This is a genomic window from Geodermatophilus sp. CPCC 205506, from assembly GCF_051383635.1.
Taxonomy (GTDB): Bacteria; Actinomycetota; Actinomycetes; order Mycobacteriales; family Geodermatophilaceae; genus Geodermatophilus.
Map to the genome: position 1 here is coordinate 1 of NZ_JALPKP010000019.1, position 54,993 is coordinate 54,993.

At 75.0% G+C, this 54,993-nt stretch carries 59 protein-coding genes and 1 tRNA gene (1 of these 60 only partly in view); 26 read left to right on the top strand and 34 right to left on the bottom strand.

What is annotated here, in order from left to right; genetic code table 11:
* From sepX to galU, 4 genes are all read right to left on the bottom strand, one after another.
* The coding region (sepX, locus tag MY520_RS12560) for a divisome protein SepX/GlpR (protein WP_436692441.1) at window positions 1–453 on the bottom strand (453 nt) is incomplete at its 3' end.
* A 178-nt stretch (window positions 454–631) separates the two neighbouring features.
* Window positions 632–1,252 carry a GNAT family N-acetyltransferase gene (locus MY520_RS12565; RefSeq protein ID WP_436692442.1) on the bottom strand — a complete coding sequence of 207 codons (621 nt, stop codon included), beginning with the start codon at window positions 1,250–1,252 and terminating at the stop codon, window positions 632–634.
* A 7-nt stretch (window positions 1,253–1,259) separates the two neighbouring features.
* Complete coding sequence (gene glp / locus MY520_RS12570; RefSeq protein ID WP_436692443.1) at window positions 1,260–2,648, bottom strand: molybdotransferase-like divisome protein Glp; 1,389 nt, start codon at window positions 2,646–2,648, stop codon at window positions 1,260–1,262.
* 41 nt (window positions 2,649–2,689) lie between these two features.
* Window positions 2,690–3,604 carry a UTP--glucose-1-phosphate uridylyltransferase GalU gene (galU, locus tag MY520_RS12575; protein ID WP_436692444.1) on the bottom strand — a complete coding sequence of 305 codons (915 nt, stop codon included), beginning with the start codon at window positions 3,602–3,604 and terminating at the stop codon, window positions 2,690–2,692.
* Between the two features lie 73 nt (window positions 3,605–3,677).
* Here galU and MY520_RS12580 point away from each other — a divergent pair, with 73 nt between their 5' ends.
* The 4 genes from MY520_RS12580 to MY520_RS12595 are packed head-to-tail and all read left to right on the top strand — an operon-like array spanning window position 3,678 to window position 8,371.
* A complete protein-coding gene (locus tag MY520_RS12580; protein WP_436692445.1) occupies window positions 3,678–4,271 on the top strand; it encodes a 5-formyltetrahydrofolate cyclo-ligase in 594 nt (197 codons plus the stop codon).
* 44 nt (window positions 4,272–4,315) lie between these two features.
* Complete coding sequence (locus tag MY520_RS12585) at window positions 4,316–5,656, top strand: SLC13 family permease (protein WP_436692446.1); 1,341 nt, start codon at window positions 4,316–4,318, stop codon at window positions 5,654–5,656.
* Window positions 5,657–5,675: 19 nt separating this feature from the next.
* Window positions 5,676–6,854, top strand: a complete 1,179-nt coding sequence (locus tag MY520_RS12590; protein ID WP_436692447.1) for a CaiB/BaiF CoA transferase family protein — start codon at window positions 5,676–5,678, stop codon at window positions 6,852–6,854.
* Window positions 6,851–8,371 carry a carboxyl transferase domain-containing protein gene (locus tag MY520_RS12595; RefSeq protein WP_436692448.1) on the top strand — a complete coding sequence of 507 codons (1,521 nt, stop codon included), beginning with the start codon at window positions 6,851–6,853 and terminating at the stop codon, window positions 8,369–8,371. The genes MY520_RS12590 and MY520_RS12595 overlap by 4 nt, the downstream gene beginning before the upstream one ends.
* Window positions 8,372–8,416: 45 nt before the next feature.
* Here MY520_RS12595 and MY520_RS12600 read toward each other — a convergent pair whose 3' ends face one another.
* Genes MY520_RS12600 through MY520_RS12615 form a run of 4 tightly spaced genes read right to left on the bottom strand, consistent with a single transcriptional unit; the run spans window position 8,417 to window position 11,513 of the window.
* Window positions 8,417–9,439 (bottom strand): LLM class flavin-dependent oxidoreductase, encoded by a 1,023-nt coding sequence (locus MY520_RS12600; RefSeq protein WP_436692449.1) that lies wholly within the window; start codon window positions 9,437–9,439, stop codon window positions 8,417–8,419.
* The gene (locus MY520_RS12605; protein ID WP_436692450.1) at window positions 9,439–9,930 is read right to left on the bottom strand and encodes a MarR family winged helix-turn-helix transcriptional regulator; all 492 of its coding nucleotides are present in this window, start codon (window positions 9,928–9,930) and stop codon (window positions 9,439–9,441) included. Before MY520_RS12605 ends, MY520_RS12600 begins: the two co-directional genes overlap by 1 nt.
* A 35-nt stretch (window positions 9,931–9,965) precedes the next feature.
* Window positions 9,966–10,559, bottom strand: a complete 594-nt coding sequence (locus MY520_RS12610; protein ID WP_436692451.1) for a DUF6714 family protein — start codon at window positions 10,557–10,559, stop codon at window positions 9,966–9,968.
* 18 nt (window positions 10,560–10,577) lie between these two features.
* Entirely contained in the window at window positions 10,578–11,513 is a 936-nt protein-coding gene (locus MY520_RS12615) for a hypothetical protein (RefSeq protein WP_436692452.1), read from the bottom strand.
* 142 nt (window positions 11,514–11,655) lie between these two features.
* Between MY520_RS12615 and MY520_RS12620 the strand changes: the two genes are divergently transcribed.
* The 3 genes from MY520_RS12620 to MY520_RS12630 all read left to right on the top strand — a co-directional run bounded on the left by MY520_RS12620 (window position 11,656) and on the right by MY520_RS12630 (window position 15,041).
* The gene (locus tag MY520_RS12620; protein WP_436692453.1) at window positions 11,656–12,105 is read left to right on the top strand and encodes a helix-turn-helix transcriptional regulator; all 450 of its coding nucleotides are present in this window, start codon (window positions 11,656–11,658) and stop codon (window positions 12,103–12,105) included.
* 5 nt (window positions 12,106–12,110) lie between these two features.
* Window positions 12,111–12,521, top strand: a complete 411-nt coding sequence (locus MY520_RS12625; protein WP_436692454.1) for a VOC family protein — start codon at window positions 12,111–12,113, stop codon at window positions 12,519–12,521.
* Window positions 12,522–12,653: 132 nt separating this feature from the next.
* Window positions 12,654–15,041 (top strand): ATP-binding cassette domain-containing protein, encoded by a 2,388-nt coding sequence (locus MY520_RS12630; protein ID WP_436692455.1) that lies wholly within the window; start codon window positions 12,654–12,656, stop codon window positions 15,039–15,041.
* A gap of 17 nt (window positions 15,042–15,058) precedes the next feature.
* On the opposite strand, the gene MY520_RS12635 is transcribed toward MY520_RS12630, so the two are convergent.
* Together MY520_RS12635 and MY520_RS12640 are read right to left on the bottom strand one after the other, a co-directional pair.
* Window positions 15,059–15,592 (bottom strand): ankyrin repeat domain-containing protein, encoded by a 534-nt coding sequence (locus MY520_RS12635; RefSeq protein WP_436692456.1) that lies wholly within the window; start codon window positions 15,590–15,592, stop codon window positions 15,059–15,061.
* A complete protein-coding gene (locus MY520_RS12640; protein WP_436692457.1) occupies window positions 15,547–15,795 on the bottom strand; it encodes a hypothetical protein in 249 nt (82 codons plus the stop codon). Before MY520_RS12640 ends, MY520_RS12635 begins: the two co-directional genes overlap by 46 nt.
* 170 nt (window positions 15,796–15,965) lie before the next feature.
* Here MY520_RS12640 and MY520_RS12645 point away from each other — a divergent pair, with 170 nt between their 5' ends.
* The 3 genes from MY520_RS12645 (at window position 15,966) to mscL (ending at window position 17,495) form a co-directional block, all read left to right on the top strand.
* Window positions 15,966–16,301 carry an FmdB family zinc ribbon protein gene (locus MY520_RS12645; protein ID WP_436692458.1) on the top strand — a complete coding sequence of 112 codons (336 nt, stop codon included), beginning with the start codon at window positions 15,966–15,968 and terminating at the stop codon, window positions 16,299–16,301.
* Between the two features lie 85 nt (window positions 16,302–16,386).
* Window positions 16,387–17,004, top strand: a complete 618-nt coding sequence (gene cpaB / locus MY520_RS12650) for a Flp pilus assembly protein CpaB (RefSeq protein WP_436692459.1) — start codon at window positions 16,387–16,389, stop codon at window positions 17,002–17,004.
* 41 nt (window positions 17,005–17,045) lie between these two features.
* The gene (gene mscL, locus MY520_RS12655) at window positions 17,046–17,495 is read left to right on the top strand and encodes a large conductance mechanosensitive channel protein MscL (protein ID WP_436692460.1); all 450 of its coding nucleotides are present in this window, start codon (window positions 17,046–17,048) and stop codon (window positions 17,493–17,495) included.
* A 4-nt stretch (window positions 17,496–17,499) separates the two neighbouring features.
* Here mscL and MY520_RS12660 read toward each other — a convergent pair whose 3' ends face one another.
* Window positions 17,500–18,198, bottom strand: coding sequence for a YbaK/EbsC family protein (locus MY520_RS12660; protein ID WP_436692461.1), 699 nt, complete (start codon window positions 18,196–18,198; stop codon window positions 17,500–17,502).
* 89 nt (window positions 18,199–18,287) lie between these two features.
* Here MY520_RS12660 and MY520_RS12665 point away from each other — a divergent pair, with 89 nt between their 5' ends.
* Genes MY520_RS12665 through MY520_RS12675 form a run of 3 tightly spaced genes read left to right on the top strand, consistent with a single transcriptional unit; the run spans window position 18,288 to window position 19,920 of the window.
* Entirely contained in the window at window positions 18,288–18,647 is a 360-nt protein-coding gene (locus MY520_RS12665) for a VOC family protein (RefSeq protein WP_436692462.1), read from the top strand.
* Complete coding sequence (locus MY520_RS12670) at window positions 18,644–19,075, top strand: PaaI family thioesterase (RefSeq protein ID WP_436692463.1); 432 nt, start codon at window positions 18,644–18,646, stop codon at window positions 19,073–19,075. The genes MY520_RS12665 and MY520_RS12670 overlap by 4 nt, the downstream gene beginning before the upstream one ends.
* Window positions 19,072–19,920: a phosphotransferase family protein gene (locus tag MY520_RS12675; RefSeq protein WP_436692464.1), complete on the top strand. Its 849-nt coding sequence runs from the start codon at window positions 19,072–19,074 to the stop codon at window positions 19,918–19,920. The genes MY520_RS12670 and MY520_RS12675 overlap by 4 nt, the downstream gene beginning before the upstream one ends.
* Before the next feature lie 7 nt (window positions 19,921–19,927).
* Here MY520_RS12675 and MY520_RS12680 read toward each other — a convergent pair whose 3' ends face one another.
* The 5 genes from MY520_RS12680 to MY520_RS12700 all read right to left on the bottom strand — a co-directional run bounded on the left by MY520_RS12680 (window position 19,928) and on the right by MY520_RS12700 (window position 22,946).
* Window positions 19,928–20,839, bottom strand: a complete 912-nt coding sequence (locus tag MY520_RS12680) for an MSMEG_6728 family protein (protein WP_436692465.1) — start codon at window positions 20,837–20,839, stop codon at window positions 19,928–19,930.
* Between the two features lie 39 nt (window positions 20,840–20,878).
* Window positions 20,879–21,190 (bottom strand): biopolymer transporter Tol, encoded by a 312-nt coding sequence (locus tag MY520_RS12685; RefSeq protein WP_436692466.1) that lies wholly within the window; start codon window positions 21,188–21,190, stop codon window positions 20,879–20,881.
* Entirely contained in the window at window positions 21,187–22,056 is an 870-nt protein-coding gene (locus MY520_RS12690; protein WP_436692467.1) for an NAD-dependent protein deacetylase, read from the bottom strand. Before MY520_RS12690 ends, MY520_RS12685 begins: the two co-directional genes overlap by 4 nt.
* Window positions 22,057–22,132: 76 nt before the next feature.
* Window positions 22,133–22,579, bottom strand: coding sequence for an SRPBCC family protein (locus MY520_RS12695; protein WP_436692468.1), 447 nt, complete (start codon window positions 22,577–22,579; stop codon window positions 22,133–22,135).
* 19 nt (window positions 22,580–22,598) lie between these two features.
* Window positions 22,599–22,946 (bottom strand): hypothetical protein, encoded by a 348-nt coding sequence (locus tag MY520_RS12700; protein WP_436692469.1) that lies wholly within the window; start codon window positions 22,944–22,946, stop codon window positions 22,599–22,601.
* Between the two features lie 36 nt (window positions 22,947–22,982).
* Here MY520_RS12700 and MY520_RS12705 point away from each other — a divergent pair, with 36 nt between their 5' ends.
* A complete protein-coding gene (locus MY520_RS12705) occupies window positions 22,983–23,834 on the top strand; it encodes an alpha/beta fold hydrolase (RefSeq protein WP_436692470.1) in 852 nt (283 codons plus the stop codon).
* Here the strand turns inward: MY520_RS12705 and MY520_RS12710 are convergent.
* Window positions 23,767–24,132 (bottom strand): hypothetical protein, encoded by a 366-nt coding sequence (locus MY520_RS12710; protein WP_436692471.1) that lies wholly within the window; start codon window positions 24,130–24,132, stop codon window positions 23,767–23,769. The genes MY520_RS12705 and MY520_RS12710 overlap by 68 nt on opposite strands.
* A 116-nt stretch (window positions 24,133–24,248) precedes the next feature.
* On the opposite strand from MY520_RS12710, the gene MY520_RS12715 reads away from it, so the two are divergent.
* Window positions 24,249–24,321, top strand: a tRNA-Arg gene (locus tag MY520_RS12715).
* Window positions 24,322–24,528: 207 nt separating this feature from the next.
* Here the strand turns inward: MY520_RS12715 and MY520_RS12720 are convergent.
* The 7 genes from MY520_RS12720 to MY520_RS12750 form a co-directional block, all read right to left on the bottom strand.
* On the bottom strand, window positions 24,529–26,391 hold the full coding sequence (locus tag MY520_RS12720; protein ID WP_436692472.1) for an ABC transporter ATP-binding protein: 1,863 nt from the start codon (window positions 26,389–26,391) through the stop codon (window positions 24,529–24,531).
* Window positions 26,388–28,277: an ABC transporter ATP-binding protein gene (locus MY520_RS12725; RefSeq protein ID WP_436692473.1), complete on the bottom strand. Its 1,890-nt coding sequence runs from the start codon at window positions 28,275–28,277 to the stop codon at window positions 26,388–26,390. Before MY520_RS12725 ends, MY520_RS12720 begins: the two co-directional genes overlap by 4 nt.
* Window positions 28,278–28,340: 63 nt before the next feature.
* Entirely contained in the window at window positions 28,341–29,306 is a 966-nt protein-coding gene (locus MY520_RS12730) for a phosphotransferase family protein (protein ID WP_436692474.1), read from the bottom strand.
* 27 nt (window positions 29,307–29,333) lie between these two features.
* Entirely contained in the window at window positions 29,334–30,779 is a 1,446-nt protein-coding gene (chrA, locus tag MY520_RS12735) for a chromate efflux transporter (RefSeq protein ID WP_436692475.1), read from the bottom strand.
* Between the two features lie 169 nt (window positions 30,780–30,948).
* On the bottom strand, window positions 30,949–31,380 hold the full coding sequence (locus MY520_RS12740) for a chromate resistance protein ChrB domain-containing protein (RefSeq protein ID WP_436692476.1): 432 nt from the start codon (window positions 31,378–31,380) through the stop codon (window positions 30,949–30,951).
* Window positions 31,377–31,904, bottom strand: a complete 528-nt coding sequence (locus MY520_RS12745; RefSeq protein ID WP_436692477.1) for a Chromate resistance protein ChrB — start codon at window positions 31,902–31,904, stop codon at window positions 31,377–31,379. The genes MY520_RS12740 and MY520_RS12745 overlap by 4 nt, the downstream gene beginning before the upstream one ends.
* Before the next feature lie 278 nt (window positions 31,905–32,182).
* Entirely contained in the window at window positions 32,183–33,346 is a 1,164-nt protein-coding gene (locus MY520_RS12750; RefSeq protein ID WP_436692478.1) for a heparan-alpha-glucosaminide N-acetyltransferase domain-containing protein, read from the bottom strand.
* A gap of 213 nt (window positions 33,347–33,559) precedes the next feature.
* On the opposite strand from MY520_RS12750, the gene MY520_RS12755 reads away from it, so the two are divergent.
* Entirely contained in the window at window positions 33,560–34,054 is a 495-nt protein-coding gene (locus tag MY520_RS12755) for a hypothetical protein (RefSeq protein ID WP_436692479.1), read from the top strand.
* Window positions 34,055–34,146: 92 nt separating this feature from the next.
* Here the strand turns inward: MY520_RS12755 and MY520_RS12760 are convergent, their stop codons facing one another.
* On the bottom strand, window positions 34,147–34,869 hold the full coding sequence (locus MY520_RS12760) for a response regulator transcription factor (protein ID WP_436692480.1): 723 nt from the start codon (window positions 34,867–34,869) through the stop codon (window positions 34,147–34,149).
* Window positions 34,870–35,021: 152 nt separating this feature from the next.
* Here MY520_RS12760 and MY520_RS12765 point away from each other — a divergent pair, with 152 nt between their 5' ends.
* The 3 genes from MY520_RS12765 to MY520_RS12775 all read left to right on the top strand — a co-directional run bounded on the left by MY520_RS12765 (window position 35,022) and on the right by MY520_RS12775 (window position 37,702).
* Window positions 35,022–36,386 (top strand): sensor histidine kinase, encoded by a 1,365-nt coding sequence (locus tag MY520_RS12765; protein ID WP_436692481.1) that lies wholly within the window; start codon window positions 35,022–35,024, stop codon window positions 36,384–36,386.
* A 213-nt stretch (window positions 36,387–36,599) separates the two neighbouring features.
* Complete coding sequence (locus MY520_RS12770; RefSeq protein WP_436692482.1) at window positions 36,600–37,130, top strand: MarR family winged helix-turn-helix transcriptional regulator; 531 nt, start codon at window positions 36,600–36,602, stop codon at window positions 37,128–37,130.
* A gap of 119 nt (window positions 37,131–37,249) precedes the next feature.
* Complete coding sequence (locus MY520_RS12775; RefSeq protein WP_436692483.1) at window positions 37,250–37,702, top strand: DUF5313 family protein; 453 nt, start codon at window positions 37,250–37,252, stop codon at window positions 37,700–37,702.
* Between the two features lie 16 nt (window positions 37,703–37,718).
* Here the strand turns inward: MY520_RS12775 and MY520_RS12780 are convergent, their stop codons facing one another.
* The gene (locus MY520_RS12780) at window positions 37,719–38,477 is read right to left on the bottom strand and encodes an amidohydrolase family protein (protein WP_436692484.1); all 759 of its coding nucleotides are present in this window, start codon (window positions 38,475–38,477) and stop codon (window positions 37,719–37,721) included.
* Between the two features lie 113 nt (window positions 38,478–38,590).
* On the opposite strand from MY520_RS12780, the gene MY520_RS12785 reads away from it, so the two are divergent.
* From MY520_RS12785 to MY520_RS12800, 4 genes are all read left to right on the top strand, one after another.
* The gene (locus tag MY520_RS12785) at window positions 38,591–38,959 is read left to right on the top strand and encodes a GNAT family N-acetyltransferase (RefSeq protein ID WP_436692485.1); all 369 of its coding nucleotides are present in this window, start codon (window positions 38,591–38,593) and stop codon (window positions 38,957–38,959) included.
* A gap of 42 nt (window positions 38,960–39,001) precedes the next feature.
* The gene (locus MY520_RS12790) at window positions 39,002–40,366 is read left to right on the top strand and encodes a cryptochrome/photolyase family protein (protein WP_436692486.1); all 1,365 of its coding nucleotides are present in this window, start codon (window positions 39,002–39,004) and stop codon (window positions 40,364–40,366) included.
* The gene (locus tag MY520_RS12795) at window positions 40,359–41,168 is read left to right on the top strand and encodes an Fpg/Nei family DNA glycosylase (protein ID WP_436692487.1); all 810 of its coding nucleotides are present in this window, start codon (window positions 40,359–40,361) and stop codon (window positions 41,166–41,168) included. Before MY520_RS12790 ends, MY520_RS12795 begins: the two co-directional genes overlap by 8 nt.
* Window positions 41,169–41,231: 63 nt before the next feature.
* Window positions 41,232–42,053 carry a hypothetical protein gene (locus MY520_RS12800; protein ID WP_436692488.1) on the top strand — a complete coding sequence of 274 codons (822 nt, stop codon included), beginning with the start codon at window positions 41,232–41,234 and terminating at the stop codon, window positions 42,051–42,053.
* Here the strand turns inward: MY520_RS12800 and MY520_RS12805 are convergent.
* Window positions 42,050–42,361: a putative quinol monooxygenase gene (locus tag MY520_RS12805; protein ID WP_436692489.1), complete on the bottom strand. Its 312-nt coding sequence runs from the start codon at window positions 42,359–42,361 to the stop codon at window positions 42,050–42,052. The genes MY520_RS12800 and MY520_RS12805 overlap by 4 nt on opposite strands.
* A gap of 64 nt (window positions 42,362–42,425) precedes the next feature.
* Here MY520_RS12805 and MY520_RS12810 point away from each other — a divergent pair, with 64 nt between their 5' ends.
* Window positions 42,426–43,844: an FAD-dependent oxidoreductase gene (locus MY520_RS12810; protein ID WP_436692490.1), complete on the top strand. Its 1,419-nt coding sequence runs from the start codon at window positions 42,426–42,428 to the stop codon at window positions 43,842–43,844.
* 3 nt (window positions 43,845–43,847) lie between these two features.
* On the opposite strand, the gene MY520_RS12815 is transcribed toward MY520_RS12810, so the two are convergent.
* Both MY520_RS12815 and ppc read right to left on the bottom strand, forming a co-directional pair.
* Window positions 43,848–44,957: an inositol monophosphatase family protein gene (locus tag MY520_RS12815; RefSeq protein WP_436692491.1), complete on the bottom strand. Its 1,110-nt coding sequence runs from the start codon at window positions 44,955–44,957 to the stop codon at window positions 43,848–43,850.
* On the bottom strand, window positions 44,950–47,757 hold the full coding sequence (gene ppc / locus MY520_RS12820; protein ID WP_436692492.1) for a phosphoenolpyruvate carboxylase: 2,808 nt from the start codon (window positions 47,755–47,757) through the stop codon (window positions 44,950–44,952). Before ppc ends, MY520_RS12815 begins: the two co-directional genes overlap by 8 nt.
* A gap of 57 nt (window positions 47,758–47,814) precedes the next feature.
* Here ppc and MY520_RS12825 point away from each other — a divergent pair, with 57 nt between their 5' ends.
* Window positions 47,815–48,744, top strand: coding sequence for an SMP-30/gluconolactonase/LRE family protein (locus tag MY520_RS12825; protein WP_436692493.1), 930 nt, complete (start codon window positions 47,815–47,817; stop codon window positions 48,742–48,744).
* A gap of 29 nt (window positions 48,745–48,773) precedes the next feature.
* On the opposite strand, the gene MY520_RS12830 is transcribed toward MY520_RS12825, so the two are convergent.
* From MY520_RS12830 to MY520_RS12845, 4 genes are all read right to left on the bottom strand, one after another.
* On the bottom strand, window positions 48,774–49,631 hold the full coding sequence (locus MY520_RS12830) for a tetratricopeptide repeat protein (protein WP_436692494.1): 858 nt from the start codon (window positions 49,629–49,631) through the stop codon (window positions 48,774–48,776).
* A gap of 78 nt (window positions 49,632–49,709) precedes the next feature.
* Window positions 49,710–50,687, bottom strand: coding sequence for a TIGR03557 family F420-dependent LLM class oxidoreductase (locus tag MY520_RS12835; RefSeq protein ID WP_436692495.1), 978 nt, complete (start codon window positions 50,685–50,687; stop codon window positions 49,710–49,712).
* A gap of 39 nt (window positions 50,688–50,726) precedes the next feature.
* Entirely contained in the window at window positions 50,727–51,911 is a 1,185-nt protein-coding gene (locus MY520_RS12840; protein ID WP_436692496.1) for an ABC transporter permease, read from the bottom strand.
* Window positions 51,908–52,825, bottom strand: coding sequence for an ABC transporter ATP-binding protein (locus MY520_RS12845; RefSeq protein WP_436692497.1), 918 nt, complete (start codon window positions 52,823–52,825; stop codon window positions 51,908–51,910). Before MY520_RS12845 ends, MY520_RS12840 begins: the two co-directional genes overlap by 4 nt.
* Window positions 52,826–52,906: 81 nt before the next feature.
* Here MY520_RS12845 and MY520_RS12850 point away from each other — a divergent pair, with 81 nt between their 5' ends.
* Entirely contained in the window at window positions 52,907–53,581 is a 675-nt protein-coding gene (locus MY520_RS12850; protein WP_436692498.1) for a UdgX family uracil-DNA binding protein, read from the top strand.
* Between the two features lie 40 nt (window positions 53,582–53,621).
* Here the strand turns inward: MY520_RS12850 and MY520_RS12855 are convergent, their stop codons facing one another.
* On the bottom strand, window positions 53,622–54,993 hold the 3' portion of the coding sequence (locus MY520_RS12855; protein ID WP_436692499.1) for an MFS transporter. It continues 26 nt past the right edge of the window; 1,372 of the gene's 1,398 nt are visible here — the last part of the coding sequence; its start codon lies off the right edge, out of view; its stop codon occupies window positions 53,622–53,624.

Genomic DNA, 54,993 nt, shown 5'->3' on the forward strand with positions numbered 1-54,993 from the left:
ACGCGGCTCCGGCCGGCGGGCGGCACGGGCGGCGGCCCGGGCGGCGCGACGGGCGGCCAGCCGCTCCCGACGCGCGGCGGCCCGCAGCACCAGCAGGTAGGCGACCACCAGGACGTCGAGCACGCCGTGGGCGATCCACACCCAGGGGCTCCACACCAGCGCGCCGACCAGAGCCAGCAGCGCGAGCGCCACCAGCCCCGCCAGCATCCGCCGGCGCACCGCGTGGACGTCGACCCGCAGCTCGCCCGAGGTCAGCAACGCAGCCCGGTCGATCGAGACGCGCTCGGTCTCGGCGTGGACCGCGGGGTCCACCGTCCGTCGCCGTTGCAGCGTCCGGCCGGAGTCGGCCAGGCCGGCTCGAGCCGTCTGCGCATCACCGCGGGTCACCACCATGGGCACCAGCACGACGAACCACAGCACGACCAGCGCGGCCAACAGCACGCCCGATCCCATCCAGAACACCACCCGTCACATGAGTCACTCGCCCGGCGAAGTTAAGGCCTGCGGTCACCCGGACGAGGGAGGCGCGCGGGCGTGTCACTGATGTGTTGTGTGACTGGAGTGCCGGTGGGGCGGCGTGTCGACATGGAGCCACCCGGGGACCGGTCGGGTGCGTGGTATGCGGGCGCGCTCAGTGCGGCGCGCGGGCCCGCCACGTGGCGAGGACGCCCTGGGGCGAGTCCTCGGCCAGCAGCGCGAAGGTGAGGTGGTCGCGCCAGTCGCCGTCGATGTCCAGGTACCGCCGCAGCAGCCCCTCGGACCGGAACCCCAGCCGCTGCACCAGGCCCTGGCTCGGGCCGTTCTCCGGCCGGATGTCGGCCTGCAGCCGGTGCAGCCGCGCCGGCCCGAACGCGTGGTCGCACACCAGGGCCACCGCCAGCGAGGCCATGCCGCGCCCGGCGACCGACCGGTCGATCCAGTAGCCCAGGTTGCCCGAGCGCAGCGCTCCCCGGACGACGTTGTCGATGGTCACCTGGCCGGCCAGCCGGCCCTCGACGCGGACGACGAACGGCAGCGTCGTCCCCGCCGCCGCCCGCCGCAGGACCGCCCGGCGCATCGCGCGGTAGGCCTGCGGGGTGTGCCGGGCCGACCACGGTGCGGCCGCGGTCGGCTCCCACGGCGACAGCCACGCCTCGTTGGCCAGCCGGACCTGGCTCCACTCCTCGGCGTCCCGGCGCCGAGGCGGGTGCAGCTCGACCGGTCCCCACGCCAGCCGCGCGGGCCAGCCGGGGTGCAGTGCGGGATCGACCACGAGTCGGTCAGCCGCCCAGCAGTAGGGGCATGACGGTGACCAGACCCCCAGCAGCCACCTCGGTGACGTCGTCGTCGACGACGATCAGGCAGTTGGCCCGCGCCATGCGGGCGAGCATCGCCTCGTCGCCGTCGCCGAGCGGCTCGACGACGTAGCCGCCGTCGGGGTGGCGCATGACCTGCCCGTGCAGGTACTGCCGGTAGCCCAGCGGCGAGAGCAGCCGCTCGGCGGCGATCGCCTGGACGGTGCGGCGGAACAGCTGCCGCTTGCCGAGCATCAGCCGGATGGCCGGGCGCACGAACACCTCGAAGGCGACCAGCGCCGCCACCGGCTCCCCGGGCACGCAGATCACCGGGACCGAGTCGCGCCCGAGCCGGCCGAACGCCTGCAGCGGGCCCGGGTGCATGGTCACCTGGGCGAAGTCCATCTGGCCGAGCTCGGTCAGCACCTCGCGCACCATGTCGCCCTCGGTGGCGAGGGTGCCGGCGATGAGCACCAGGTCGCTGCGGAGCAGCTGGCTCTCGATGACCTCGCCCAGCCGCCGGCGGTCGGCGGGGAGGATGCCCCACCGGTAGGCCTCCGCCCCGGCGTCCCGGGCGGCCGCGGCGAGCGCGTAGCTGTTGACGTCCACGACCTGCCCGGGGGCCGGCGAGGTGCTGATCTCGACCAGCTCCGACCCGGCGGACAGCACGGCCACCCGCGGCCGGGGGCGCACCTGCACGCGGTCGCGCCCGACCGCCGCGAGCAGGCTGATCTGCGCCGGCCCGATCGGGGTCCCGATCTGCACCGCGGTGGTGCCCGGCGCGACGTCGTCCCCCGCGCGGCGCACGTAGCCGCCGGCCTCGACCGGGGCGTGCACGGCGACGGTCACCGCGCCGCGGTCGGTCCACACCGCCGGGACGACGACGTCGGCGCCGAGCGGCAGCATCGCCCCGGCGGCCACTTTCTGCGCCATGCCGGGGCCGATGGACGTCGTCGCGGTGGGGCCGGCCACCGTCTCGCCGACCACGGACAGCAGGGCCGGCTCGGCGAGGCTCGCGCCCTCCACGTCCAGGGCCCGCGCGGCGTACCCGTCGAGCGCGGCCTGGTCGAACGCCGGCAGCGCCCGCTGGCTGACCACCTCCTCGGCGCAGAGCAGGCCCTGCGCGTCGAGGACGGCGAGCTCGATCGGGTCCGGCTGCGGCACCGCGGACAGGATCTCGTCGAGGTGCTGCTCGACACCCCGCGGCACGGCCGGCTCGGGTGTGGCCGGAGGCGGCGGCACCTGTCCGCGGTCGATCGCGCTCGTCTCGTGCTGGGGGGCCGGCGCCTCGCGCACGGGGGTGCCCTGGCGGAGGTCCAGCGCCGTGGTGTCCCGCTGCCGCGGGAGCGTCCCGCCCGTGTCGTCCTCGATCATCCCCACCACGGCGGTCGATGTTCCCCCTTGACGGCCGAGGATCAGGCCTCCGACGCGCCCGTGTCCGGCAGGTCGGCGACGAACTCGGTCAGCCAGGCCCGCAGCGGGGGCCCGAGGTCGTCGCGCTCGGAGGCCAGCTGGATGACCGCCTTGAGGTAGTCCAGCCGGTCGCCGGTGTCGTAGCGGCGGCCGCGGAAGACCACGCCGTGCACGGGCTCACCGCGCTCGACGAGCGTCGCGAGGGCGTCGGTCAGCTGGATCTCGCCGCCGCGGCCGGGGGCGGTCTCCCGGAGCACGCCGAAGACCTCGGGCGCCAGCACGTAGCGGCCGATGATCGCCAGGCTGGACGGCGCCTCGTCGACCGGCGGCTTCTCCACCAGGCCGGTGATGGTGACGACGTCCCCCTCGGCGTCCTCCACCGCCACCGCGCCGTACTTGTCGATGTTCTCGGGGCCGACGTCGAGCAGCGCCACGACCGAGCCGCCGTGCTCGGACTGCACCTGCAGCATCTGCTCGAGCAGGTGGTCGCGGGCGTCGATGATGTCGTCGCCGAGCAGGACGGCGAACGGCTCGTCCCCGACGAAGGCCGCCGCCTGCAGCACCGCGTGGCCCAGCCCGCGGGCCTCCCCCTGGCGGACGAAGTGCACCTGGGCCACGTCGGTGGAGGCGTGCACCGCGCTCAGCCGCTCGGCGTCGCCCTTCTTCTCCAGGGCGGTCTCCAGCTCGGGGTGGCGGTCGAAGAAGTCCTCGATCGCGGCCTTGTTGCGCCCGGTCACCATGAGCACCTCGCCCAGGCCCGCCCGGGCGGCCTCCTCGACGATGTACTGCAGCGCCGGCCGGTCGACGACCGGCAGCAGCTCCTTGGGCACCGCCTTGGTGGCGGGCAGGAAGCGGGTGCCCATCCCGGCCACGGGGATGACGGCCTTCCGCGTCGGTCGGGGGCTCGCAGTCGCCATGTGCGGAGCCTAATCAGGGCCCGGGCGTCCGGCCCCGGCGTGCCGGGGACCAAGGCTTGGCTAGCCTTCTGAGGTGACCCTCCCGGACGACGTGGCCGCCGCCAAGGCCGCGCTGCGCGCCGACTTCCTGGCCCGGAGGAACGCCCGCCCCGCCGGGGAGCGGACCGCCGCGACAGCCGCGCTGACCGCCGCGCTCCTGCGCGGGCTGGCGGGCGTGCGGACCATCGCCGCGTTCGCCCCCGACCCGGCCGAACCCGGGGCCGGGCGGCTGCCGGCCGCCTACACCCAGCTGGGCGCGCGGGTGCTGCTCCCCGTCGTCCCCACCGAGGGCCACGAGCTCGGCTGGGCGGTCGACAGGGGCCGGCTGGCACCGGGGCGCTTCGGCCTGCTGGAGCCGGTCGGGCCGCGGCTCGGGCCGTCGGCGATCGGCGCCGCGGAGGTCGTCGTCGTCCCGGCGGTGGCGGTGGCGCGCTCCGGCGTCCGGCTGGGCCGCGGCGGCGGCTACTACGACCGGGCGCTGCGGCACGTCCGCGCCGACGCCCGGCTCGTGTCGCTGGTCTTCGACGACGAGCTGGTCGACGACCTGCCGTCCGAGCCGCACGACCGCCGGGTCACCGCGGTCGTCACCCCCTCGGGAGGCTGGCAGGCGTTACCGCCCGGTCACTGACACAGTGATCACGCCCGTCGTCGCCGATGCCGAGGGAGCGCTCGATGTCACCCGAGATCGTCACCATCATCGCCCTCGTGGTGATCTTCGCGATCGCCACGTTCCTGCCGATCAACATGGGCGCGCTGGCCTTCGTCGCCGCCTTCGTGGTGGGCACCCTCTCCGTGGGGCTCACCACCGACGAGATCCTCGCCGGCTTCCCCGCCGAACTGGTCCTGACCCTGATCGGGGTCACCTACCTGTTCGCGATCGCGCAGAACAACGGCACCGTCGACCTGCTGGTCCGCGGCGCGGTGAAGCTGGTCGGCGGCCACGTGGCGGCGATCCCGTGGATCATGTTCTTCGTCACCGCGGTGCTCACCGCGATCGGCGCACTCTCCCCCGCCGCGGTGGCGATCATCGCCCCGATCGCGCTGACCTTCGCCGCGCGGCACGGGATCAGCCCGCTGCTGATGGGCATGATGGTCATCCACGGCGCCCAGGGCGGCGGCTTCTCCCCCATCAGCGTCTACGGCGTCACGGTGAACGACATCGTCGAGGAGGCCGGCCTGCCGGACGCCTCGCTGCAGGTCTTCCTCGGCAGCCTGTTCTTCAACCTCGCGATCGCGCTGGTGCTCTTCTTCGTGCTCGGCGGCCGCAAGCTGATCGGCCGCAAGGTCGACGCCGAGCCGCTGACGCACACGGAACACGCGCACGGGACCCTCGTCCGCGGGCACGGCGCCGCGCCCGGCCCCGGAGTGGGCGGTGACGACGACGAGCACATCCACCCCGACCAGCCCCGCCCCGTCTCCCTCGAGCAGATCCTGACGCTCGTCGGGCTGGCGGTCGTCGCCGTCCTCGCGCTCGTCTTCGACCTCGACATCGGGTTCGTCTCGATCTCCGTCGCCGTCGTCCTGGCGCTGTTCTCCGCGCAGCAGCACAAGGGCGCGGTCACCCAGATCAGCTGGAGCACCATCCTGCTGATCGCCGGGGTGCTCACCTTCGTCTTCGTGCTCCAGGAGGCGGGCACCATCGACTACGTCGGCGAGGCGGTCACCGGGATCGGCGCACCACTGCTCGTGGCCCTGCTGCTCTGCTACATCGGCGCGGTGGTGTCGGCGTTCGCGTCGTCCGTCGCGATCATCGCAGTGGCCATCGCGCTCGCCGTGCCCTTCCTGCAGGCCGGCGACATCGGGGCCGTGGGCGTGGTGGTCGCCCTGTCGGTGTCCTCGACCATCGTCGACGTGAGCCCGTTCTCGACGAACGGCGCGCTGGTCCTGGCCAACGCGCAGGACGTCGACCGTGACCGCTTCTACAAGCAGATCCTGAGCTACTCCGCGATCGTCGTGGTCGCAGGCCCGCTGCTGGCCTGGCTGACGTTCGTCGTCGTCCCGTCGTTCTTCTGATCGGAGCTGAGACCCGACCATGTCCGGACCCCTGGACGGCGTGCTCGTCGTCGACCTCACCCGTGCCCTGGCCGGGCCGCACGCCGGGATGATGCTGGGCGACCTCGGCGCCCGCGTGATCAAGGTGGAGAACCCCGGCAGCGGGGACGACACCCGCGGGTGGGGCCCGCCGTTCGTGGACCCGGACCAGGGCGACCGCGAGTCGACCTACTTCCTGTGCACCAACCGGAACAAGGAGTCGGTCACCCTCGACCTCAAGGACGACGGCGACAAGGCCCTGCTCACCGAGCTGGTCCGGCGGGCCGACGTGCTGCTGGAGAACTTCCGTCCCGGCACCCTGGCCCGCCTCGGCTTCGGCACCGACGTCCTGGAGTCGCTCAACCCGCGGCTGGTGACGCTGTCGATCAGCGGGTTCGGTCACGACGGGCCCGAGGGCGGGCGGGCCGGCTACGACCAGATCGCGCAGGGCGAGGGCGGCCTGATGTCGCTGACCGGGTCCGGACCGGACGACCCGCAGCGCGTCGGCGTGCCGATCGGTGACCTGCTGGCCGGCATGTACGGCGCCTACGGCGTACTGGCCGCGCTGCTGGAGCGGGAGCGGACCGGCCGCGGCCAGGTGGTGCGCACCTCGCTGCTCGCCTCGATCGTGGGGGTGCACGCCTTCCAGGGGACGGCGTGGACGGTGGCCGGCGAGGTCGGCCGTGCCCAGGGCAACCACCACCCGTCGATCGCGCCCTACGGCCTGTTCCACTGCGGGGGCGGCAGCGTGCAGCTCTCCTGTGGGTCGGAGGGGCTGTGGCGCAAGCTGTGCACCGAGTTCGGCCTGGACCCCGACGCGCCCGGCATGGCGACCAACGGCGAGCGGGTCGGCAACCGGCAGCAGGTCATCGAGCTGCTCGAGCGGGCCTTCGCCGAGATCTCCCCGGAGGAGCTGCTGGCCCGGCTGGCCGCGGCCGGGATCCCCGCCGGCAAGGTCCGCACGATCGACGAGGTCTACACCTGGGACCAGACGCTGTCCCAGGGCCTGCTCGTAGACGTCGAGCACCAGACGCTGGGCCCCCTGCAGCTCCCCGGCCCGCCGCTGCGGTTCTTCGCCCCCGGTCCGGACGGCGAGACCGAGACCACCCGCCGCGACCACGCCGCCCCACCGGTGCTCGGCTCGTCGAACGAGGCGATCCGCGCCTGGCTGCGGCGGTGACGCGGCCGCTGGATGCCCGCGCGCTGCGGGACCTCGTCCTCGACGATGGCTCCTGGAAGACGTGGGACTCGCCCATCACCGTCGGCGAGGTCTCCCCCGAGTACGCCGCCGAGCTGGCCCGCGCGGCGGAGAAGTCCCGCCAGGACGAGGCGATCATCACCGGGGAGGGGCGGCTGCGCGGCCGCCGGGTGGCGGTCATCGCCGGGGAGTTCGGCTTCCTGGCCGGCTCCATCGGGATCGCCGCCGCCGAGCGGCTGATCGCCGCCGTCGAGCGGGCCACCGAGGAGGGGCTGCCGCTGCTGGCCGCGCCGGTCTCCGGCGGCACCCGCATGCAGGAGGGCACGGTCGCGTTCCTGCAGATGATCGGGATCACCGCGGCCATCGCCCGGCACAAGGAGGCCGGCCTCCCCTACCTGGTCTACCTGCGGCACCCGACGTTCGGCGGCGTCCTGGCGTCGTGGGGCTCCACCGGGCACGTGACGATCGCCGAGCCCGGCGCCTCCGTCGGGTTCCTGGGCGCCCGGGTCTACGAGGCCCTGTACGGCGAGCGGTTCCCCGAGGGCGTGCAGACCGCCGAGAACCTGGCCGCGCACGGGCTGATCGACGCGGTCGTGCCGCACGAGGAGATCGCCGACGTCGCCGACCGGGCGCTGCGGGTGCTCGCCGCGCGGCAGACCTGGCACCACGACGTCCGCGACGCCGAGCGGCCCCGCCCCGAGGACGGCCGCGACACCGACGACCCCGAGGACGGCCGCAGCGCGTGGGACGTCGTCACCGCGTCACGTCGGGAGGAACGGCCCGGCGTCCGGCGGCTGCTGCGGACGGCGGCGACCGACATCGTCGGGCTGTCCGGCACCGGCGCCGGCGAGAAGGACCCCGGCCTGCTGCTGGCGCTGGCCCGCTTCGGCGGGGCACCGTGCGTCGTCCTCGGACAGGACCGGCGCGGCCAGTCGCTGACCGCGCCGCTCGGGCCGGCCGCGCTGCGCGAGGCCCGCCGCGGGATGCGGCTGGCGGCCGAGCTGCGGCTGCCGCTGGTCACGCTGATCGACACCCCCGGCGCGGCGCTGTCCAAGGAGGCCGAGGAGGGCGGGCTGGCCGCCGAGATCGCCCGCTGCCTGCAGGACCTGGTGATGCTCAAGGCGCCGACGCTGGCGGTGCTGCTCGGCCAGGGCACCGGCGGCGGCGCGCTGGCGCTGGTGCCGGCCGACCGGGTGCTGGCCGCGGCCAACGGCTGGCTCGGCCCGCTGCCGCCGGAGGGCGCCTCGGCGATCGTGCACCGGACCGTCGACCGCGCCGGCGAGATGGCCGCGTCGCAGGGGGTGCGGGCCACCGACCTGTGGCGGGCCGGGATCGTCGACCGCGTGGTGCCCGAGCGGCCCGACGCCGCCGACGAGCCGGTGGAGTTCTGCCGCCGGCTGGGCCGGGTGCTGGGCGAGGAGCTGGCCGACCTGCTCGGCAGGGACGACGGCGAGCGGTTCCGCAGCCGGCTGCACCGTTACCGGCACCTGGGCCGCTGAGCCCGGGTCCCACGCGTGGACCGACGACCCGTCGTCCTTCCCGCGTCACCTGTCGTGAGCGACCCCGGACAGTCCCCACGACGCGGCCACCAGCTCCAGGCTGCGCAGCCGCTCCACCACCCCGTGGGTGGACGCCGACAGCATCAGCTCGTCGGCCCGGGTGTCGGCGGCCAGCCGGCGCAGCTGCGCGACGACGGTCCCGGGATCCCCCACCACGGCGTTGCTCGACATCTCCTCCGCCGCCGCCCGCTCCGGGTCGCGCTCGGCCTCCTCGAGGGTGGGCACCGGGCGCAGCCGGTTGGTGCGGATCGCCAGCCGCATGAGCTTCCCGGGCAGCGCGAGCCGGCGGGCCTCCTCCTCGGTGTCGGCGGCGAGCGCGTTCGCCGTCACGATGGTGTACGGCTGCTCCAGCACCGGTGAGGGCCGGAAGGTGTCGCGGTAGAGCCCGACGGCGGTCAGCACGTTCGCCCCGCCGAAGTGGTGGGCGAAGGCGAACGGCAGCCCCAGGTGACCGGCCAGCTGGGCGGAGAAGCCGCTGGAGCCCAGCAGCACCACCTGCGGTACGGACGCGGCCGCGGGAGTGGCCCGGAACCGCTCGGCCAGGCCGCCCTCCACGCGCGGGTCCCCGAAGAGGCCGAGCAGGTCGATGAGGTGCTGCGGGAAGTCCTCGGCCGACAGGGCCGCCGGATCGCGGCGCAGGGCGAGCGCGGTCTGCTGGTCGGTGCCCGGCGCGCGGCCGATGCCGAGGTCGACCCGGCCGGGGTGCAGCGCCTCGAGCAGCGCGAACTGCTCGGCCACGACCAGCGGCGCGTGGTTGGGCAGCATCACGCCGCCGGAGCCGACCCGGATCCGCTCGGTGACCGCGGCCAGGTGGGCGATGAGCACGGGCGGGTTGGTGCTCGCCACGGCCGGCATGTTGTGGTGCTCGGCGACCCAGATCCGGCGGAAGCCCAGCCGGTCGGCCGCCCGGGCGACCCGCGTGGTGGCCGCGAGGGCGTCGGCGGTGGTCTGCCCCGAGCCGACGGTGGCCAGCTCGAGCACCGACAGGGGCAGCGGCCCGGCGTCCATCAGCCGGCGTCGGCGCCGTGCTCGACGCGCAGGCTGTGATCGGGGTCGAGCTTCTCCAGGACGACCTCGAGCACGTCGCCGAGCGCCGTCGTCTGCTCGTCGGTCAACGGGTCGAAGAGGGCGGCCCGGACCGCCTGGACGTGGCCGGGCGCGACCGCGCGGACGACGTCCCAGCCCTCGTCGGTGAGGACGGCGACGTTGCCGCGGCCGTCCTCCGCCGAGCGCTCCCGGCGCACCCAGCCGCGCTCCTCCAGCCGGGCGACGGTGTGCGACAGCCGGCTCTGCGACTGGTTGGCCCGCCGGGCCAGGTCGCTCATCCGCCGGCTGCGCCCGGGCGCCTCCGACAGCATCGCCAGGACGACGTAGGCGGCGTGGGTGATGCCGGCATCGCGCTGCAACTGGGCGTCGAGCACGCGGGGCAGCACCTCGGCGACGGTCAGCCAGACACGCCACGTCCGCTGCTGCTGCTCGTCGAGCCACTCCTGAGCCACGACCAGCACGCTACTGGTGGAACGGGCCCGCTTCGTCAGTGTCGGTCCGGGCGATACGCCGCCCAGTGCCGGTCGATGGCGACGTCGAGCTCGCCGAAGGGGAAGTCCTGTCCGTGCTCGTCCCGGAACACCTCCAGGAACGTCAGGACCGCGCTGCCCTCGTCGGGCGTCAGGCCGTCGACACGGTCGCGGAACAGCGCCATCGGCTGTCCCGAGTCGAACCACCCCAGTTGCTGTTCCCGTAGGAGTTCCACCGCCGCCGGGTCCACCGGCGCCACCCCGCTCGGGAGCCCGCCCAGCCGGTCGAGCGACGCGACGACGTCGTCCCGGGACGGCTCGGTGAGGGCGTCGACGAGCTCGGAGGCGAAGACGCTGATCGACGCGTAGTGGGTGAGCGCGAGGTCCATGAACGCCGGCAGGTAGTACCGGAACGCCGCCGGCGTCAGCGCCCAGAGGTTGCCCTCGAGGACCTCGCGGAGGTCCTCGACCGTCACCTCCGACACCGTCCGGCCGGCCAGCACCTCCCGCACCCGGTCGCCGTCCTCCCCGCTCCGCGGGCGCACGAGCTGTCCCGGCGCGGGGCGGAGGCGCGCGGCGAAGGCGTCGAGGAACCGGGACCCGGGCGTCATGGGGGCTGCCGATGCCGCTCAGGCGGAGGTGGAGCCGCCGGACGACAGCGCGTCCCGGAGCGCGACCAGCAGGACGATCACCGCCGCCGCGGCCGACGCGACCAGCGCCGCCTCCGCCGCCGCGGCAGCCGCCGCCGCGATCGCCGCCGCGATGGCCTCCGCGAGGGCGATCACGGCCACGACGAGGGCGACCACCGCCGCGATGACGACGGCCGCGGCAGCGGCCACGATCGTGGCCTCGATCGCCGCCCGAGCCGCCGCGACGACCGCCGCCATCGCCTCGACCAGGCGCTGCGGGCAGTTCGATCCCTGGAAGAACCGGTAACACCGGTTCAGCATGTTGACCTTGGCCTGCAGCTGGGTCTGGTGTCCGGTGTCGCCGCCGCGGAAGCAGGTGTAGGCGACTGCCACGCGGGCGGCGATCTCCGCGCTGATGGCCGCGATCTTCGCGGCGAGCAGGTGGCAGCTGTCCCCCGCCGTGCAGGCTCCGAGCCCGCTGACGACCGCCTTGGCGGAGGTGACCGACAGCCGGAGGGGGAGGTACTTGGCCCAGGAGCAGTCCCCCGGCGGCATCATCCCGTCCCCCGGCAGTCGCTGGAGGGCTGTGCCCGGCGCGGCCACCCGTTGCAGGGTGACCCCCTCGGGAACCGTGCCGTCCCCGGCGGTGGCGGGAGTCCCCCTCGCGGTGTCCGCCGTGGCCACGGCACCGGCCCCGGTGCGCGCCGTCCCCTCGGCGGCGTGTGCGGCGCGCTGCTCGGGGGAGCAGTCGCACGCCACGGGACCGCAGCGCTGCACGGTCGGCGCTCCCCGCACCGCGTGCGCGGCCGGCCGGCCCGACCCGGCCAGCTGCCGCGCCACCGCCTGGTTGCCGGCCGCACGGTGGAGGCCGAGCACCGACGGCGGGCCGCTGGGGCTCGCCGCCGAGGGTGGGCGCCGGGTGCGTGCGTGCACCACGGCGCGTGCGGTCTGGTCCAACTGCCGCGTGTTCATCCGTCGCCCCGTCGGTAGTCCCACGTGGATCCTGGCCCCGACGGGCGGGGCCGACAAGCCCCGCTGCCACTCCGCGAGGCGCGCGCGGCGTGGCACGATCGCGCAGGTGACCAGCGGACCGGCCCTGGACCAGCACCTGCGCGACCTCGCGCGGCTGCGCCGGGTCCGCGACCGCATCGACCGGGAGTACGCCCAGCCGCTGGACGTCGAGGCGCTCGCCCGCGGCGCGCACGTGTCGGCCGGGCACCTCAGCCGTGAGTTCCGGGCCGCCTTCGGCGAGTCGCCCTACGCCTACCTGATGACGCGGCGCATCGAGCGGGCGATGGCACTGCTGCGTCGTGGCGACCTCAGCGTGACCGAGGTCTGCTTCGCCGTCGGCTGCTCGTCGCTGGGCACCTTCAGCACCCGCTTCACCGAGCTGGTCGGTGTGCCGCCCAGCGTCTACCGGCGCGAGGCGGCGCAGGCGACGGCGGGGATGCCGTCGTGCGTGGCGAAACAGGTGACCAGACCGGTCAGGAATCGAGAAGCACCGGCCCCCGAGCCGTCCCTAGCGTGACGGCCATGGACATCACCATCCACTCGAGCTTCCTCCCGCACAGCGACCCGGACGCATCCCTCGCCTTCTTCCGCGACACCCTCGGCTTCGAGGTCCGCCTCGACGTGGGCTACGGCGGGATGCGGTGGATCACCGTCGGCCCGCCCGGCCAGCCCGACACAGCCATCGTCCTGCACCCGCCGACCGCCACCCCGGGCCTCACCGACGACGAGCAGCGCACCATCCTCGAGCTCATGGCCAAGGGCAGCTACTTCGGCGTCAACCTGGCCACCGAAGACCTCGACGGCACCTTCGCGAAGCTGGAGGGCAGCGGCGCGGAGGTCGTCCAGGAGCCCACCGACCAGCCGTACGGCGTCCGCGACTGCGCCTTCCGCGATCCCGCGGGCAACATGATCCGGATCCAGCAGCTGCAGTGAGCCCGGCGGCGGGTGACGTGGACGGTGTCCGGGTCCACGTCACCCGGTCCGGCGCAGCACCGGTCCTGCCGACCCGGCCGATCAGGTAGACAGCAGACCGGCGCCGCGACCGCCCCGACGGATGGAGACACGATGAGCACCGCCACCAGCACGGACTCGGAGGCGCCCGCGCCGCACGTCGCCGACGCCCACGACCTGATCCGCGTGCACGGCGCACGCGTGAACAACCTCAAGGACGTCAGCGTCGACCTGCCGAAACGCCGGCTGACGGTCTTCACCGGTGTCTCCGGCTCGGGCAAGAGCTCGCTGGTGTTCGACACGATCGCCGCCGAGTCGCAGCGGCTGATCAACGAGACCTACAGCGCCTTCGTGCAGGGCTTCATGCCGACGCTGGCGCGGCCGGAGGTCGATCTGCTGGAGGGCCTGACGACGGCGATCATCGTCGACCAGGAGCGGATGGGCGCCAACCCGCGCTCCACCGTCGGCACCGCCACCGACGCCAACGCGATGCTGCGCATCCTGTTCAGCCGGCTCGGCCGGCCGCACATCGGCCCGCCCAACGCGTACTCGTTCAACATCCCCACGGTGCGCGCCAGCGGTGCGATCACCGTCGAGCGCGGGGCCAAGACCAAGGCCGAGAAGGCGACCTTCACCCGCCTCGGCGGCATGTGCCCGCGGTGCGAGGGCATGGGCGCGGTCACCGACTTCGACCTGACCGCGCTGTACGACGACACCAAGTCGCTCGCCGAGGGCGCGCTGACCGTCCCGGGCTACAGCATGGACGGCTGGTACGGCCGGATCTTCAGCGGCGCCGGGCTGCCCATGGACAAGCCGATCGGCCAGTACACCAAGAAGGAGCTGCACACGCTGCTCTACGGCGAGCCGACCAAGATCAAGGTCGAGGGCGTCAACCTCACCTACGAGGGGGTCATCCCCAAGATCCAGAAGTCGATGCTCTCCAAGGACGTCGACGCCATGCAGCCACACGTCCGGGCGTTCGTGGAGCGGGCGATCACGTTCACCACCTGCCCCGAGTGCGACGGCACCCGGCTGGCCCCGGAGGCCCGCTCGTCGAAGATCGAGGGCAAGAGCATCGCCGACGTCTGCGCGATGCAGATCAGCGACCTCGCCGGCTGGATCCGGGGCCTCGACGAGCCGTCGGTGGCGCCGCTGCTCGCCGGGTTGCAGCACCTGCTCGACTCGTTCGCGCGGATCGGGCTGGGCTACCTCTCGCTCGACCGGCCGGCCGGCACCCTGTCCGGCGGCGAGGCGCAGCGCACCAAGATGATCCGCCACCTCGGCTCGTCGCTCACCGACGTCACCTACGTCTTCGACGAGCCGACGATCGGGCTGCACCCGCACGACATCGCGCGGATGAACGAGCTGCTGCTGCAGCTGCGCGACAAGGGCAACACAGTGCTGGTCGTCGAGCACAAGCCGGAGGCGATCGCGATCGCCGACCACGTCGTCGACCTCGGCCCGGGCGCCGGCACCGGCGGCGGCGAGGTGGTCTTCCAGGGCACCGTGGCGGAGCTCCGCACCAGCGGCACGCTGACCGGGCGGCACCTGGACGACCGGGCCGCGCTCAAGCCGTCGGTGCGGACGCCGAAGGGGGCGCTGGAGGTCCGCGGCGCCGCCACCCACAACCTGCGCGACGTCGACGTCGACGTGCCGCTCGGGGTCCTGGTCGTGCTCACCGGCGTGGCCGGCTCCGGCAAGAGCTCGCTGGTCCACGGCTCGGTCGCCGCCCGCGAGGGCGTGGTGGTGGTCGACCAGGGGGCGATCCGCGGGTCGCGACGGAGCAACCCGGCGACCTACACCGGCCTGCTCGAGCCGATCCGCAAGGCGTTCGCCAAGGCCAACGGCGTCAAGCCGGCACTGTTCAGCTCCAACTCCGAGGGCGCCTGCCCCACCTGCAACGGCGCCGGCGTGATCTACACCGAGCTGGGCGTCATGGCCACCGTCGAGTCCACCTGCGAGGACTGCGAGGGGAAGCGGTTCCAGGCCGAGGTGCTGGAGTACACCCTCGGCGGCCGGAACATCGCCGAGGTGCTCGCCATGTCGGTGACCGAGGCCGAGGAGTTCTTCGGCTCCGGCGAGGCCCGCACGCCGGCGGCGCACGCCATCCTCGACCGGCTCGCCGACGTCGGGCTCGGCTACCTCGCCATCGGCCAGCCGCTCACCACGCTGTCCGGCGGCGAGCGGCAGCGGCTGAAGCTGGCCACCCGCATGGCCGAGAAGGGCGGCGTCTACGTCCTCGACGAGCCGACCACCGGCCTGCACCTCGCCGACGTCGAGCAGCTGCTCCGGCTGCTCGACCGGCTCGTCGACTCGGGCAAGTCGGTGATCGTCATCGAGCACCACCAGGCGGTCATGGCGCACGCCGACTGGATCATCGACCTCGGCCCCGGCGCCGGCCACGACGGCGGCCGGGTCGTCTTCGAGGGCACGCCCGCCGACCTCGTCGCCGGCCGCTCCACCCTCACCGGCGAGCACCTCGCGGCCTACGTCGGGAGCTGACCGGGGCCGGGCCGCCCTCAGCCGTCGCCGGACCCGGCGCCCTGGTCGCGCAACCAGGTGACCAGGGACTCCCGGCGGGTGTCGAGGGCGCCGGCGATGGCCAGCGGTGTCCGGTCGGTGTAGCCGGGCACCGCGTCGAGGCGGGCCCCGCGGGCCAGCAGCAACTCCGCGACCCGCCGCTGCCCGCCGTGGCAGGCCTGCCAGAACGCCTCGTCCAGCTGCGCCTGCGTCGCGGCCGGCGGGCCGTCGACCAGCTCCTCGACGCGCCCCGCCAGCCCCAGGGCGGCGGCGTGCCACAGCTTCTCGACCGGGGCGCCCCGGGCGACGAGCAGCCGCGCCGTGTGCCAGCAGCCGTACCCGACGGCGTCGTCGAGGGGGGTGCCGCCGGCGATGGACGCGCCGGTGGCCGCCAGGTCGGCGCCCCCGTCGATGAGCACCTCGGCGACGTCGGCGTCGTCGCTGCTGGCCGCCCAGTGCAGCGGGGTCTCCGCGTGCCCGGCCCCGGTCACCCGTGCGTCCGGGTCGGCGCCGGCGGCCAGCAGCAGCCGCACGACGGCCGGCCCGTTCGGGAAGTACCCGGGCCGTCGCAGGCCACGTGCAGCGGCGTCCGCGCGCAGCCGTCCCGGCCGGCCACCCGCACCGTGGCCAGCCCCGGGTGCTCGGCCAGCAGCCGGCGCAGGGCGGGCAGGTCCCCCTCGCGGACGGCGCCGACGAGCGCGACGGCCACCGGGTCGTCACCGGGCAGCGAGTCCATCGGCGGCCTCCGTCCGGGTGCGCTCGAGCGGCGTCGAGAGCCGGTCCCCGTGCGACGCACGGGTCACACATGCCGGCGGCACGTGGACGGACGCCGTTCGAGCGCGCATCATTGGCAGTCGCCGGGTGAGAGTGCCAGCCCGGCCCGTCCCCACGAGGAGCGCTCCCACCGTGCCCACCTACCAGTACGCCTGCACCAACGCCGACGGCAAGCACGAGTTCGAGGTCGTGCAGTCCTTCACCGACGCCCCGGTGACCGAGTGCCCGCAGTGCGAGAGCCCGGTGCGCAAGATCTACGGCTCGGTGGGTGTCGTCTTCAAGGGCTCGGGCTTCTACCGCACCGACAGCCGGTCCAGCTCGTCGGCCGGCGAGTCGGCGGGCGGCTCGTCGTCCAACGGCGCGAAGAAGGAGACCGCCGCGGCCGCCATCAGCTCGTCGTCCTCCTCGTCGTCGTCGAGCAGCTCCTCGACGTCCGGCGCGACGGCCGGCAAGGCCGCCGCGAGCTGAGCCCCGCGGGTCCACAGGCCCGCGGTCCCTCCACAGATCGGCGGTCGCCGGCCCGCGGGCGGCTGCCGGCCGCCAGCGTGGGCGCGTGATCCGCCTCCGCCGCCCCCGCTCCCTCCTCCACACCGGCCGCCAGGTCCTCGCCGGCCTGCTCGCCGCCACCGCGCTGGTGCTGGCGCTGCGCCCCGCGGCGCCGCCCGCAGGGCCCGGCGAGCCGGAGACCGCGCCGGTCGTCGTCGCCGCCGCCGACCTGCCACCCGGCGCCGTGCTCGCCACCGGCGACCTCGCCGTGGCCCGCTACCCCACCGCCCTGCGGCCGGCCGGGACGACGCCGGACCCCACGGCACTCGTCGGCCAGGCCCTCGCCGGCGGCCTCCGGGCCGGGGAACCGGTCACCGACGCCCGGCTGGTGGGCGCCGGCCTCACCGCACAGCTGGCGGCCGGCCAGGTGGCCGCGCCGGTGCGCCCGGCCGACGTCGTGGTCAGCGCCCTGGTCCGCCCCGGCGACCGGGTCGACGTGCTGGCGACGGCGCCGGACGCCGCGCGGGCCGAGGTGGTCGCCGCCGGCGCGCTCGTGCTCGCCGCCCCCGGGCCGGACGACGCCGGCGAGGGGCTGCTGCTGCTCGCCGTCGACGGCGCCACCGCCGCGCTCCTGGCCGCCGCCTCCACGACCGCGACACTGACGCTCAGCCTCCCGCCGCCGTGACGCGCCGGGAGCCGGTTGACCGGGAGGGAGCCGGGCCGTGGGTGGATGAGCCCATGATGAAGGGCTTCAAGGACTTCCTGCTGCGCGGCAACGTCGTCGACCTCGCGGTCGCGGTGGTGATCGGCGCGGCCTTCACCGCCGTGGTCAATGCCTTCGCCGACTCGTTCCTCACCCCGCTGATCGGGCTGGTGGGCGGGGGCGGCGAACTGGGCGGCTCCGTCGAGGTGAACGGCCAGACCTTCGCCTGGGGCGCCTTCGTGAGCCAGGTGATCACGTTCGCGCTCACCGCCGCGATCGTCTACTTCCTCGTCGTGCTGCCGGTGAAGGCGATCATCGAGCGGCGCAAGCGCGGCGAGGAGGCCGGTCCGGCCGAGCCGACGCAGGTGGAGCTGCTCGTCGAGATCCGCGATCTGCTGCGCGCGCAGCAGGGCGCCGGCCCCGGTCCCGACCCGTCGGGCCCGGGCACCGCGACGCTGCCCGGGCGGCTGTGAGACCTCAGTCGCTGCCCCAGTGCGGAGGGCGGTCCTCCAGGTAGCGGCGGTCGTCGCCGGCGCGCTCCTCGGGTCGCTCCCCCCAGCCGACGTCGCGGTCGTCCGGCGCCCGTTCGAGCGGGCCGCCGGCCGCGGGAGGGGGCGGCTCGACCGGCAGCCGGCCCAGCCCCTCGAGGACGACCGCCGACGGCAGCGCGGCCAGCACCGCGCCCGCGACCGCCAGCTTGCTGCCGCGGGTGCCGCTCCCGATCACCACGAGGTCCGCGGCGACGACCGCCGGGTCCACCAGCACCGGCCAGGACGGCGGCAGCCCGATGGGGGTGATGCCGCCGTAGGCCATCCCGCTCTCGGCCACCGCGACGTCCTGGGGCGCGAACGAGGCCTTGCGCGCCCCCAGGTGCCGCCGCACCAGTCCGTTGACGTCCGCGCGGGTGGCCGCCGGCACCAGGCAGGCCGCCAACATGGTCTGGCCGGCACGGCGGGCGGCGACCACCACGCAGTTGGCGGAGGACTCCATCGGCACCCCGTAGGCCTCGGTGAACGCGGCGGTGTCGGCCAGTTCGTCGTCGATCTCCGCCAGCCAGGCCGGCCCGGTGAGGGCGCCCAGCGCGGCGGCGACCGGGGCGGCCAGCAGGTCAGGCCGGTCGGTGGCCGGGATCCAGGTGAGGGAGCCGAGCTGCGGGGCGGCCGGGTGCGGGGTCACCCGGCCGATCCTGCCTCCTGGCCGGGTGCGGGCGGGACCGGGCCGGGCCTGCGCTGGTCGGGTACGCGATGGCCCGCGAGGATGGGCTCATGATCGGCCAGCTGCACTCCGTCGTCATCGACGCACCCGATGCCCACGCCCTCGCCACCTTCTACGCCCAGCTGCTCGGGTTGGAGGTCAGCAAGGGCGGCCCGGGCGACGACTGGGTGGTCGTCTCCGGGCAGGGCCACCGGCTGGCCTTCCAGCAGGCGCCGGACCTCCAGCCGCCCGACTGGCCGGATCCGGACCGGCCCCAGCAGTTCCACCTCGACGTCCGGGTGGCCGACGTGGAGGCGGCCGAGCCGGAGGTGCTCGCGCTCGGCGCCCGGAGACTGCCCGGCGGCGGGGGCGACTTCCGCGTCTACGCCGACCCCGCCGGCCACCCCTTCTGCCTGGTGTGGGACGCGTGAGCAGCGCGGACGGCACCGGCCTGCCCGCCGTCGACCTCGCCTCGACCAGCCGGTTCCCCGCGGCGTCCGGCTTCGAGCCCCGGGACGTCAGCGGCACCCGGGTGACCGGTGTGGTGGAGCTGGGCCCGGACCAGCACACACCGTGGGGTGTCGTGCACGGCGGGGTCTACTGCACGGTCATCGAGTCGGCGGCGAGCATCGGTGCGAGCGCGGCGGTGGTCGACCGCGGCCAGTTCGCCGTCGGGGTCAACAACAACACCGACTTCATCCGCAGCATGACCACCGGGCGGCTCGACGTCGTCGCGGAGCCGGTCCAGCAGGGGCGGACCCAGCAGCTCTGGCAGGTGCTGCTCACCCGGTCCGACGACGGCAAGCTCGTCGCCCGCGGCCAGGTGCGGCTGCAGAACGTGCCGCTGCCCGGCGCGTGAGCCGGGCGCGGGTCGCCCGGGCGGTCGCCGCCGCCCGGGCGGTGAGCGCCGCCCACGGGGTGGGGTGCGAGGACGCCCGCGTGCTGCAGGACGGCATCAACGTCGTCGTGCACCTCGCGCCGGCGCCGGTGGTCGCCCGGGTGGCCACGCTGACCCGGCTGCTGCGCCCCGACGTCGCCCGGCACCTCGGCCGCGAGGTCGCGGTGGCCGGCGCCCTGGCCGCGGCCGGCGCACCGGTCGTGCCGCCGAGCGACCTGCTGCCGCCCGGTCCGCACGAGCACGAGGGCACGGTGCTCTCGTTCTGGGCGCACGTGCCGGTGCTGCCCGAGGCGGTGACGCCGGCCGAGGTCGCCGGGGCGCTGGAGGAGCTGGAGGGGTCGCTGGGCGAGCTCGCACCGGCCGGCCGGCCGCTGGACACCCCGCTCGACGACCTCGCCGCCTTCGTCGAGCGGGGTGCCTCCTGGGGCGTCGAGCCGGCCCGGCTGGACCGCCTGGCCGCCCGGCTGGACGACCTCCGCCCGCGGCTGGACGGCGTGGCCGGCCAGCGGCACGGCGACGCCCACCCCGGCAACCTGCTGACCACCCCGCGGGGCCGGCTGTGGACCGACCTGGAGGACACCTGCCCCGGCCCGCGCGCCTGGGACCTGGCCTGCCTGCGGTCCACCTCCCGCCTGGACGGGCGGGCCGCCCTCGACGCCCTCCCGGACGCCCCGAGCGACGCCGAGCTGGCCCCGTGGCTGGAGCTGCGCCGGCTGCACGCGGCCGCCTGGTCCGTTGTCGCCGCGACCGGTCACCCGCGGCGGCGCCCGGCGGCACGGGAGCGGCTCGCCGCGGTCCTGGGCTGACGCCCCGTCAGACGGCGGCCGGATCGAGGACGACCGTGAACAGCGCCCGCGGGTCCTGCAGCGTCGCCGGGGGGCGGGCCGCCGACCGCGGCACCACGCGCTCCCACCGGGCCGGCCGCCGGTGCGGCAGCAGCTCCCGGCCGGCGAACCGGTACTCCCCCACGACCTCGCCGAGCAGCAGGCCGGCGCCGTGCTCGATCGGCAGCCCGACCCGGTCACCGGGGCGAACCTCGTCCAGGAACGCCGACAGCTGCCGCAGGTCCTTGGCCGGGCGGCGGCCGGAGATCTCCTTCGACAGGGTGCGCAGCTCGGCCGGGGTCAGCCCGGTGGCGTCGACGTCGATGCCGGACTGGGTGCCCAGCCCGACGACGCCGGCCGCGAGGCAGGCGCCGAGCTCGTTGTGCGACCGGGGACGCGCCACCCAGACCCGCACCCCGTCCGGCGGGGCGACCGGCGGGACGTCGTCCGGCTCCGGCCAGACGTAGGGCAGGTCGTCGGGCTCCGGGCCGAAGACCGGGGTGAACCGTGGCCGGTAGTAGTCCGGCTCCTTGGCCAGCAGGTTCGACCGGTGGGACAGGTGCAGCGCCTTGTCGCCCACCCAGGAGGGCAGCAGGCCGGCCCGCGCGAGCTGGTGCTGGTCGGCGCCGACGACGTCGGGCGCGAACTCCGCGATGAGCGTGTGCGTGCTGTCGGCGAACCCGCGGTCCCGCCACACCCGGACCATGGCCAGCCCGTAGGCGACCAGCGCCGGTGTCCGGCCGCGCCACATCCGCACGACCGGGTGCGAGGCCCAGCCGTAGTCGGGCAGCTCCAGGGCGCGCAGCACCTGGAGCGTCTCGACCCGCTGCTTGCCGAGGCGGGGCGAGTCCAGCAGCCGGGCGCTCTCCTCGAAGTCGGCGACGGGCAGGAAGGTCTGCATCGGCTCCGATCCTCGCCGAGGGCGGGGCCGCGCGCCTGGTCAGCCGCCGGACTCGAGGGCGGACAGCGCCGCCTCCCACCGTGCGCGGCGGGCGTCGTCGTCCTGGTCCCACCAGGCCGGGCCGCGCTCCCCGAGGCCGGTCTTCGCCTGCTGCACCCGGGCGCGGGCGGCCGCGAGGGCGGCGTCGTCCCCGAGCCGGCCGGCGGTGCGGACGGCGGCGCGTGCCTGCCCCAGGTGGTGCAGCAGGCGGGCCCGCACGTCCTCGGGCAGCGCCGGGTCCGCGGTCCGCCACCGCCGGCCGTCGACGACGATCCAGCGGTCGTCGTCGGTGCGGCCGACCTCGCGGCTCACGCGGCGCCGAGGCTCCGGGCCAGCTCGGGCAGCACCGCCCCCAGCGGGGCGTCGATGCGCACGTCCACCTTCGCGTCGCCGCGGGTGGGGCCGAGGTTGACCAGCCCGACCGGGATGCCCAGCTTCTCCGCCCGCAGCACGAAGCGGTAGCCGCTCATGACCGTCAGCGAGGAGCCCAGCACGAGCAGCGCGCCGGCGTCCTCGACCATGGCGAAGCAGGTGTCGACCCGGTTCCGGGGCACCGTCTCGCCGAAGAAGACGACGTCGGGCTTGAGCGGGCCCCGGCCGCAGGCCAGGCAGTCCACCATGACGAACCCGTCGAGCAGCTCGTCGGGCAGCTCGGCGTCCCCGTCGGGGTTCACCTCGTCGACGTGCGGGCCGAAGTCGGGGTTGGCCGCCCGGAGCCGCTCGTCGAGGGCGGCGCGGTCGGCGACGTCGCCGCAGGCCAGGCAGATCGTCCGGTCCAGGCCGCCGTGCAGCTCGACGACGTCGCACGCCCCGGCGGCCTGGTGCAGCCCGTCGACGTTCTGTGTGACGACGCCCGAGACCAGCCCGGCGCGCTGCAGGTCGGCGACCGCGCGGTGCCCGGCGTTGGGCCGGGCGGCCCGGATCTGCCGCCACCCGACGAAGCTGCGCGCCCAGTACCGGTGCCGCCCGCGGGGATCCCGCAGGAAGGTCTGGTAGGTCATCGGCGTGTGCCGGCGCAGCGACCCGGTGGCTCCGCGGTAGTCGGGGATGCCGGAGTCGGTGGACAGCCCCGCCCCCGACAGGACGACGACGTCCCCGTCGCCCACCAGCGCGGCGAGGTCGGCCAGGTCGTCCGGGTCGACGGCCGGCGGCTCCTCGACGACGGGCAGTGCGGTCACCCGGCCATCGTCCCCCGCGATCGCTCCGCGCGCCGCCGGCCGGCCGGGACCCCGCGCCGACGCACGGCCCGTCGACTCAGGACGCCGACAGCTCCCGCTCCAGCCGGCCCAGGAGGTCCTCGTACACCCGGCGCAGGCCCTTGGGGGCGAAGGTCCGCTCGAAGAACCCGCCGACGCCCCCCGCCCCGTTCCAGGTGGTCCGCACCCGGACGGTGGTCGCGCCGGAGTCGGCCGGCCGGACCGTCCAGGTGGTCACCATCGACGACCGGGTGTCGGTCTCCACCAGCGTGTCGGTGTCGGGCTGCGTCACCTCGACCAGCTGCTCGCGGACCCGCTTGGAGGTGGCGGCGAACCGCCAGGCGACGCGGGTGCCCTCGCCCTGGCCGCCGGCCTCGACCCGGTAGTCGCTGAACTGCTCCGGCAGCACCCGGCGGCGGGTCTCGGTGTAGTCGGCGAGGGCGGACCGCACCCGGTCCGCTGGTGCCCCGACGACGCGTTCGGCGGTGGCGACGACCTGTCCCATGCGCCCATCCTGCCGCCCGTCACCACCGGGTCCGCCGCCAGGGCTCCCCGTTGGCGCACGGCTGCGACGACCGCGCGCTCACCCCGGCACAGGCCGGCCGGCCCGGTTCGCCGTCTCCCCGGGCTCCTGCCGGTCCGGCCGGAGCGTCGGCGGGTGCCGGGCCGGTGAGCGCCTCGCCGTCCGGGCCAGGTGCTGCTCGAGGTCGGTGGTGCTGCTCGAGGTCGGTGGTGCTGCGGATCTCCATGGCGTCCTCCTCGGGTCGGGAGGTCACCGTCGGGGAGACCTCCGACCAGTTCGGTGGCGCCGTCCACAGGGTGGACCGCCCTCCACAGATCGTCGCCAGGACCGGGCGGGTGACCAGGCTCATGGCCTGCGGGCTGCTACCCACGGGTAGCCCGGACACGTGACCACCGCGCTGCACGTCGACCGCTCCGGCTCGGGTGAGCCGCTGCTGCTGCTCCACGGCCTGGGCAGCTCCCGCCGCGACTTCACCGCCGTCCTGCCGCTGCTGACCGAGCGCTTCGACGTCCTGAACGTCGACCTGCCGGGGATCGGCCACTCCCCCGCGCTGCCCGATCGGCCCACGGTCCCGGCCATCACCGACGCGGTCGAGCGCACCCTGGACGCCGAGGGCGTCGGCCGGGTGCACGTCCTCGGCAACTCGCTCGGCGCGCGGGTCGCCCTGGAGCTGGCCCGGCGCGGCCGGGCGGCATCGGTGGTCGCCATCGCGCCGTCGGGACTCAACCTGCTCCCCGAGCGGCTCTACCAGGGCGCCGGGATGGCCGTGTCCCGGGTCCTCATGCGGACGGTGGCCCCGCTGATCGACCCGCTGTCACGCTCCGCGGTGGGCCGGGCCGCCGTGCTGGCTCCGCTCAAGGCCACCCCGTGGACGACCTCGCCCGAGGAGACGATCGGCGCCCGCGAGGGGTTCGCCGACTCCCGCGACTTCATGCGCACCGTGGTGTGGGCCCTGATGCTCGACGTCCCCCGGGGGCTGGGCCGGATCGACTGCCCGGTCACCCTCGTCCAGGGCGTGGCCGACTGGGTGGCCTCCGGGCAGACGGTGCGCTACCTGCCGCTGGTGCCGGGCTCGCGCTTCTCCCCGCTCCTGTGGGCCGGGCACGCGCCGCAGTCCGACCGGCCCCGCACGATCGCCCGCCTGGTCGAGCAGACGGCACAGCGGGCGGTCAGCCCGGTCGTTCCTCGGCGTTCAGGTAGGAGCAGCGGAACCGTGCGCGTGACATCGACTCGGTGAACAGCGTCTCCCACGCCGGGTCGGCCGCCGGGAAGGTCTCGAGCACCCGCTCCTCCAGCACGACCGGCAACCCGTCGAGGCCGGTGTAGGACCGCCGCAGCAGGACCCGGGTGACGCCGTCCACCTCGTCGTGCGCCGGGGACCACCCGGCCTGCGCGACGGCCGCGGCCAGCTCGGCACGCCGGCGGACCGGCAGTCGGGCCTGGCCGGCCGGGCGCGCGGACCACACACCCAGGGCGTAGACCAGCAGTCCGGTGACCAGCACCAGCAGGGTGAGCTCGGCCAGCAGCACCACCATGCCCCGACGGTAGTCAGCCGCGGGCCGGACGGCGGCCTCCGCGGCGCGCCGACCGGATCCCGACGGCGACGTGCCAGGATGGCCCCGGCGTCCCGGCGATCCCCGCCGGTTCCCGCGGCCCCGTAGCTCAGGGGATAGAGCAACGGTTTCCTAAACCGTGTGTCGGAGGTTCGAATCCTCTCGGGGCCACAACTGGACATGTGTTGTTTCGGCTGATCCTCGACGCTCCCTCGATGAGGGAGTTGAGCGTGGCTGAGCAGCGCTCTCGGGCGATGCGGGCAGTGATCGCCGAGGGCCAACGCGGAGAAGGCCCCGCGAACCGGACTGGGCTACAGCAACCCCTGGCCGTGACCCTGGCCCTGTCGGGCGGGGCGCGCGGGCTCCTGCCTCATCGGGTCAGGGCGCATCAGGTTCGTGCTGCCAGTCCCACCCGGCCTGCTCCAGGGCGGCGAGGCCGGCGAACCGGGTGTCCGTGGCGAGCAGCGTGGCGGGATCGCCCTGCTCCACGATCTGGCCTCCGGCGACGACGAGGACGTGGTCGGCGTCGCGGGCGGTGGCCAGCCGGTGGGCGACCGTCAGCACGGCGGTGCCGCGGAACAGGACGCGGTCGTGCAGCGCGTCGCGGAACGCCGCGTCGCTGGCGCCGTCGACGACGGAGGTGGCCTCGTCGAGGAGCAGCACCGCGGGCTCGGTCACCAGCGCGCGGGCCAGAGCGATCAGCTGGCGCTGGCCGGCGGAGAGCTGGAGGCCGCGGCCGCGGCCGGTGTCCGAGAGCAAGGCGTCGTACCCGTCCGGCAGGGCCTCGATGAACGAGTCGGCACCGGCCGTGCGGGCCGCGTGGCGGACCTGGTCGGCGGTCAGGTCCGGGGCGCCGAGGGTGATGTTGTCGGTGACTGTGCCGCTGAACAGGGCGACAGTCTGCGGTACGTAGCCGAGCAGGGCTCGGCGGGTGCCGTCGTCCAGGGCCGAGGGGTCGGCACCGGCGAGGGTGACCTGCCCGGTCCACGGCGTGTGCAGCCCGACCAGCAGCGACAAGATGCTCGACTTGCCGGCGCCGGTCCGCCCCACGATCGCGACGTGCCGACCGGGGTGGACGGCGAGGCTGATCCGGTGCAGGACCGGCCGTCCGGGCAGGTAGCCGAAGGTGACGTCGTTCAGCTCGACGACCGGCCGGGTGCTGGGGCACGTTGTGCCGGGCGCGCTCGATGCCGCAGCCGCCGGGGGGCTCGCGCGCACCGCGGGCCCGGCCGGGTCGGTGAGACGGCCGGTGTCGGTGGGCAGCTCCAGGACGGCGAAGACCCGCTCGGCGCCGGCCAGTGCCCCCTGCACGGTTTGCCACTCGTCGCCGAGGGTGACCAGCGGGGTGAAGAAGCGGGCGAACAGCAGCACGAACGCCGTCAGCGTGCCGACCGTGACGCCGAACGTGCCGAGGGCGTCGCGGCCGCCGAGCCAGAGCAGCAGCGCGGTCACGACCGCGGCGAGCACTCCGAGCACGGGGGCGTAGAAGGCGTTGAACAGCACGGAGCGGTTGCCCGCGTGCAGCCAGGTCCGCAGTGCGCGGCGGACGCGGTCGGCGAAGCTGCGCTGGCGGCCGAAGGCGCGGATGACCTCGACACCGGAGAGGTCCTCGGCGAGACGGGCGTTCACTCCGCCGACCGCGATCCGGGAGGCGCGCTCGGCGTCCCGGACGCGGCGGCGCAGCACGTTGGTGACGAGCAGCAGCGGCGGGATGACCAGGGCCGCCGCAGCGGCCAGGACCGGGCTGAGGACGGTCATGGCCACGGCCACGGTGAGCAGCCGGACGACTTGGCCGAAGAGGGTCGCGACCGAGGAGGAGAAGAGATCGTCGATGGCGTCGATGTCGGCGGTGGTCCGGGAGATCGAGTCCCCGACCGGGGTGTGGTCGTGATAGCCGGTCGGCAGCGCGAGCAGATGGGAGAACAGCCGCGTCCGGAGTTCGGCGAGGCTGCGCTGCGCGACGGTGGCCGCGAGGTAGCCGTACCCGGCGCTGAGCGCGGTGACCGCCGTCGACGCAGCCAGGTACAGGACAGCGGCGGTGCCCAGTCCCCCGGTGTCGCCGCGGACCAGGCTGTCGTCGATGACGTGGCGCACCACCAGCGGCGGCGCCAGTTCGAGCACGGCGGCGGCGAGCACCAGCACGCCGACCGCCAGCAGCCGCGCCCGCCACGGCCGGACCAGGGACCGCAGGTGACGACTCAGCCGGACCTGCTGCGGACGGCCGGCGATGCGGGCGGTCACCGGCCACGGTCCGAAGCGGTCCCGGCCATCACCGGGGGCTGCGCGGCCTGCCGCTGGGCCCGGAAGATCCGCGCGTAGAGGCCGCCGGCGCCGATCAGCGCCTCGTGGCCGCCCTGCTCGGCGACCTGTCCCCCGTCGAGGACGACGACGAGGTCGGCGCGGGGGAAGGAGGCCAGCCGGGTGGAGAACAGCAGCACCGTGGCCCGGCGCTCGACCGGGGCGTCCGGACCGACGGCGGCGCGCAGTGCGCCGACGATGCGGGCCTCGGTCCGGAGGTCCAGGGCGGAGAACGGGTCGTCCAGCACCAGCAACCGAGGACGGACGACGGGCGCGGCGAGACTGCGGGCCAACGCGATCCGCTGCCGTTGCCCACCCGACACCTGCACGCCCAGCTCCCCGATGCCGGTACCGGTCCCGGACGGCATGGCGGCGACCTCCTCCTCCAGCGCGGCAACGGCGAGCGCCTCCTCGAGCCGCGAGTGGTCGCCAGGTCGACCGGGATCGGGGAGCAGCACGTTGTCGGCGACGGTTCCGGAGAACACCGGATGGCCCTGCGGCAGGTAGCCGAGGACGGTGCGGTCATCCGGCTGCCAGGCGTGCGGGTCCGCGCCGTCCACCCGCACCTGCCCGCTGTCGGGCGGGTACAGGCCGGCCACCACGCGGGCCAGCGCAGACTTGCCCGACCCGACCGCGCCGGTCACGGCGACCAGGTCCCCGGGCGCGACGTCGAGCGTGACGCCGCGCAGCGCCGGCGTGCCGGCACCGGGATAGGTGAAGGCCACCTGCTGCAGGCTCACCTGGGCCGGCCCGCGGCGGGGAGAGGGCACGGCGGGCGGGGTCGTGACCCGGTCCTCGTCGGGCAGCCCGGCGATCCGGTCGCTGTGCCAACTCGACCGACGGGGCTCCGCGGCGAGCGCCGGCGGGGCGGCCAGCAGCGGAGCGAGCCGGCTGTAGGCCGCGTCGGCCGCCTGCACCCGGTTGACCATCTGCGGGATCCGGAACGCCCGGCCGGTGAACCGGCCGAAGAGCCCGAGCAGGGCGACCAGGTCGCCGACGCTCAACTCACCGCCCACGACCCGATGACCGCCGAGCCCGATGATCGCCAGGACGCCGCTGGTGACCAGGAGCGTGTAGACGGGCGCCAGGACCGCTTCCAGGCGGCCCGCGGCGAGCTCGGCGCCGGCCTGCTCGTCGGCCAGTGCCCGCAGTCGGGCGGCGTAGGCGCCGCCCCGGCCCGATGCCCGCAGCGCTCGCAGGCCGGTCAACCCCTCCTGGGCGAACGAGGTCACCGCGGCGTTGGCCTCCCGGGCCCGCAGCGTGCGGCGGCTGACCCGCGTGCCGACCGCCTTCGCCAGGGCGAGTGCGACCGGAACGGGAGCGAGCGCCAGCAGCCCCAGGGTGGGGTCGTAGATCAGGATGGCGACCGCCAAGGCGAGCGAGAACAGCAGCGTGTCCCAGGTCTCCACGATCACCTCCCCCACGCCGCGGCCCAGCACCTCCACGTCGCCGACGACGCGGCCCATGACCTCGCCGACCGAGGTCCGGTGCAGCCGGTCGGCCGGCCAGGACAGGACTCCGCCGACGGCGTCGGCCCGCACGTTCGCCTTGATCCGGTTCCGGCACACGCCGAGCCAGTACCGCTTGCCGATCCGGGGCACCTCGGTGGCCAGGGTGCCGGCGATCAGGAGCAGGACGGCGCGGGTCACGGCGCCGCCGTCGACCTCGCCGCGGTCGTGCGCCAGCACCGTGTCCACCGCGTGGCCGAGCAGGATTGCGGGCAGGACGACGGCGGTGTTCATCAGCACGCCGCACAGCGAGCCGATGGTCAACAGCCCGGCGACCTGGCGCGCGTAGGGGCGCATCGCCGTCCACATGCCGAGAGGCACCCGGGCCTCTGCGGCAGGCTGGGGGGTGGACGGTGTCGGGTGGACCATGGGCACGGCCTGGGCTCAGAGCTGCTCGAGCCGGTCCATGAGCGCGGCAAGGGCAGGGGCGGCGTGCATCGTCGGCCCCGTCAAGGCCGCCATGTCGGCCAGGACCATCACGGTGGTCCACACCGCGTTCCACTCCACGCCGGCCGGCCGACCGTCGAGGTAGGCCTCGCGGAGCAGCAGCCGGTCCTCGGGGTCGGGCCAGGACCGCAGGTCGAGAGCCGGATGAGCGGCGTACGCGTCCCCGAAGTCGATGAGCCCGGTGAAGTCGCCGGCCGGGCCGGTGAACACGTGCGTGAGCCCCGGGTTGGAGTGCAGGGGCACCGACGGCTGGTCGAGCCGCTCCGGCAGCGCCGCCACGGCGAGCTCGGCCACCCGGGCGGGCGGCACCTCCAGCGGCCACCGGTCCCGTTGCTGCTCCAGCCGCTCGACGAGGTCGGCGAAGTTCGCCTCGAGGCGCGCCCGATGGCCCGCTCCCCCCTCGACGGTGGGCAGGATCCCGTCGACCTGCAGCTGTGTCGCATCCAGGGCGTGCACGACGCGCAACACGCCAGCGACCGCCCGGAGGAGCCCTTGGCGGGCGACGGGCGGGAGGGGGCGGAGTCCCACGGGCCGGCCCGGCACCCGGCTCATCACGATGAACTCGACCGGACCATCGGCGGTGGCGACCCTGTCGTAGCCGTACAGGTCCGGGATCCGTCCGGCGAGGGGCCCGGTCAGCGCCTCGAGCAGCGCGGCCTCCTTCCGCAGGCTGGTGCGCGGACGGAGCCGGTGCGGCCGCTGCGTCTTCACCACCACACCACCGGCGGCATCGGACCGGTCGAACAGGTAGACCCGCGCTTCCCCGCCGGACTCGTCCACCTGCATCCCGCCGTCGAGCTGCACGCCAGACGGCAGGTGCGGCCCAGCCAGCTCTCGGACCAGCTCGCTCGGGAGCACCGGGTCCGGCGCCTCCGGTTGGCTGTACACGTCGGCGCGTCCCATGAGGTCCTCCTCGTTGCGCTGCCGGCGTCAGGTGAGGGGCAGGCCGGCGAGGCCGGCGGCGAGGCCGAGGACGGCGCAGACGCCGAGGGTGCGCAGCACCGACCACTTGACGCGGAACAGCAGCACCGCGGCCACCAGCGCGATGACCAGGGGCACCGGTCGCAGCGTGGTCACGTCGGGCAGCTCGAGCGACAGCGGTCCGCGGTCGACGTCGACGGTCTCACTGAAGAGCGTGTGGACGGCGAAGTAGACGCCGAGGTTGGCGATGACGCCGACGACGGCGGCGGTGATGCCGCTCAAGGCCGCCGACAGCGACCGGTTGCCGCGCAGCCGCTCCATGTACGGGGCGCCGAGCAGGACGAACAGGAAGCTGGGCACGAAGGTCACCCAGGTGACGAGCAGGGAGGCGAGGACCGCGGCCACCCAGGGGTCGAGGTCGCCGGGGTTGCGGTAGGCGCCGAGGAACGCGACGAACTGCACGACCATGATCAGCGGGCCCGGCGTGGTCTCGGCCAGCGCCAGGCCGCGGACCATCTCCCGCGGGCCCAGCCAGCCGTAGACCTCGACGGCCTGCTGGGCGACGTAGGCCAGCACCGCGTAGGCGCCGCCGAAGGTGACCACGGCGGCGCCGGAGAAGAACAGGCCCTGCTGGGTGAACACGCTGCCCGCGCCGGTCAGCAGGGCGACCACCGCGACGGGCACTCCCCAGACGAGCAGCCCGACCAGCAGCACCTTCAGGGTGCGCCCGGCGGTGGGGGCCACGTGGTGCAGCACGTCGTCGGAGATGACCGGCGGCGGGCCGGCCTCGGGGCCCTCGGCGGCCTTCTTGCGCGGCAGCGCGGACGGTCGCCAGCGGCCGAGGGCCCAGCCGGCGATACCGGCGAGTGCGACCACGATCGGGAAGGGCACGCCGAACAACGCGAGGGCGACGAAGGACGCCACCGCGATCACGACCAGGGCGCGGCTGTCCAGCGCCTTCTTGGCCACCCGGATGACGGCCTGCACGACGATCGCGAGCACTGCCGCGGCCAGCCCGGCGAAGAGCGCGGTGATCGCGGTCGTCGTGCCGAAGGCGACGTAGATCGCCGAGAGCGCCAGCAGCGCGACGACGCCGGGCAGCACGAACAGACCGCCGGCGACGAGCCCTCCGCGGGTGCCGTGCAGCAGCCAGCCGACGTACGTGGCCAGCTGCTGCGCCTCCGGGCCGGGCAACAAGGTGCAGTAGTTCAGCGCGTGCAGGAACCGGCGCTGGCCGATCCACCGCTTCTCGTCGACCAGGGCGCGCTGCATGACCGCGATCTGGCCGGCCGGTCCGCCGAAGGTCTGCAGCGAGATGAGGAACCAGGTCCGCACCGCGGTACGGAAGGGGATGGCGGTCTGCTCCTGCGCTCCGACCGGCTCCGGTTCGGCAGCCGGATCCGGCGTGCGAGTGGCGGGTGCGGTGTCCGGCGGGTGCGGGGCCTCGCGGGTCATGGACGTCCTCGTCGGTCGGTCTCGGGCAAGGGAGGGGCGCAGTCCGGCGGCGCCGGGCGCGTGGGTGGGTCGGGTGAGATCGGCCGAGGCCGGGGCTCAGCCGTGCGGCGGACAGGAGCGGTCGTGCGAGTCGGCGATGGTGCGCATGGCGGTCCTCCGGGCGACGGGATCAGGCCGGCTCACGGCCGAGCAGCAGACGACGGCGGTGGAACTCGTAGAGCCCGTCGAAGACCGGGCCGGAGACGGCGAGCGTGTGCTCGTCGCTCCCGGTCATCGACAGCCCACGCAGCACCACGTCGAGACCGGGTGCCTCCGGGGCGTCGAAGCGCCCGTCGTCGAGGTCGGCCTCGTGCACGATCTCGGCGATCCGCCACAGCACCGGATCGGTGAGATCGTGGCGGCGCAGGATCGTCTCGAACGAGCAGTCCCCGCCGTGGTGGCCCAGTTCGACACCGCGCATGTCGAACGGCGTGGCGTCAGCCGGGACCTCGGCCGGGTCCGACACGAAGACGAACTCGGCGGCTGGATCGAGGAAGCGGCGGATCAGCCAGGCGCAGGCCGCGCGGTCGATGTGCACCCCGGCCCTGGTCGCCCACCTCACGGCGCCGCCTCCGTCACCTCGGCGACCGGCGACCCGTCCTCGGCGGCGGCCTCGGCCAGGTCGCGCAGCGCCACCGCGGCGGCCTCACGCTCCGGCGGTGGGAAGAAGTCCCGCCGGTTGATCGCCCGCCACTCCGCCCGCAGCCGGCGCAGCGCCCGGGTTCGCTCGGTGGAGTCGCCGTCGGCGGCCTCGCGGCTCTGCTCGGTCAGCGACCGGTACTCCTCGGCCCGGGCAGCAGCCATGCCGGCGGCCAGTGCCCGCTCCTGCGCCAGCGTCGCCGGTCGGGCCACCCACAGCCCCGCGGTCCCGTCCGCGGCGAGGACGTCGTCGGCCAGCCACTCGAGGGACTCACGGGTGCGGGCGTCGGCGGGCAGCGCCACCAGGCCGTCGGACAGCTGCGCCACGCCGAGCCGCTTCAGCCGCCGCCACACCGTGGTCCGCGGACCCGACGGCTCGCGGGGCAGCCGGTAGGAGAGCAGCACCCACTCGCCCGGACCAGGCTGAGCGGGAAACGGCGTGAGCACGCCGCAATGCAACCATGGTTGCATTGCAGCGTCCAGCGATGGTGGACGAGCGGGGCCCTGCCGCAGGGTGTGCGGTCACGTCCGAACGGCCGGCGCTTCCGTTCCACCCTGGTCATCCTGTGTGCCGGACCCTCCGCACCGTAAGCCAGCCGGCGACTGACGGCGGTGTGGCGCTCGCCAGCATCCGCTCGGCTGTGGTGCGGCTCCCCTACTGACTCGCGCCGTGCTCCGACTCCGGACCCGGGGCACGCGCCCCGACCCGCCGGGCGGCCGGACGGTCAGGATGCGGACGGTGCCGGATCGCGTGCGGCGCACCTGTTCGCTCGGCCTGCTGCCAGGGTGGAGTTCCAGGTCAGCAGTCGTTCGAGCGGTCCTCTCCCCAGCAGCACCCTCCAGGCAGTGGCGACCACGAGGCTCACCAGGATGTAGGTGGCCCACGCGCCGTTGTCGTCGTAGTCGAGCGTGCCGATGAGCCACACCGCGACGACCTGGCCGGTGTACACAGTCAGCGCCATCGCGCCCACCGAGGCGAGCGGGTAACTCACCCTGGGCAGGAGCTCGGCGACGACCAGGCACACGCCGATGACGATGAGCGCGAACCCGACAGAGCCGACGATCTCGAAGGTCGTTCCGCTGTGGGGGACGGACCCGGTCAACCAGACCGGGTCCCACGCATCGGGGCGTTCCGAGAAGCCGTCGCCGTCCACCGGCGTCCCGCCCGCAAACCACTGCGTGGTCACCCAGCCGCCGCCGTAGCCGAGCACGGCCAGGCCGGCGCCGGTGGCCACGAGCGTCGCCCGGGCCCGCGCGGAGGCCAGGTCCGAGCGCCCCACGGCCAGGCCGACGAGGAGGAAGGCCCACCAGATCAGCGCCGGATAGGGCCCGGTGACGGCCAGCCAGACGAACGGCGTGTCGTAGGAGCCCGTCGCCTCGGCGAGCTGCGCGAGCACCAGGTCAACAGGCGGTGTCACCACGGCCAGCACCCCGGCGGCCACCAGCAGCTGCCGGGGCGGCCACCGCAGGAACGGCAAGGCGAGGACGAAGAGCACGGCGTACACGCCGAGGATGATGTCGATGTCGGTGCCGAGCGCTTCGAGGACGCCGCCGATGGCGAACACCCACGCCGCACGGACGAGGATCCGCATCCGGGCGCGGACCAGCTCGTCCCCGCCGGCCGGGACGGTCCGGCCGGACAACAGGGCCACCGAGACGCCCGCCAGGACCGCGAAGAGGATCGACGACCGGCCGTTCACCACGCCAAGCCATGTGGAGGGTGATGACCCCACGTCGTCCGCGACGACTCCGACGTGGGCACCGAACATCCCGAAGACGGCCAGCGCACGAGCTACATCGAGACCGGCCACCCGATCCGAGCGAAGCCGCCGCTTCTGCTGTGCGGACGGGAGCTGTCGGGCCTGGTCTCGGCGCACGGCGGTGCTCATGACGGGGCACCGTAGGAGGGCCAGGGCCGGTGGAACCGCTCGTCAGGGCCGTTTGCCAAGTTCTTGCACTGTCCTGACCTGTCGCTTGCACCGTGCCGCCTAGAGTCAGAACCGGCTTCGATCGACCAGGTGGTGCGGCGGACGCACCGGTGTCGACTGCCCCCGCTGGTCGAGCGGAGCCTCCGACGCCCAGCGAGCCCGAGGACGGCGGCGATGGATCTTCGTCTCGTGGTGGGCGGCCTGATCGCCCGGAACGCGGTGCTGAGCACGCTGCTGGCGAACCACGACGACCGCCTCGAGCAGAGGTGCTCCGGGCACGGTACGACAACGGCACCGTGCTTCATCGTCCTCACCTGGAGCGTCGACGAGTCCCCGTTCGCGCCGTCCGGGAGCCAGCTGCTCAGGGTGGAAGTGCACACGTCGAACACCGACCCCCGGCGCCACCAGGACCTCGACACCATCGTCCGACTGCTGCACGCGGTCCTGACCGACGACCACGCCAGGACCTCGATCACCGCTCGGCGCCTGGGCGGCTGGGCCGATTCCCGATCCAGCCTGGACACCGTCGTCGAGGTCGGCGTCTGGGAGATCGCTCCGGCCCGGTCCAGTGTCCGGGGAACAGCTCGGCCGCGACTGCTGCCGTGGCCGGACTCCAGCACCCTCACCGCTACCGGTTCCCTGGCATGGGGGACCGTCAGCATGAACTGATCCGGACATCCATGGCGGCGCTGCGGCGAGTCGGTAACGGCCGCGGCGTCGCCCGGCGGGCACCTGGGGGCACGCGTCCTCAGCGATGCCGGCTAGGCGGATGGGCCGGCGTCGTCGGGTGCGGGCAGCTCGAGCCGGTATCCGTGCCCGCGCACGGTGACGATGCGCGGGACGAGGACACCGGGACCGGCGGCTTCGTGGATCCGTCGTCGCAGCGCGGCGACGTGGACGTCGAGGGTCTTGGTGGAGCCGAACCAGTTCTCGTCCCAGACGTCGGACATCAACTGACCGCGGCTGTGCGCGACCTCGGGTCGTGCGGCCAGGCTGGCCAGCAGGTCGAACTCCTTGGGCCGCAGGTGCAGATGCCGTCCCGCGATCGTCACCGTGTGGCGGGGGACGTCGACGATGAGGTCTCCGACCGCGAACACGGTCGCTGCGGCCGGGATCGCTTCGCCTCGACGCAGGTGCGCGCGGATCCGCGCATGGAACTCGGCCAGGCGGACCGGCTTGACCAGGTAGTCGTCGGCACCGGCTTCCAGCCCGACGACGACGTCCATCTCCGCCGAGCGCGCGGTCACCATGACCAGGACGCACCCGGGCTGGAGCCTTCTCAGCTGCCGGCACACCTCCACCCCGTCCAGGTCGGGCAGTCCCAGGTCCAGCAGCACCAGGTCGACGTCGCCTGCCCCCGCGCGGGCCAGCCCGTCGGTGCCGGTTCGCGCCCAGGAGACCTCGTAGGCGTGGCTGCGCAGGCTCGAGGTCAGCACCTCGCCGATCGTCGGGTCGTCCTCGACGAGGAGGATCCGGCCGGTCACCGCGACATCGTGGCACCCCCCGAGGCCAGCCCGGGCGCCCGCTTCACCGCTGCGGGGAGCCCCGCACACGAACGCGGTGACATCGGCCCGCCGGGGAGACATCCTGGCAATCGACGAGCGGGGCCGATGGCGGCAGCAGAACGGAGACGCTCGTGCGCACTCGGATCATCGGCGTGGCCGTCGTGGCCTCCGTCCTGGCCATCTGTCTCTTCGGTGTCCCGCTGGCCGTCGCCGTTCACCGGTACGCGATCCAGCAGGAGCGGGTCCACCTGGTGAGGGTCGCCACGGACGTCGCCATCGACGTCGCCGACGACGTGGACGACGGCGACACCATCGACCCCGACGACCTCTCCGACGTCGGGGACCGCGGCGACGACATCGACGCGGCCGTGTTCGACGAGGACGGCGACCGGCTGGCCGGATCGATCCCCGGTGAGCACGGCCGCCTCCTGTCCCGGGCTCTGGACGGCGGGGTGCGCGCCCGAGCCCGTGGCGACCTCCTCCTCGCCGCCGCGCCTGTGACCCACTCCGACGAGGTGATCGGCGCGGTCCTGGTCGCCACCCCGCGCAGCGCCGTACTCGGACAGGTCGCCCTCGTCTGGGCGGGCATGGCGGGGCTGGCGGCGGTGGCGGTGACCATCGCCTGGATGGTGGGGCGCCGTCAGGCCGGCCGGCTGGCACGTCCGCTGGAGGACCTGGAGGACAGCGCCCGCCGGCTCGGCGACGGCGACTTCAGCGTCCGCAGCCGCAAGGGCGGCATCGCCGAGATCGACTCGGTGGGGACCGCGCTGGACACCACCGCCGCCCGCCTCGACGACCTGCTCGCCCGCGAGCGCGCGTTCTCCGCCGACGCCTCCCACCAGCTGCGCACCCCGCTGGCCGGGCTGCGGCTCCGCCTGGAAGCCGCGCTGGAACAGCGCGACCAGGACCCCCGGCCGGCGATCGCCGCCAGCCTCGCCGACGCCGACCGCCTCGAGGCCATCATCGACGAGCTGCTCACCCTCGCCCGCGCCGGGCAGGCCGGACAAACCGGTCCCCTGGACCTGGACGCGCTCCTCGGCGAGCTCTCCCCGGAGTGGGGCGCGCGCCTCGCTCTGCACGGCCGCGACCTGGAAGTCCGCAGCGACCCCGACGCCCCGGCGGCGCGCGGCTCGGCCGCCGCGGTACGGCAAGTACTCGGCGTCCTCGTGGACAACGCCACCTCCCACGGCGCCGGGACGGTCACGGTGTCCGTGCGGGAGGCCGCCGGCGCGGTGGCCATCGACGTCTCCGACGAGGGCCCGGGCCCCCTGGCGCCCGAGGACACCGTCTTCTCCGGGCGGGCCGACCGGCGCGACGGTCACGGCATCGGTCTCGCCCTCGCCCGCCGTCTCGCCGAGGCCGAGCAGGGCCGGCTGGAGCTGACCCGCCCCTCACCGCCGGTGTTCACCCTCCTCCTCCCGACGGCGCCCGTGGCCGTCCCGGACCGGGAGCCGGGAGCCACCGACGTCTCCAGGAGCGGCGGGATGATCGCCTAGGTCCAACCAAGACCATCGACGATCGACGTCGCCACAGGCCAGAACCGCAGGTCAAGCCGGATGTTCACAAGCTGCCGACAGCAGCCGATCGCCCATGGAACGCTCTCCTGAACCGTGTCGGAGGTTCGAATCCTCGGGGCCACCAGCCGGTGCTGACCGACGGGGTCGTTGGCGGCCCAATGCTTGGGACGCCACGGGATCTAGGCTGGGGCGGTGACGACCGATCAAGTGCCCGACGCACCGCTCGACCCCGAGGACACCCTCGCCCTGGAGCGGCAGGTGTGCTTCGCCCTCTCGGTGGCGGCCCGCAACGTGGTCGCGGTCTACCGGCCGGTGCTCGAGCCGCTGGGGCTGACCCACCCGCAGTACCTGGTGATGCTGGCGCTGTGGCAGCACGGCTCGCTGTCGGTCAAGGAGCTCTCGCACCTGCTGCAACTGGACCCCGGCACGCTCTCGCCGCTGCTCAAGCGGCTGGAGGCGGCCGGCCTGCTGCGCCGGGAGCGGAATCCGAGGGACCAGCGCAACCTGGCGCTGGCGCTGACCGACGCCGGCAGGGCCCTGCGCGCCCAGGCCGAGGCCATCCCCACCGGCATCGTCGAGCGTCTCGGCATGCCGGTCGAGGAGTTGATGGCGCTGCACGGAGCGCTCACCCAGGTGATCGCCGCCTCCCAGCGCGCACTGACGGCGCCTGCACGGGACGAGGACCCGCGGGAGGACGAGGACCCGCGGGCCACCGTCGCCTGAGGTCCGGCACAACGGACGGCAGTTGTTAGCCTGCTGACACTTGGTACCCCAACCTTTCGCCCACCAATTGTTCGGGGCACCATGGAGACGTGACCGTCGACCACCAGGAGCGAACCGTCGTGACAGACCCCGAGAGCGGCACGCCGGCCGAGCCCGTCATCCGTCCGGCGCCGCACCGGTGGCTCTGGTACGCCTTCGGCGGCTCGCTGCCCGGGCGCCACCGCGGTTGGGTGCTGCACGACACCACCACCGGCACCTGGTGGCTGCGCCACATCGGCCGCATGCTGGTCCAGCTCGCCGTCCCGATCGCCCTGATCATGACGCTGCTGCCGGCCTCGTGGGGGCTGCGCGCCGCGTGCGCCGGCGGCGGGCTGGCCCTGGCACTGTTCTACTCCCTGGCCTACATGCCGGAGAGCACCGAGACCCGGGTCGTGAAGGCCGGCTACCCGGCGGGCACCGCCACCGTGCACCGCGAGCGCGCCGCCCAGGGCCGGGAGCAGCGCGAGAGCGAGCGCCGGCGGGCCGCCGCGGCCCGGCGCGCCGCCCGCTACCGGGACCGGGCCGGGCGCTGACCCCCGCCGAGAGCCCTCACACCCGGTAGAAGGCCGCCGCGTTGTCGTGCAGCACCGCGTCGACGTGCTCCCCGGCGACGTCCGCCAGCAGATCGAGGTCGGAGTCGGCGAACGGACGCCGGGCGCGGGTGGACGGCAGGTCCGAGCCGGCCATCAGCGCGGTCGGGTCGGCCGCCAGCACGGCGCGGACGGCCGCGGCGACGTCGAGGTCGAGGTCGACACGGCCGAAGCCCGTCGCCTTGACCCGCACGCCGCGCTCGACGAGCGCGACCAGGTGCGGCAGGCCGTCGGCGTGCAGACCCAGGTGGTCGATGCTCACCGCGGGCAGCGCCGCGAGGGTGTCCACCAGGTCGGCCAGGTCACGGGCGTCGACGTAGAGCTCGGTGTGCAGGCCGGCCAGGTCGTGGACGCGGCGGGCCAGCCGGTCCAGGTGCTCTCTGCCCGCGGACCCGCCGCGGCGCAGGTTGAACCGCACCCCTCGCACCCCGCGCCGTGCGAGGTCGACGACGTCGGCGTCGGGCAGGTCGTGCGGGATCTGCGCAACGCCGACGAAGCCGGGACCGAGCCGGGCGAGGGCGTCGAGCAGACAGCCCTGGTCGAAGCGCTGGAACGACCCCGAGACGACGGCACCGCCGACGACGCCCAGTGCGGCGGTGCGCTCCAGGTACCGCTCGACGGGGAAGGGATCGGGCAGGAAACCGTCGTTCTCGTACAGCGGGAACCGGTGGTCGACGACGTGGAAGTGGGCGTCGAAGAACGGGCGCCGGGTCGGCACGGGGAGCTCCTCTCGACTCGGTGCGGCGGGGTCCCGGACCGCGTCCACCCCGTGGGTGTCACCCGGCGCGGCGAAACCCCCGGGGGCTCCGAGGCGTTACCGTCTCAGTACGCATGTCGAACCCGGCAACGACGCCGGGCGAGCGGAGGTGGCACACCAGCATGGAGACGAGTGTGGTCGACGTCCCCGATCGGGGGCGGTTCGAGGTCCTGCTCGACGGCCGGGTCGTCGGCCTGGCGAGTTACCACGTCGAGAACGGCACCATGGCGCTGCCGCACACCGAGGTGGACCCCTCCGTCGGTGGACGCGGCATCGGCAAGATCCTCGTCGCCGGCGTCCTCGCCGCCGCCCGCGAGCGCGGCGTGCACGTGCTCCCCTACTGCTCGTTCGTCCGTCACTACATCCAGCAGCACCCCGAAGAGGTCGACCTGGTCGCCGAGGCCGACCGGCCGCACTTCGGTCTGGAGACCGCCGACCGCTGACCTGATCTGCAGATCCCGTCCGCGCTGCCTACCCTGGCGCGGGTGCCCATCGCGCTGCTGTGGTTCCGCCGCGACCTGCGGCTGGCCGACCACCCGGCGCTGCTGGCGGCCCGCGACGCCGCCGGTCCCGACGGCGCCGTCCTGCCGCTGTTCGTCGTCGACCCGCGGCTGTGGGACCCGGCCGGAGGGCCGCGCCGCCGGTTCCTGCTCGACTGCCTCGCCGACCTCGACGCGTCCCTCGACGGTGCCCTGGTGCTGCGCTCCGGGGACCCGGCGCGCGTCGTCCCAGAACTGGTCCGGGAGGTCGGCGCCACCAGCGTGCACGTCTCGGCCGACGCGGGTCCCTACGGACGGCGGCGCGACGCCGACGTGGAGCGCGCGCTGGGCGCGGTGCCCCTCGTGCGCACCGGCTCGCCGTACGCGGTGACGCCCGGCCGGGTCACGAAGGGCGACGGGACGCCGTTCCGGGTGTTCTCGCCCTTCGCCCGGGCCTGGCGGGCGCACGGTTGGCGCGATCCGGCACCGCGGCCGCGGGCGGTCCGGTGGTGCACCGGCGTCCGGTCCGACGAGCGGCCCGACGCGCCGCAACTGGACGGCGTCCGCCTGCCCCCGGCCGGCGAGGCCGCCGCCGCCGCGGCCTGGCGCCGGTTCCGCGACGAGCGGCTGACCGGTTACGGCGAGACCCGGAACACCCCGGGCACCGAGGGCACCAGCCGGATGTCGGCGTACCTGAAGTACGGCTGCACCCACCCGCGGACCCTGCTGGCCGACCTGGCGCACGAGGAGGGGCCGTCGGCCGCGGGCTACGTCACCGAGCTGGCCTGGCGCGAGTTCTACGCCGACGTGCTGTGGCACCGGCCGGAGACGCACCGGGAGGCCTTCGACGGGCGCATGCGCACGATGACCTACGACACCGGCCCGGACGCCGACGAGCGCTTCGCCGCCTGGGCCGCGGGCCGCACCGGCTACCCGATCGTCGACGCCGGGATGCGGCAACTCCTGGGCGAGGCGTGGGTGCACAACCGGGTCCGCATGGTCGTGGCCTCGTTCCTCGTCAAGGACCTGCACGTCGACTGGTGGCGCGGCGCCCGGCACTTCCTCGCCCACCTGGTCGACGGTGACCTCGCCAGCAACAACCACGGCTGGCAGTGGGTCGCCGGCACCGGCACGGACGCCTCCCCCTACCACCGCGTCTTCAACCCGACCCGGCAGGGGAAGCAGTTCGACCCCGACGGCGGGTACGTCCGGCGGTGGGTGCCCGAGCTGCGCGACGTCCCGGCGCGGTTCGTGCACGAGCCGTGGCTGGCGCCCGACGGCGTCCCGCCCGGGTACCCCCTGCCGATCGTCGACCACGCCGAGGAGCGCCGGGTGGCCCTCGACCGCTACGAGCAGGTGCGCCGTGCCTGAGGGGCACACCCTGTTCCGGCTGGCCCGCGACCAGTCACTCGCCTTCGCCGGCCGCCCGGTGCACGTGACCAGCCCGCAGGGCCGCTTCGCCGCGGGCGCGGCGCTGCTGGACGGTCGGGTGCTCGACGAGGTGGTCTCCCACGGCAAGCACCTGTTCGCCTGCTTCGGCGCCGACACGCTGCACGTGCACCTCGGTCTCTACGGCAGCTACACCTCGGGCACCGGCGTCCCGCCCGCGCCGCGGGGCGCGCTGCGGATGCGCTGGGTCGGGGACGGGCCCGACGGCCTCGGCGTCTGGACCGACCTGCGCGGCGCGACCGCCTGCGAGGTGCTTCCCGGACCCGCGGTCGACCGGATCCTCACCCGGCTCGGCCCCGACCCGCTGCGGCCCCGGACCGACGGCACCCGCGCCCACCGGCGCGTCGCCGGCAGCCGCACCGCGATCGGCGCGCTGCTCATGGACCAGTCGGTGCTCGCCGGCGTCGGCAACGTGTACCGCGCGGAGCTGCTGTTCCGGCACGGCGTCTCCCCGTTCCGCCCCGGCCGGGAGGTCGACGCGGACCTGTGGGCGCGGATGTGGTCCGACCTCGTGGTGCTCATGCGCGCCGGCGTGCGGATGGGCCGGATCGTCACCACCCGGCCGGAGCACCGCACCCGCCGGCGCGGCGCGGTGGTGCGGGAGGACGCGCACTACGTCTACCGGCGCACCGGGCTGCCCTGCCGGGTCTGCGGCACGCAGGTCAGGACGCAGGAGATGGTGGCCCGCAACCTCTACTGGTGCCCGGTCTGCCAGGCCGCGTGACCGCGGCGGGGCTGCCCCCTCGGGGTGAGTGACCTGGCCCCTCGCCGCGGATATCGTGATCGGATGTCGAGCACGCTGCGCGCCCTGGTGGTCGCCGTGCTCTCCTGCGTCTGCGTCCTGGTCGGGGTCCCGGCCGCCTCGGCCGCGGACGACGATCCCCCGGTGGTCGGCTACGACGTCTCCCACCCGCAGTGCGACGTCCCGTTGCCCGACCGCCCCGCGTTCGGCATCGTCGGGGTGAACGGCGGGCGGGCCACCCGGCCCAACCCGTGCCTGACCGAGCAGCTCGCGTGGGCGGCCGAGGCCACCGGCGCGGTGCGCGGCCAGCCCGCGCTGCAGCTCTACGTCAACACCGCCAACCCCGGCCAGCTGCTCGACCTCGTGCACACCTGGCCGCTGGCCGGCGACAGCCCGTACGGGCACTGCGACGGCGCCAACGACGAGGCCTGCTCCTGGCGGTACGGCTGGCTGCGCGCCTACCTCGACGTCGAGGCGTTCTTCGCCCCCGCCGCGGAGCGGGCCGGCGTCGACCCCGACCCGGCCGCGCACCGCTGGTGGCTCGACGTCGAGACCATGAACACCTGGCAGTACGGCTCTCCGGCGGCCCGGGCCCGCAACCGCGCGGCACTGGAGGGCATGGCCGCCTACCTCGGCAGCCGCGGCGCGGAGGTCGGGCTCTACTCCACCGCGCAGCAGTGGGGCCGGATCGTCGGCGACGTCCCGCGGGACAGCGCCCTGTACGGCCTGGACAGCTGGCTGGCCGGCGGCGGCACGCCGGCCGGCGCCCGGGCGACCTGCCGCCGGGCGCCGCTGGTGGGCGGCGGCGAGGTGGTCATGGCCCAGTACGTCGAGGACCGGCTGGACCACAACCACCCCTGCGACTAGAGCGCCCCCTTCGCCCCGTCCCCGGCCGGGAGGGCGGTCAGCACCTGCAGGTCCGGCGCGCCGGCGAGCTTGCCGTCCAGCGCCTGGCTGAGCTCGGCGAACGGGTCCCCCTTGCCGTGCGCGGCCAGGTCCTCGGGGCTGTCCCACTGCTCGATCATCACCAGCCGGCCGTCCTGCCCCTCGTGCAGCGCGTAGCGCCGGCAGCCGGACTCGCCGTGCACCTGCGGGATCGCCGCCAGCACCGCCGCGCGGACGGCGGCGGCGTGCTCGGGCTGGGGGGTGATGGTCGCGACGACGACGACGGCCACGGGCTGCTCCTGGGATCGAGGGGACGGGCCTATGCCTGGTGCATTCCCGCCCGCGCGGGTCAGGATGCCTGTCGTGTCGGTCGAGGAAGACCCCGGTCCCCCGTCCTCCGTGCCACCCCTGCGGGTGGCCGTCGTCGGCGCGGGTCCGGCCGGCATCTACGCCGCCGAGGCGCTGACCCGCCAGGACGACGTGCCGGTGGCCGTCGACCTGCTGGACCGGCTGCCCACGCCGTTCGGCCTGGTGCGGCACGGCATCGCCCCCGACCACCCGAAGATGCGGGCCATCCGCGACACCCTGCACCGGGCGCTGGACCACCCGTCGGTGCGGTTCGTCGGCAACGTCGAGGTCGGGCGGGACCTCGACTGCGCCGACCTGGCCCGCACCGTCGACGCCGTCGTCTACACCTACGGCGCGGCGCTGGACCGGCACCTGGCCATCCCCGGGGAGGAGCTGCCGGGCAGCCTGGCCGCGACCGACCTGGTCGCCTGGTACACCGGCCACCCCGACGCCGACCGCGCGCGGGTGGAGGCGGCGCTCGCCGGGGCGCGGTCGGTCGTGGTGGTCGGCGTCGGCAACGTGGCGCTCGACGTCGCCCGCGTGCTGGCCCGCACGCCGGCCGAACTCGAGCCGACCGACATGCCCCAGCACGTGCTCGACGCCCTGGCCGCCGCGCCGGTGGGGTCGGTCACGGTCCTCGGCCGACGCGGCCCGGCACACGCCACGTTCACCACCCAGGAGCTGCGCGAGCTCGACGAGCTGGCGCAGGCCACCGTGCTGGTCGACCCCGCCGACCTGGAGCTCGACCCCGCCGCCGAGGAGCGGGCCGCCGCCGACCGCGTGGTGAGCCGCAACCTCGCCGTGCTGCGCGAGTGGGCCGGGCACACGCTCGAACCGGGCCGGACCCCGCTGCGGCTGCGCTTCTACACCCGTCCGGTGCGGCTGGTCGGCGAGGAGCGGGTGACCGGCGTCGAGGTCGAGCGCACCGTCGTCGACGCCGAGGGCCGCGCGTCGGGCACCGGTGAGCTGGAGGTCCTCCCCGCCGACCTGGTGGTGCGCTCGGTCGGCTACCGCGGCAGCGGGCTGCCGCACCTGCCGCTCGATGAGCGGCGCGGCACCGTGCCCAACGAGGGAGGGCGGGTGCTGCGCGACGGGCAGCGCGCGCCCGGCGAGTACGTGGCCGGCTGGATCAAGCGGGGGCCGACCGGCGTCGTCGGCACCAACAAGCACGACGCCCGGGAGACGGTCGCCGCGCTGCTCGAGGACGTCGCCGCCGGGGTCCTCCGGCCGGGCCGCGGCGGGGGCGACGACCTGGTGTCCGAGCTCCGGGCCAACGGCGCCGACCCGGTCCTGCTGGAGGACTGGCGGGCGATCGACGCGGCCGAGGTCGCCCTCGGGGCCACCCGCGGCCGGGCCCGGACGACGCTGCACGAGTGGGAGTCGCTGCTGGCGGCGGTCAAGGAGGCGGCCGCCCGGGCCCGCTGAGCCTCACCCGGCGGCGACCAGCAGCTCCCGCGCCGTCCGGACGTCCGCGGCGGCGACCAGCCGGATCAGGGTCTCGGTGTCCGGCCGGAGCAGCAGCGGCCCGCCGTCGGGGGCGAGCGCCACCCCGCCGGCCGCGGCGAGCACGGCCAGCCCCCCGGCGACGTCGTGCACGTGCGTGCCACTGCGGTCCAGGTCGTGCCAGGCCGCGGCCGACCCGTCGGCGACCAGGCACAGGTCGACCGCGGTGCAGCCGGTGACCCGGATCCGCCGCGCGGCCGCCGGCACGGGAACGCTCCCGCCCGGCGGAGCCGTGGGGACGACGACCGTGCCACCCGTCCGGGGCCGGACGGGCACGCCGTCGCGGCGGGCGCCGGCGCCGAGCGCTCCCTCCCAGCGGCGGCCGCTCGACAGGTCGGCCACGATCCCGGCGACGGCGCGGCCGCCGCGGACGAGGGCGGCCGAGAACGCCCACGGCGGCAGCCCGGCCCGGAAGTTGCCGGTGCCGTCCAGCGGGTCCAGCACGATCCACGGCGCGTCGTCGGCGACCGGCCGGTCGCGGCGCTCCTCGCTGAGCAGGGGAACGCCCAGCGGGGCGAGCACCTCCGCGGCGGCGGCGTGCGCGGCCTCGTCGGCGGCCAGCGACGGGCTGCCGTCGTCCTTGACCCGGTCGGTGCCGGCGTCCCGGGCCAGCGCGGCGGCGACCTCGACGCGGGTGGCGGCCAGCGCGGCCAGGTGCAGGAAGCGGTCGGCGAGCGGCGCCTCCACCGGTGGCAGGGGAACGGGGAGGACGTCGTCGCGCACCCGGTCGCGCACCCGCTCGCAGCCCCAGCCGGCCGCGACGGCGAGGACGCGGGGCTGGGTGATCCGGGCGCCGGTCCGGCGCACGAGCACCGCCTCCGCGGCGCCGTCCTCCCCCCACTCGCGGCGCAGCAGCGCGACGCTGCCCCGGTCGTCGACCAGCAGCCGCCGGGCGGGGTCGACGAGCGTGGTGGCGAGGGCGGCCGGCGCGACGCCGAGGGACTCGGCCGCCGAGCGCACCTCGTCCGCCCGGGTCGCCACCCGCAGGTCGAGCGGTCCCGGGTCGGCCCGCCACTCCAGCCGCGGCTCAGCCACTGTTGCGCAGGGCCGTGGCGATGCCGTTGATGGTCAGCTGGATGTTGCGCCGCACCAGCTCGTCGTCGTCCCCGCCGCGACGCCGTCGCAGCATCTCGACCTGCAGGTGGTGCAGCGGCTCCAGGTAGGGGAACCGGTTGCGGATCGACCGCGCCAGCGACGGGTTGTCCGCCAGCAGCCGGTCGTCGCCGGTGACCGCCAGCAGCATCCGGCAGCTGCGCTCGTGCTCGGCGGTGATCTGGTCGAACACCCGGTGCCGCAGCTCCTCGTCGGGCACCAGCTCGGCGTAGCGGGCGGCCAGCCCGAGATCGGTCTTGGCCAGGACCATCCCCATGTTCGACAGCATGGTGCGCAGGAACGGCCAGCGCCGGTGCAGCTCCTGCAGCCGGGCCAGCTTCGCGTCGTCGCCGTCCACCCAGCTCTCCAGCGCGGTGCCGGTGCCGTACCAGCCGGGCAGCATGATGCGGCTCTGCGACCAGCTGAACACCCACGGGATGGCGCGCAGGTCGGCGATCGAGTCGCCGGCCTTGCGCGACGGCGGCCGGCTGCCGATGTTCAGCTCGGCCAGCTCGCCGATCGGCGTCGCCGCGCGGAACCAGTCGACGAAGCCCGGCGTCTCGTGCACCAGCGCCCGGTAGGCCTGCTGCGCGCGGGCGGCGAGGTCGTCGAGCAGGGCGTAGGCCGGTTCGGCGTCCTCCCCCAGGCCCTCGACGTCGAGCAGGGTCGACTCCAGGGTGGCCGCGACCACCGCCTCCAGGTTGCGCCGGGCGAGGTCCGGGTCGGCGTACTTGGCGGCGATGACCTCGCCCTGCTCGGTGATCCGCAGCGCGCCCGCGACCGCACCCGGCGGCTGGGCGCGGATGGCGTCGTAGCTGGGCCCGCCGCCGCGCCCGACGGTGCCGCCGCGGCCGTGGAACAGCCGCAGCCGGATGCCCTCGGTCCGGGCCACCTCGACCAGCGCCAGCTCGGCCCGGTACAGCGCCCAGTTGGCGGCGAGGTAGCCGCCGTCCTTGTTGCTGTCGGAGTAGCCGAGCATGACCTCCTGCACGTCGCCCCGGTTGGCCACGAGCGTTCGGTAGAGCGGCTCGCCGAGGACGGCGGACATCGTCTGCGCGGCGCGCTGGAGGTCAGCGATCGTCTCGAACAGCGGCGAGATGCCGACCGGGCAGGTCGGGCCGTCCTCGCCGTCGGGGTCGAGCAGCCCGACCTCCTTGAGCAGGACGGCGACCTCGAGGACGTCGCTCACCGACTCGCACATGCTGATCACGTAGTTCGGGATCGCCCGCGGCCCGAGCTCCCGCACCTGCTCGGCCGCGGCCTCCAGCAGGTCGAGCTCCCCGCGGGCCAGCTCGGACAGCTCCGCCCCGTGCCGGACCAGCGGGCGGCGCATCCGCAGCTCGCCGACCAGCAGGGCCACCCGGTCGTCCTCGTCGAGGGCGGCGTAGTCGGGGCAGACGCCGGCCCAGGCGAGCAGCTCGCCGAGCACCTCCTCGTGGACCGCCGAGTTCTGCCGCATGTCCAGCCCGCAGAGGTGGAACCCGAAGACCTCGACGGCGTCGCGCAGGCGGGCCAGCCGGTCGTCGGCGAGCGCGTCGGCCCCGTGCCGGCGCAGCGACGTGTCGACCGTCGCCAGGTCGGCGAGCAGCTCGTCGGGGCCGTCGTAGGGCTCGAGCTCGTGGTGCGGCGGGCGGCCCGGGACGAACCCGAGCACCCGCTGGGCGGTGGCGGCCAGCCGGGCGTGGATGCCGTGCAGCGCGCGCCGGTAGGACTCGTCGGCGCGGAACGGCGAGTCGTCGCGGGAGGCCTCGGCCAGGTGCGCCAGCTCCGGCGTGGGGGTGATCAGCCGGTCGGACATGGACAGCTCGTCGTGCAGCGCCAGCAGCTCACCGAGGTGGTGGGCCAGCGCGGTCTCGGCCTGCCGGGTGCTGGCCCGGCGGACGGCGTCGGCGGTGACGAACGGGTTGCCGTCGCGGTCGCCGCCGATCCAGGAGCCGGGCAGCAGCATGGGCCGCGGGAGCAGCCCGGCGTGCGGCCAGCGCTCGCGCAGCGCCCGGCGCAGCTCGGCGTTGATCGCCGGGACCACCTCGAACAGGGACAGCTCGTAGTAGCGCAGCGCCTCGTCGATCTCGTCGGCCAGCCGCAGCCGGGACAGCCGCAGCAGCGCCGTCTGCCAGAGGGTGAGCACCGCCCGGTGCAGCTCGGCCGACCACTCGGCCTCCTCCACCTCGCCGGGGGCGGAGCGGTCGCGGCGGCGGATCAGCTCGGTGACCTGGCGCTGCACGCGGAAGACCGTGCGGCGCCGGACCTCGGTGGGGTGGGCGGTGACGACCGGGCAGACCAGCGCGCCGGCGAGCTCGCGCGCGACGACGTCCGGGTCGAGCCGCGCGGCGTCCAGCAGCCCCAGGGTCGCCGCCAGGCTGCCCTTCTGCGGGGGCGAGCCCTCGCGCCGGTGGATGCGGCGGCGCCGCTGGTGGTGGATGTCCTCGGCGAGGTTGGCCAGCAGCGAGAAGTGGCTGAACGCGCGGATGACGTGGTTGGTGGAGCGGACGTCGAGATCGCCGAGCCGGGCGGCCAGCTCGGCGCGGTCGACCTCCGAGCGGCGGACGCGGAAGGCCTCCACCCGGGTGGACTCCACCAGCGCCAGCACGTCCTCGCCCGACTGCTCGCCGATCACCTCCCCCAGGACGCGGCCCAGGAGCCGGATGTCCTCGCGGAGCGGGGCGTCGGTGGCAGCGGTGGCATCCCCCTCCGCCCCTCCGTGGTGGCGCAGGTCGGCGACGTCGACAGTGGCTTCCGACACGGGGGCAGTATCGGGGGCGGGTGTGACGAGCGGGTGTCCTGGGGAGATCCTCCCGTCGTGGACCGTCTCCGGGCCGTCGCCGCCGACCTCTCCCCCGCCCGCCACGGGGAGGGCCCGCGGTGGGACGCCGACCGCGCCGAGCTGCTGTGGGTGGACATCGCCGCGGGCCTGGTCCGCCGGGCCACGGTCGCCGCCGACGGCACCCTCACCGAGACGGCCGTGCACCCCGGCGGCGACACCGTGGGCGCCGTCGCCCCCGCGACCGCCGGAGGCTGGCTGCTGGCCGCGGGCGGCGGCTTCACCCACCTGGCCGGCGACGGGACGGCGCGGGTGCTGGTGACCCTCGCCGGCGAGGGCGGCACCGAGGCGAGCGGCGGCACGCGGATGAACGACGCCGCCTGCGACCGCGCCGGCCGGTTCTTCGCCGGCACCATGGCCTTCGACCAGCGGCCCGGCGGCGGGACGCTGTACCGGCTGGACGTCGACGGCACGGTGACCACCGTGCTCGACGGGCTCACCGTCTCCAACGGCATCGGCTGGTCCCCCGACGACCGCACCGTCTACCTGGCCGACTCCGGCCCCGGCGTCGTGCACGCCTTCGACTACGACGTGTCCGCCGGCACGTTCGCCAACGGCCGGGTGCTGCTGGAGTTCTCCGGCGACGAGGGCGTCGCCGACGGCCTGACCGTCGACGACGACGGCTGCCTCTGGACGGCGCTGTGGGGTGGCGGCCAGGTCCGCCGCTGGTCACCGGACGGCGAGCTGCTGGCCGTCGTCGAGGTGCCGGTGGCCCAGACGTCGAGCTGCGCGTTCGCCGGCCCGGGCCGGGACCTGCTGGTGGTCAGCACCTCCACCGAGGGCATGGACGACGCCGCGCGGGCGGCCCAGCCCGACGCCGGCCGGCTGTTCACCGCCCGGCCGGGGCCCACCGGACCCGCGGCGTTCCCCTACCGCGGCCCGCTGGGTGGAGTCCGCCAGGTGGTGTAGCCGTCGGTTTCCGCGGAAACCGACGCTCTTCAGCCCTCGAGGTCGCGCAGCGCCCGCGCGGCCAGGTCGTCGCCGTCGGCCGCGCCGAGCCGGAAGTGCTCCACCGCGCCGTCGTGGTCGCCCCGCTCGGCGAGCAGCACGGCCAGGTTGTGGTGGCAGTAGCTGTCCCCGGCGGCGATGCCGGCGCGGTAGGCCTCCTCGGCCGCCTCGACGTCGCACAGCTCCTCGACGTAGAAGTTGCCCAGCGGCAGCCAGGCCTGGGCCTCGCCCCGCTTGGCGCCCCGCTCGAGGGCGAACCGGGCGTCGGCCACCCGGTCCGTCGCGCGCAGCAGCGCGGCCAGCGCGGTGCGGGCGCCGGGATAGTGGTCCGCCCCGGCCCGCAGGTCGGCCTCCAGATCGAGGTCGCCGGTCGCCGCCCACCGCCAGCACGCGACGACGGCCGCGGCACCGGCGTCCCCGGTCGCGGCCACCTCCTCGGCCACCGCCAGGGCCTGCTGGTGCTCGCCCTGCTCGCGCAGGAGGAAGGCCAGCTGCAGCCCGCCCTCGGAGTCGCCGGCCTGGCCGGCGCCGCGGTAGGCGCGCATCGCGCCGGCCAGGTCCCCGATCTCCTCGAGGACCAGGCCGAGGTTGACCCACGCGTCGGCCTCGCCGCCGACCAGGGCCTGCTCGTAGGCCTCGACGGCCTCCTCGACCCGCCCGCGGGCAGCCAAGCTGTTGCCCAGGTTGAACCAGCCCAGGGCAGCCCCCAGCTCGGCGGCGCGGCGGAAGCAGCGTTCGGCGTCCCGGTCGCGCCCGGCATCGGCCAGGTCGCAGCCCAGCTCGATGATCACGTCGGCGTCCCGGCAGGCGCGCAGCCGCCGGAGGCGCCCGTCCAGGTCCTTCCCCATGCGGTGATCATCAGGGCGGCCGGCGGCGGCGTCGTCCCCCGACCGTGGCGTCTCACCCCGAGGAGGAGGTGCCCCGGCTCACCCGCCGAAGGCCTCCCGCCAGGCGGGCACCAGCTCCTCCTGGCTCCAGCGGAGGAACGGCTCCTGGTGCCCGCCACCGATCTGCACCAGCGCGAGGTGGGTGAACCCGGCGTCGGCATAGGCCCTCGCCGCCTCGAGCACCGCGTCGACGTCGTCCCCGCACGGGATGCTCGCCGCGACGTCCTCCTCCCGCACGAACTGGCTGGCCGAGTCGAACGCCGGGGTGTCCGGCAGCTCGGCGTTGACCTTCCAGCCGAGGCCGAACCAGCGGAACAGGGTGTGCGCGCGGGTGACGGCGGCGTCCCGGTCGGCGTCGTAGCAGACCGGCATCTGCCCGATCCGGGGCTTGCCGGCCCCGCCGGCGGCGTCGAACTGCTCCCCGAGCTCGGCGTTCGGCTCGACGGCGATCATCGCGTCGGCGAGCTCGCCGGCGATCTGGCAGGACTGTGCGCCGGAGACGGCGACGCCGATCGGCACCCGCTGCTCGGGGAGGTCCCAGAGCTTGGCCGACTCGACGTCGAAGTGCTCGCCCCGGATGTTGCAGTACCCGCCGTCGAAGAGGTCGCTGATGATCTGGATCGCCTCGACCAGCATCTCCTGGCGGACGTCGGCCGGCGGCCAGCCGGCACCGACGACGTGCTCGTTGAGGTTCTCGCCGGAGCCCAGGCCGAGGGTGAACCGGCCGTCGGAGAGCAACTGCAGCGTCGCCGCCTTCTGCGCGACGACCGCCGGGTGGTACCGGAACGACGGGCAGGTCACGTAGGTCATGAGCGGGATGCGGCTGGTGGCCTGCGCGGCGGCGCCCAGGACGGTCCACGCGTGCGGCGCGTGGCCCATCTCGTCGAGCCAGGGGAAGTAGTGGTCGCTGCTGACCGCGAAGTCGAAGCCGACCTCCTCGGCGCCCACCACGTGGGCGACCAGGTCCTTCGGCCCCGCCTGCTCGGTCATCATCGTGTAGCCCAGCTGCATCGCCATGCGGCGGCGGCTACCCGGGCCCGGTTGCGCCCAACCGGTTCACACGCGCTCGGCGCGCAGCGCCTCCCGCAGCTTGACCTTGCCGGTGGTGCGCAGCAGCGCCCCCGCGTACACCCGCCCGCCGAGCCGCACGATGAGCGCGATCGCCACGAGCATGAGGACGACGGCCAGCGCCACCTCCCACAGTGCGGCCTCCCCGGCGGCCTGCCGCACCGGCATGACCAGCGGCGACAGCCCGGGCACGTAGGAGGCGACCGTGGCCAGCGTGCTGGTGGGGTCGCCGGCGGCCTGGAAGGCGACGACGAAGCCGACCACGAGCAGGAGCGACGTCGGCGTCAGCACGCTGCCGAGGTCCTCCTGCCGGCTGACCAGGGAGGCCGCGACGGCGAACACGGAGGCGTAGAACGCGTACCCCAACACGAACCAGGCGACGACCGTGAGCACCGTGCTGATCAGCTCGCCGGGCACCGCGACCACGTCGAAGGCCAGCGCGGCGGACACCCCGACGACGCCGATCACGACGATCTGCCCGAGCCCCAGGACGCCGAGGCCCAGGATCTTCCCGGCGAGCAGCTGCCACGGGCGCATGGTGGCCAGCAGCAGCTCCACCACGCGGCTGGACTTCTCCTCCACGACGCCCTGAGCGACGAACTGGGCGAAGAGGATGAGCAGGCCGTACAGGACGGCGACCCCGATGACCGCCACGACGATCCGCTGGCCGTCGTCCTCGGCGTCCGCCAGCGGCGTCACCGCGACCTGGGGCAGTTGCTGCAGGTCGACACCCGCCTCGAGCAGCCGGTCGGAGATCGCCACCCCGGTGACCGCGCCGCTGACGACTGCCTCCATCGTCGCGTCGCGCTCGCGCACGATCAGCTCGGGGTTCGCCCCCGCACCGTCCACCAGCGCGCCGTCGACCTCCTCGTCCTCGACCGCGGCGTGGGCCGTCGCCTCGTCGGCGTACTCGACGACCTCGACGGCGACGCCGACGGTCGCCGCCTGCTCCTGGACGGCGGGCCCGAGCCGGCTCGCGTCGCCGACGATCCCCAGCCGGCCCTCGTCCCCGCCGGAGTTGACCGCGACCTGGAAGGCCATCAGGCCCAGCAGGAGGACGACGATGACGATCGAGCTGATGATGAAGTTCTTGTCCCGGATGCGGCTGGAGATCTCCCGGCCGGCGACCAGCCGGACGAGGGCCGCGCTGCCCGGGTTCCCCGGCTCGCTCATGCCGCCACCTGCTCGCGCGGAGCCGGGTCGGCGACGGCCTCGCGGAAGAGCTCGACGAGGGTCGGTTCGCGCCAGGCGAAGTGGGTGACCCGGCCGGTGCGCAGCGCCGCGGCCAGCACCGCCTGGTCGTCGGTCCCGCCGTCGAGCTCCAGCAGGGTGTCGCCGGCCTGCTGCGAGACGACCCGCACGCCGGGCAGGAGGGCCGGCCAGCCCGCGGGCGCGTCGGGGACGACGACCCGCAGCAGCCGGCCGGCCTCCCGGCGGCGCAGCTCGGCGACCGTCCCGGTGGCGACCATGTGGCCGCGGGCGAGGATGCCGACGGAGTCGCACAGCCGCTCGACCAGGTCGAGCTGGTGGCTGGAGAACACGACCGGGACGCCGTCGCGGACCTGCTCCAGCAGCGCCTCCGCCAGGGAGTCCACGCCGACCGGGTCCAGGCCCGAGAACGGCTCGTCGAGGATGAGCACCTCGGGCCGGCTGACGAGCGCGGCGGCGAGCTGCACGCGCTGCTGGTTGCCCAGCGACAGCTTCTCCACCTGGTCGCCGCGGCGGGCGCCGAGGCCCAGCCGCTCGGCCCAGTGCTCGGCGGCGCGGCGGGCCGCGGCGGCGTCGAGACCGTGCAGCCGCGCGAAGTAGGCCAGCTGCTCGCCGACCTTCATCTTCGGGTAGAGGCCGCGCTCCTCCGGCATGTAGCCGACCCGCCGCCGCACCTCCTGGTCGAGCGGACGGCCCTGCCAGCGGACCTCCCCGGCGTCGGCGCGGGCCAGCCCCAGCGCGATCCGCATGGTCGTGGTCTTGCCGGCCCCGTTGGCGCCGCAGAAGCCGAACATCGACCCGGGCGCGACCGTGAACGTCACCCCCTCGAGCACCTGGTTCGACCCGTAGGTCTTGTACAGCCCCTCGAACTCCAGCACCGTTCCTCCGTCCGATCCGCTCCTCGACCGTATCGGTCGGCCGAGGTCGCGCCGCGCACGCGACTGGGGTGTCATCGGGTCATGAGCGAGGAGAACGTCCCGGCACAGCCGCCGTCCGGGGTTGGGCTGGACGGGCTGCGCGCCGCCGCGGCCGGGTGCACGGCGTGCGAGCTGTGGCAGGGCACCACCCAGACGGTGTTCGGCGAGGGCCCGCCGACCGCTCGCATCGTGTTCGTCGGTGAGCAGCCCGGCGACCAGGAGGACCGCAAGGGCGAGCCGTTCGTCGGCCCGGCCGGCCGGCTGCTGGACAAGGCACTGGGCGACGCCGGCATCGACCGCCGCGACGCCTACGTCACCAACGCCGTCAAGCACTTCCGCTTCACGCAGAAGGGCAAGCGGCGGATCCACCAGACGCCGGGTCCCGAGCACCTGCGCGCCTGCCGGCCGTGGCTGGAGGCGGAGTTCGCCGTCCTCCAGCCCGAGGTCGTGGTCTGCCTCGGGGCCACCGCGGCCAAGGCGCTGATCTCGCCGTGCTTCCGGATCACCAAGGACCGCGGCCGGCTCGTCCCGTGGACCCCGCCCGGCACCGAGGCCGCCGCCGACCCGGCCGACGACGACGAGGACGCCCCGCACCAGACGTGGATGCTGGCCACCACGCACCCCTCGGCGATCCTGCGGACGCCGGACGAGGCCCGCGACGCCGCCTACGACGCCCTCGTCGCCGACCTCCGGGTGGTCGCGCACGCGCTGGCCTGAGCCCGGCACCCCCCGGGAAAGCGAAACGGTCCGTATCCGGTCATGATTCGGGGTGCCCCGGCCGGTCGTCGCCACTCTCGGGGGCGGGCGAGGCCGGCCGGGGCTCGCCCGCCGCCGTGCCCGCGTAGGCCGCCCGGGACGCCCGGAAGTGCCAGAACGACGGCACGGCGACCGCGACGACGGCCATCGCGACGACGACCACGACGCCGCCGGACACCATCGCCGCGCTGACCGAGGCCGCACTGGCGATCGCGCCCGCCCGCAGGTCCCCGAGCCGGGGCCCGCCCGCGACGACGACGAGGAAGACGCCCTGCATCCGGCCGCGCATCTCCTCGGGGGCGGCCAACTGGAGCATCGAGGACCGGAGCACCGCGCTGACCATGTCGCCGGCCCCGGCCACCGCCAGGCACAGCACGGCGAGCCACAGCGACGGCGCGACGCCGAAGCCGATGATCGCCAGGCCCCACACGACGATCGCGCCGAGCACGACGACGCCCTGCCGGTCGACCCGCGACACCCACCCCGAGGTCAGCCCCATGACCAGCGCGCCGATCGAGATCCCGGCGTACAGCCAGCCCAGGCTGTTGGGCGAGTCCGCGTACCGCCCCTCCGACAGCTCGGGGAACACCGCCTGCGGCCAGGCGAAGCACATCGCGATGATGTCGACGACGAAGGTCATCAGGAGCACCGGCTGGGTGCGCAGGAAGCCGAAGCCCTCCCACACGCCGCGCAGTGCGGCGCCGAGCCGCAGCGGCCCGGCGTCCCGGCCGGGGAGCAGCGTCGGCAGGCCGCGCAGCAGCAGCACGGCGACGACGAAGCCGAGCGCGTCCACGGTGTAGGTGATGAACAGGTCGCCGACGGCGATGAGGACGCCGGCCAGCAGCGGCCCGACGATGACCCCCACCTGCCGCACCGTCATCGCCAGCGCGTTGGCCGCCGGCACCCCCTCGGCGCCGACGATGGCCGGGATGACGGCGCTGCGGGTCGGCTGGTTGACGGCGCTGAAGCCGGAGACGCAGGCGGTGAGGACCCACAGGAGCCAGAGGTTCCCGCCGCCGGGCAGCAGCGCCTGGACGGCGAGCAGCGCGCTGGTCACCGCGGAGCCGACCCCGGTGACCAGCATGAGGCGGCGCCGGTCCATGGAGTCGGCGATGGCGCCACCGAGCAGGCCGAAGACGATGAGCGGGACCAGCGCCACGATCGAGGTGACGCCGACCAGCAGCGAGGAGCCGGTGAGGGTGAAGACCTGGTACGGGACGGCGACCAGCGTCATCTGCTGGCCGAGCATGGTCGCCGCCACGCCCCAGAACAGCCGCCGGTAGTCCGGGTTGCGCAGCGGGGTGGTGTCGATGGCCCAGGCGCGCTGGGGCCTCGCCGGCACCGGCACCGGCTCCTCGACCGGGCCGCCACCC

Excerpts from the sequence above, each read along its gene's own strand:
- glp (WP_436692443.1), bottom strand. The coding sequence starts at position 2,648 with ATGATCGAGGACGACACGGGCGGGACGCTCCCGCGGCAGCGGGACACC.
- galU (WP_436692444.1), bottom strand. The coding sequence starts at position 3,604 with ATGGCGACTGCGAGCCCCCGACCGACGCGGAAGGCCGTCATCCCCGTG.
- MY520_RS12585 (WP_436692446.1), top strand. The coding sequence starts at position 4,316 with ATGTCACCCGAGATCGTCACCATCATCGCCCTCGTGGTGATCTTCGCG.
- MY520_RS12590 (WP_436692447.1), top strand. The coding sequence starts at position 5,676 with ATGTCCGGACCCCTGGACGGCGTGCTCGTCGTCGACCTCACCCGTGCC.
- MY520_RS12600 (WP_436692449.1), bottom strand. The coding sequence starts at position 9,439 with ATGGACGCCGGGCCGCTGCCCCTGTCGGTGCTCGAGCTGGCCACCGTC.
- MY520_RS12610 (WP_436692451.1), bottom strand. The coding sequence starts at position 10,559 with ATGACGCCCGGGTCCCGGTTCCTCGACGCCTTCGCCGCGCGCCTCCGC.
- MY520_RS12625 (WP_436692454.1), top strand. The coding sequence starts at position 12,111 with ATGGACATCACCATCCACTCGAGCTTCCTCCCGCACAGCGACCCGGAC.
- MY520_RS12630 (WP_436692455.1), top strand. The coding sequence starts at position 12,654 with ATGAGCACCGCCACCAGCACGGACTCGGAGGCGCCCGCGCCGCACGTC.
- MY520_RS12640 (WP_436692457.1), bottom strand. The coding sequence starts at position 15,795 with ATGGACTCGCTGCCCGGTGACGACCCGGTGGCCGTCGCGCTCGTCGGC.
- MY520_RS12665 (WP_436692462.1), top strand. The coding sequence starts at position 18,288 with ATGATCGGCCAGCTGCACTCCGTCGTCATCGACGCACCCGATGCCCAC.
- MY520_RS12680 (WP_436692465.1), bottom strand. The coding sequence starts at position 20,839 with ATGCAGACCTTCCTGCCCGTCGCCGACTTCGAGGAGAGCGCCCGGCTG.
- MY520_RS12695 (WP_436692468.1), bottom strand. The coding sequence starts at position 22,579 with ATGGGACAGGTCGTCGCCACCGCCGAACGCGTCGTCGGGGCACCAGCG.
- MY520_RS12700 (WP_436692469.1), bottom strand. The coding sequence starts at position 22,946 with ATGAGCCTGGTCACCCGCCCGGTCCTGGCGACGATCTGTGGAGGGCGG.
- MY520_RS12710 (WP_436692471.1), bottom strand. The coding sequence starts at position 24,132 with ATGGTGGTGCTGCTGGCCGAGCTCACCCTGCTGGTGCTGGTCACCGGA.
- MY520_RS12730 (WP_436692474.1), bottom strand. The coding sequence starts at position 29,306 with ATGGGACGCGCCGACGTGTACAGCCAACCGGAGGCGCCGGACCCGGTG.
- chrA (WP_436692475.1), bottom strand. The coding sequence starts at position 30,779 with ATGACCCGCGAGGCCCCGCACCCGCCGGACACCGCACCCGCCACTCGC.
- MY520_RS12750 (WP_436692478.1), bottom strand. The coding sequence starts at position 33,346 with ATGAGCACCGCCGTGCGCCGAGACCAGGCCCGACAGCTCCCGTCCGCA.
- MY520_RS12755 (WP_436692479.1), top strand. The coding sequence starts at position 33,560 with ATGGATCTTCGTCTCGTGGTGGGCGGCCTGATCGCCCGGAACGCGGTG.
- MY520_RS12785 (WP_436692485.1), top strand. The coding sequence starts at position 38,591 with ATGTCGAACCCGGCAACGACGCCGGGCGAGCGGAGGTGGCACACCAGC.
- MY520_RS12800 (WP_436692488.1), top strand. The coding sequence starts at position 41,232 with ATGTCGAGCACGCTGCGCGCCCTGGTGGTCGCCGTGCTCTCCTGCGTC.
- MY520_RS12810 (WP_436692490.1), top strand. The coding sequence starts at position 42,426 with ATGCCTGTCGTGTCGGTCGAGGAAGACCCCGGTCCCCCGTCCTCCGTG.
- MY520_RS12830 (WP_436692494.1), bottom strand. The coding sequence starts at position 49,631 with ATGGGGAAGGACCTGGACGGGCGCCTCCGGCGGCTGCGCGCCTGCCGG.
- MY520_RS12835 (WP_436692495.1), bottom strand. The coding sequence starts at position 50,687 with ATGGCGATGCAGCTGGGCTACACGATGATGACCGAGCAGGCGGGGCCG.
- MY520_RS12840 (WP_436692496.1), bottom strand. The coding sequence starts at position 51,911 with ATGAGCGAGCCGGGGAACCCGGGCAGCGCGGCCCTCGTCCGGCTGGTC.
- MY520_RS12850 (WP_436692498.1), top strand. The coding sequence starts at position 52,907 with ATGAGCGAGGAGAACGTCCCGGCACAGCCGCCGTCCGGGGTTGGGCTG.